The sequence below is a fragment of the Pectobacterium hainanensis genome, assembly GCF_046237015.1.
Classification (GTDB): Bacteria; Pseudomonadota; Gammaproteobacteria; order Enterobacterales; family Enterobacteriaceae; genus JBJYIN01.
This window is the reverse complement of record NZ_JBJYIN010000006.1, coordinates 173015-230685: the sequence shown is the minus strand read 5'-3', so window position 1 is coordinate 230685 and position 57671 is coordinate 173015. Positions and strand designations below refer to the sequence as shown.

Below are 57671 nucleotides of genomic sequence, written 5' to 3'. Positions count from 1 at the left end.
TGGCCCGGAAGCCAACGATTTCAGCCTGTTGGAACAATCTTTCATCGAATATGGTCAGCATGGACGGGGGCAAACCCGGAAATACCTTCATACCTATGATGAAGCGATTCCCTACAATCAGGTTCCCGGTACCTTTACGCCATGGGAACCGATGCCTGCGCCAACCGACGTGCTATTTTACGAAGGGTTACATGGCGGCGTGGTCACTGAACAGCACAACGTCGCTCAACATGTTGACCTGCTGGTTGGCGTCGTGCCAATTGTCAATCTGGAGTGGATCCAAAAATTGATTCGTGACATCAATGAACGGGGCCATTCGCGTGAAGCCGTCATGGATTCAGTTGTCCGTTCGATGGAAGACTATATTAGCTACATCACGCCACAGTTTTCACGCACGCACATAAACTTCCAGCGCGTTCCCACGGTGGATACATCCAACCCCTTTGCTGCCAAATCTATTCCCTCTCTGGATGAAAGCTTCGTGGTGATCCATTTCCAGGGACTGGATAATATTGATTACCCCTATCTGCTCGCGATGCTACAGGGATCGTTTATTTCTCATATCAATACCCTCGTCGTCCCTGGCGGGAAAATGGGGCTGGCGATGGAATTGATCATGGCGCCACTGGTACAACGCCTGCTGGAAGGAAAAAAGATCGAGTGAACGGTCAGCGGCACAACAACAATGTTTCGTACCGCTGTGGGAGGCGCACATCAGGCCGGGTAAATCACGCGATATTCCTGACTTCATGGCTATGCGTAACATTGACAACCTTATCCAACATTAACGCCACTGAGCAGTATTTCTCAGCAGACAACGTTACTGCCCTTTCCACCGCTTTATCCGTTAATGCTTTTCCCGTGACCATAAAATGCAGATTAATATGCGTAAACAAGCGAGGGGATTCCGTTCTGCGTTCCGAAGTCAGTTTCACTTCACAATCGATAACATCGTAACGTCCTTTCTGTAAAATCGATACCACATCAATCGCGCTACAACTGCCTACCGACATCAAAACCATCTCCATCGGGCTCGGCGCTTTATCACCCGCATTACCATCCATCAAAATCTGATGCCCTGATGAGGATTCGCCCAGAAACGTTAATCCTTCCACCCATTTAACCCGTGCCTGCATAGTGCCTCCACTAAAAAATTTTTGAAAATTTATACCGTTACTATACAAAAAAAGATGATAACCAGACCTTTGTCATGCTGAAGCGAGACAACACAAGACACTTCCTTCAAGCTGTGTTAAAAACGAAGGTAGAATCTGCCTGTTCTGGACAAACTCAGATACAAGGAAGATGATGGCGTCGCCAGATATTCGGTTCCAGTATATTCCCTGACGTCATTCTGCCTACACGGATTTTGACTTTTTAGCAGTAAATACGCCGTACAGGGAACTCTGAGCCCTGTAATTTGCGCAGTGAATTACAACAGAGGATGATAGCGAATGGTTCTCGGCAAACCGCAAACAGACCCAACTCTCGAATGGTTCCTTTCTCATTGCCATATCCATAAGTATCCATCGAAGAGCACGCTGATTCACCAAGGTGAAAAAGCAGAAACGCTTTACTACATCGTGAAAGGCTCCGTCGCAGTGCTGATCAAAGATGAAGAAGGCAAAGAAATGATTCTCTCTTATCTTAATCAGGGGGATTTTATCGGCGAACTTGGCCTGTTTGAAGAAGGTCAGGAGCGTAGTGCTTGGGTTCGCGCAAAAACGGCTTGTGAAGTCGCTGAAATCTCTTATAAGAAATTTCGGCAACTGATTCAGGTCAACCCTGATATCCTGATGCGTTTGTCCGCACAAATGGCAAGCCGCTTGCAGGTGACGTCAGAAAAAGTGGGTAACCTGGCTTTCCTTGATGTAACAGGCCGTATTGCCCAAACGCTGTTAAACCTGGCAAAACAACCGGATGCCATGACTCACCCGGATGGCATGCAAATAAAAATTACTCGTCAGGAAATTGGACAAATTGTTGGTTGCTCACGTGAAACCGTGGGCCGCATTCTGAAAATGTTGGAAGACCAGAATCTGATCTCCGCACATGGCAAAACGATTGTCGTTTACGGCACTCGTTAATCCCATCTTTAACCGATAAAAAAAGCGTGAAGGCGACTTCACGCTTTTTTTACGCTCTCATGATGACACGCATCAATCGGCGGCATTCACCACGCACTCGACGGCCTTCGCAAACTTCGCCATTCCTTGTTCAATATCATCCATCTCAATGACCAATGAGGGAACAAAACGAATCACATTCGGGCCTGCCATCAACACCATAACCCCTTGCTCCGTTGCCGCTGCCAAAAAGTCATGCGCTCGGCCATGCCACTCCGGTGTCAACTCTGCCCCTATCAATAATCCCATGCCGCGAATTTGCTCGAAAATACCATACTGCTGGTTAATTTTTTCCAACTCACGGACGAACTTATCATGGCGCTCAGCCACGCCAGACAGCACTTCTGGCGTATTAATTGTATCCAATGCAGCTTCCGCTACAGCACAAGCCAGTGGATTGCCACCGTACGTCGTGCCATGCACACCCACCGTCATCACTGAAGCAATTTCTTCAGTTGTCAGCATGGCGCTGATCGGAAAACCACCGCCCAACGCTTTTGCCGTCGTTAAGATATCTGGCGTAATACCGTAATGCATATAGGTAAATAACTTGCTCGTTCTACCCATTCCACTTTGGACTTCATCAAACACCAATAACGCATGATGTTGATCGCATAGCTCGCGCACGCCCTGCAAAAACTCCTGCGTTGCCGGGGTGATCCCCCCTTCACCTTGCACGGGTTCCAGCACGACAGCACAGGTGTGATCATCCATCACGGCCTTAACCGCTGCCAGATCGTTAAAAGGAACATGCACGATATCCGCTGGTTTTGGCCCGAAACCATCTGCATATTTAGGCTGTCCGCCAACCGAAACGGTAAACAGCGTACGGCCATGGAATGCATTGTAGAAGGCGATGATCTTGGTTTTATACGGGCTATGACGTTTGATCGCATAGTGACGGGCTAGCTTAAAAGCGGCTTCATTCGCCTCAGCCCCTGAATTCACAAAAAACACGCGATCGGCAAAAGTGGCATCAATCAATTTGCTGGCGAGACGTAACGCTGGTTCGTTGGTAAAAATATTGCTGGTATGCCACAGTTGTTCTCCCTGCTGCTTCAATGCAGCAACCAGCGCGGGATGACAATGCCCCAGAGCAGTAACAGCAATGCCACCGGAAAAATCAATATATTCCCGCCCTTGCTGGTCCCACACCCTGCTGCCTTTACCTTTTACCGGCACAAATTGCGCAGGTGCATAAACCGGCAGAATTACTTTATCGTGAGTATCTCTTGTTACTGCTTTATTCGCTGTTGCCATTTGCTGCCTCGTTCTGATATCGCATCATTCAGAATGAAAATATAGTCACTAAATATGCATAAAAAATCAAACACAGGCAATATTAAATCATCTATTCAAAGCAATTACTTTCTATACGCTTAGATTTTAAGAAAATTATCCAGAAGCTGATGCCCCTGCTGACTCAAGATACTTTCAGGATGAAACTGGACTCCCTCTAAGGGCAGTGAACAATGTCGGATCCCCATAATTTCATCACGTTCACCGTTACGTTCACTCCACGCCGTAACTTCAAAACAATCGGGCAACGACGCAGCTTCAATAATAAGAGAATGATAACGAGTAACCGTCAGCGGTTGAGCCAAACCGGCAAAAACACCGGTATCATTGTGTGCAATTGCCGAGGTTTTCCCATGCATCACCTGCCGCGCTCGCACCACTCGCGCACCAAATCCCTGCCCCATCGCCTGATGCCCAAGACATACACCTAGAATTGGTAGTTTACCCGCAAAGTGTCGAATCGCGGCCAGCGAAATACCGGCTTCATCCGGCGTACATGGCCCTGGAGAAATCACCAGCCGTTCTGGTGCCAGTCGTTCAATCTCTTGCAACGTCAATTCATCATTACGCTTCACCACAACTTGCGTACCAAGCTCACAGAAGTATTGATACAGGTTGTAGGTAAAGGAGTCATAGTTATCGATAATTAGCAGCATATTTCATTTAACTTATTGATAATTTAGAATGATTCAATACTCGCCAATTATTTAGACATCATTTTCATAAGGCAAGAACGAGTACAAGCGATGGTATCCATAATCCATCGTATCACGCTGATGTCTTCCTGAAGCGCCGGGGTTACACCAGTAAACCGATCAAAAAAGGCCACGCAAGTGGCCTTCTATGGTTTTCTCAGTGGCTCAATAATCTATCATGGCTGCACTTTCGCCGACTGAATCACGATAGGCGCAGTTGGCACATTCTGATAAGGCCCGACGTTCTTCGTTGGCACCTGAGAAATCTTATCGACAACGTCCATCCCCTTCACCACTTTACCGAACACGGCGTAGCCGAAATCACGCTGGCCGTGATCGAGGAACGCATTGTCTGCAACGTTGATAAAGAATTGGCTGGTCGCGCTATCCTTCTCTGCGGTACGCGCCATCGAGATCGTACCGCGTTGGTTACGCAGACCGTTATCGGCTTCATTCTTAATCGGCGCATTCGTCGCTTTCTGGCTCATTTCGCCAGAAAAACCACCGCCCTGCACCATAAAGCCAGGGATCACACGGTGAAATGTCGTTCCGTTGTAAAAGCCGTTGTTAACGTACTCAACAAAATTTTTCACCGAAATCGGTGCTTTTTGATTATCTAAAGACAGTTCGATATTGCCCGCAGACGTCGTCAACAGTACACGCGTAGTGGTGTCAGAAGCCGCAAAGGCGGGAGAAAATGCCGTCAGTGAAATAAGGGCTGCCGCGGCAACCAGAGTACGTTTGAACATGAGAATTCCTTTTTGAAGAGGCCGACTACAGAAAGCGTAGTGATTGTAAGTATCCACACTCTTCAACGCTACCCATTTACCTTTTTTTACGTATAAAAGTCTGTTCGTAACCAACTGTGAGCGAAAACCTGTGCAAAGGATAAAAAAAGGGCCGATTGCTCGGCCCCTATGATGATTATCGCGCAGCGTATCTAGTCCGTACGCATCTAGCCCATGCGCTCCGAGCGTATCGCCAGATCGCGACTGTACTGACGACTGGCATCCACCAGCATTGAGGTATAGGCATCCTTCGGCACATCGCTGGTCAGGTCGTCCGTTTCCAGCGTTTCCAGTATCTTGCCGTACTGCATCACCGCCACTTTATGACACAAATGGGAAATCACGCCCAAATCGTGCGTCACCATCAGGTAGGTCAGCTTTTCCTGCTGCTGCAACTCCATAAGCAGGTTGAGAATTTCCGCCTGCACCGACACATCCAGCGCCGACGTTGGCTCATCCAACAGCAGCACTCTCGGTTCCAGAATCAGCGCCCGAGCAATCGCCACGCGCTGGCGCTGCCCACCAGAGAGTTGATGCGGATAGCGGCGACGAAATTGCGTTCCCAACCCCACTTTATCCAGCAAGCTATCGATGCGATCGTCACGATCGTCAAAGCGATGGATCGACAGCGGTTCTTCCAGAATGGATTCCACCGTATGACGAGGATGCAGCGACCCATAGGGATCCTGAAACACCATCTGCACCTGACGGCAACGCGCCTGATCGATCCGGTGCGCCAGCTTCTGTCCGTTGATCGCCAACGCGCCTTCCCAATGATTAAACAGCCCAGCCAGACACTTCAGCACCGTCGTTTTACCAGAACCAGATTCACCCACCAGACCAAAAATGTCGCCATCATTGACGGTGAGATTCACATCGTACAACACCTGATTCGCTGTGCTGCCCTGACCAAACGAGAGATTCAGGTTATTCACTTCGATCATCGGCTTATGCTGATGCATTGCTTCAGTTGCCATGATTATCCCCTTTATCCATTGATCCAGGCCGGATCGCGATTCATCACTGGCAAGCGCGGACGTCGATTGTCGATATCCGGCAGTGAATTTAACAACCCGCGCGTATACGGATGCTGCGCGTTGTCCAGATCGGCGGCGGCAATCGACTCCACGACACGTCCGGCATACATCACCAGCACCCGATCGCAGAAGCTACGCACCAGATTGATGTCGTGACTGATGAAAATCAGCCCTAAACCACGCTCACTCACCAGATCGTCCAACATCGCCAGCACCTGCAAACGCACGGACACATCCAGCGCCGAGGTTGGTTCATCGGCAATCACGATTTCGGGTTCGGTAATCAGCATCATCGCAATCATGATGCGCTGCCCCTGCCCGCCCGAAATTTCATGGGGATACAAATTGTAGACACGCTCTGGCTGACGAATACGCACCACGTCCAGCATCGCCATGACTTTTGCCTTCGCTTCGCGATGCGACACCTTATGGTGCGCCAGATAGGCCTCGGCAATCTGATCGCCGACGCAGACTACCGGGTTCAACGAATATTTTGGGTCCTGCATAATCATGGAGATACGCTTGCCGCGAATCTGACGCATCCGCGCCTCATCCGCTTTCAGCAGGTCGGTATCGCCGAAACGCAGTTTATCCGCCGTAATCCGTGCGCTATGCGGATGCAGTTGCAACAACGCACGGCCGACCGTCGATTTGCCGGAGCCAGATTCACCGACAATCGCCAGCTTTTCACAGCCCAAAGTGAAGGACACACCGCGCACAGCATCTGTCACGGCACCACGGTTCACGAAGCTTACCCGCAGATTTTCCACTTCCATCAGGGGCGAGCTTCCCGGCACACGTTGAGAAGACTTATTCAGTTCTGGGATCGAGGATGTCACGTAGGCCGTCTCCAAGGAAGTTGAACGCCAGGCTGTTAATCAAAATCGCCAGCCCCGGAATAGTTACTAACCACCAGCACTCCATCATGTAACGACGACCCGCAGAGATCATCGCGCCCCATTCAGGATCGGGCGGCTGTGCCCCCAACCCCAGAAAGCCCAGACCCGCCGCGGTCAGAATGATGCCCGCCATATTCATGGTGATACGAATAATCACCGACGGCAGACACAGCGGCACAATGTGGTGCAGCAGGATGCGAATAGACGATGCCCCTTGCAGCTTCACGGCAGACACAAAGTCCGCGTGACGCAGCGACAGCGTTTCCGCCCTTGCCAGACGAGCAATCGGCGGCCAGGCCGTCAGCGTAATCGCAATCACCACATGCTCCAGACCTGGGCCAAGTGCCGCAACGAACGCCAGCGCCAACACCAGGCTGGGGAACGAAATGAAGATATCGGTGATACGCATCAGGATGGTATCGACAATCCCGCCGTAATACCCAGCCACCACGCCCAGCGCCAGCCCGATAGGCCCAACGGTGACGGACACCAGCGCCACGATATACAGCGTGATACGTGAGCCATAGACCAGACGGCTAAACACATCGCGCCCAAACTCGTCAGTGCCAAAGTAGTGCGCCGCACTCGGGGCTTGTAACGCGTTAGCCAAGTCCTGTACCAACGGATCGTGCGTGGCGATCCACGGGGCGAAAATGGCAACCAGCATCAACATCAGCACAATCGCAGAACCAATCGCGGTCAGCGGATTGCGCAGCATCGTCAAGAGAAACCCGCCGATTCGCGCCCCGCGTAGCCGCAAGCGGCTCACGCGTTTTTCCGGCGGTGTCCGCATTACCGATTCGCGAGTGACCGGTTGCTCAGAGGAAATATTCATGCGTTCGTCCTCGGATCAAAGATTTGATACAACATGTCCGACAGCAGGTTAAGCGTCACGAAGATCAACCCAACTAGCAGCACACACCCCATCACCGCGTTCATATCCCCCAGCAGCAGGCTGCCTGTCAGATAGGAACCAAAGCCCGGCCATGAAAAGACCGTTTCAATCAGCACCGCCCCTTCCAGCAGCGAGCCATACGCCAGCGCGACCACCGTCAGAAGCTGAACCAGAATATTGCGAAACGCGTGCGCCCAGACAACACGGAACTCAGATAGCCCTTTCACTCGTGCGGTAATAATGTATTCCTGTGAAAGCTGCGCCAGCATGAAGCTGCGCGTCATACGGCTGATATAGGCCAGCGAGTGGAAACCGAGAATCGTGGCCGGCAGCACCAGATGATTCAGTGCGCTGCGGAATACATCCCACTCACCCGCCAGCAGCGAATCCACCAGCAGCAGACCGGTACGGTTTTCCACCAGACCGTCGTAAGCCATATCCACCCGTCCGGCACCACCGACCCAGTTCAGCCAGGCATAGAACACCAGCAGCCCCATCATCCCGACCCAAAATATCGGGGTGGAATAACCGGCCAGACTGATAAAACGCACCACGTAATCCGCCCACTTGCCTCGTCGCGCCGCAGCCAGCACACCGAGCGGCACACCCAGACCCGCACCGACGATAATCGCCATCGTCGCCAACTCAACGGTTGCCGGGAAGACGCGAATAATGTCATCCATCACCGGTCGTCCGGTCAGGAGCGCATTGCCCAGATCCCCATGCATCAGAGAATTGAAGTAAATAAAGAACTGCACATACAGTGGCTTATCCAACCCAAGCTGTTGGTAAACCTGTTGATAGGTACTTTGGTCGGCATCCTGCCCGACAATCGCCAGAACGGGATCGATTGGCATCACGCGGCCGATCACGAAGGTCAGGATCAATAACCCGAACAGCGTGACGATCACCTGCAACAGACGTTTTGCCAAACGACGCAGTACTCCACCCGGCTTGATCCAATCAGACAAAACCATGATCTTTCTCCCGATATCCTGGTTAGCGGCGACAGCAAGCCACCACTCACGCGGTTATCTTTTTTAACGTATCCGATCGGGATGATTAGCCAAAAACGTGTCGGCTAATCATCCGGTTTAACGTATGGACACTAGCGCTGTTTATACACCTCGCGCAGATGCGTCGTGGAAGACGGATGCGGCACATAGCCTTTCACGTCCTTACGCAACACCACAGAATCAATCATCTGCGACACCGGAATAATGGCCGGGAACAGTTCTTCATAACGATTCTGTACGTCGATATACATCTGCTTCTGTTTCTGAGGATCTTTCTCTAACAACGCCTGATCGATCATGTCGTTCAAGGGTTTATCGTAGAAAGAGGTGCGCCAGCCCTGGAAGTTGGTCAGTTTGGCTTCGTCGCTGTTATTCGGATTGTAAACAACAGAACGCAGGCTGGAGTGAGGGTGCGGGTCAACGCCACCACCACCGCGGCCAACCAGCATATCGAAGTTACGATCGCGCATCGCGCCGTAAACCTGATTACCGGTACCGGAGATGATTTTGGCTTTGATGCCCGCCTGTGCCAGCGTGGACTGCACCGATGTCGCCAGGTTCAGGAACGGCTGATCGGAGAGAACACGCAGTGTAGTTTCAAATCCATTGGGGTAGCCAGCCTCAGCCAGCAGAGCCTTAGCACGGGGTACGTCCAGTTTGTAACCGGGATTAGGCAACGTGGCATCCATACCAGCCTGAATCGGACGCTGATGATAAAAACCATAGCCCGGCATAACAGTCTTATTGATGCCATCGTAATCAATGAGATAACGAACCGCTTCACGCACTTTCGGTTTAGCAAAGTCTTCATTTTTCAGACTCATTGCCACGTAGTACAGCGTGCCTTTTTTCACCTCATCAACCACAACGTCTTTATCTTGCTTCAGCGCATTGATATCCGGCACCGACATCCCAGAAGCCACGTCAATGTCGCCTTTTTCAATCATCAGGCGCAGCGCCTGTGATTCTGTCATATGGCGGAAAATCACACGCCGCATTTTGGCGTCGCCCTGCCAGTTGTTCTCCACTTTACTGATGCGCAGCACGTCTTTCGCCTGCCACACGTCCAGCTTGAACGGGCCAGAACCCGCTTCATTGGTGGTCAGCCAGCCATTGCCCCAGTCGCCATTTTTCTCATGCTTCATGACGGTTTTGCTGTCCAGCACCGAACCACTGCCCAACGTTGCCAGTGAGTAGATCACCAGTTTAGGGTCGTTCGGTTTTGGCAACTCGATTTCAACGGTATGGTCATCTTTGGCACGGATCATTTTCTCCACGTTTTCCGCCGTGAAACCGTAGGATTTCCACGTGGTAGCCTGCGCCATGTTGAGGTTGAGCAGACGCTTCATCGACCAGGCGAAATCTTGCGCCGTCACGGGGTTGCCGGAATGGAATTTGGCGTTATCCACCAGATTGAACGTAATGACCTTACCGTCATCACTGACGCTCCAGCTTTTCGCCAGAGAAGGCAGAATGTTGCTCAGGTTCGCGGGGTCCAGCACCACCAGTGAGTCATAAAGGTTAACGATAATGCCCACCACCTCATTACCGGTCATAGCGGCCGGGTCAAGTGAGAGCATGTTGTTCATATTCATCCCGACAATCAGCTGATCGTCAGGCGTTTTTGCCGATAGAATGGCTGGCGTAGCAGCCATGCAGAGTGAACCTAACAGCAGGGTACGGAGTATTGCGCGTGCTTTCATCATTCTTCTCCAGGTATTGGAAGCGTGGAAGACGACAACTTTTTATTTTTTAGGGAATACAATCTTTCAGATCGGGCGAAAATTTACTCTTTGCTTAGGGTGTGCTCCTCAATCCAGTCAAAATTAATGTCTTCTCCCAGCCCCGGACGTTGCGGCAGATGCACAAAACCCTCGTTATCCATCGGATCGACAATGGAATTCAGATAAGCAGCAGGTTCATCGTAATCGAGGAAAGGATGCAGCAGACCGCGCTCATACCAGCGGCAGTTTTTGATCGCCCCAACGACGTTGAGGTTTGGCGCGCCGTTACCGTGAATTTCACAATCCATACCGAAGGATTCCGCCAGGCTAGCGACTTTCAGACACGGCCAGAGACCGCCAACACCCTGCACACCCGCGCGTAAAATGTCACAGGCGCCTTCTTTCACCCAGTCAGCACGGCTGAAGTATTTCCCTGACAGGCTTTCCGGCCCGATAACATCAATATCCAGGCTCTTGGTCAGCCAGCTGTAAGACGCCATGCTCTGTTCTTCCATCGGTTCTTCAAACCAGGTGAAATCGAGCTTTTGTAGTTCACGGCCGATATACAGCGCATCACTGCGGCTGTACCAGTGGTAACCATCCAGCATCAGGCAGATATCAGGGCCGACGGCTTCACGTACTGCGGCACAGGCTTTCACGTCCATTTTCGGGCTAGGGGCGAACGACACTGGTGGCATCCAGGTATGCAACTTGATGGCTTTATAGCCGCGCTGCACCAGCTTTTCGGCAAATTGACCGTATTCCTCCGGCGTCGATAAGCCACCTTCCAGTTCGTCACCACACATGGTGCTGCCATAAGCCGGGACTTTTTCACGATAGCCGCCGAGCAGTTTATGCACCGGCATGTTCAATGCTCGACCTTGCAGATCCCACAAAGCGGACTCGACAATCGACAGTGCACGATCGGTCAATTGGTTAGCGCTACCACGCTGCCAGTGCACCAGATCCTGCCAGAGGCGCTCACGATCGAACGGATTTTGCCCAATCAGCACCTTGCGGAAGAAAGCATTAACAATATGAGGACGAACCACTTCCGGCGGAGCAAAAGCGTAACCTTTTTGGCCGTCATCTGCCGTGATGGTTAACAGCGCCATCTTGGCCTGATTTTCAGGTCCCGGGTGTGAATGGCCTGCACTATCGGAAACCCGACGAGTGGGATAATGAAAGACGGTGACATCAATTGATTCTATTTTCACGTTATTACCTGCCTCGATGTTTAACACAACTCATGTACACAATTTGCGGTACTAAACCGCATTAATCATTAAAGAATAACTCTGCTGTATGCGCTGGAATAGGTAGATAAAAAACGCTGGTATTCTTCTGGTTCGACCATATAAGGCGATCGACATCACAAAAAAGAAACCACGTGCTAATTAAAAAAAAATGGTGTTTTACTTTCAATTATTAAGGTTGTTGTAGCGTTAGTCATTAGGCAACTTCTTTCATATAAAGAAATTATGTCGCGGATAATTATGCAATTGCACATAATATTGTGAGCATTATCACCAGAAAAATCATATTTGCTTACATCCTGCTGCGGTAGCATGGCCCTCTCGCTTACCCCAGAGCGTTATCACAAAGACAAAACACAATCCGTTGCGATATATCAAACCGATATGATCAATAGCCATGTACAAATTAGGCCGTTGTTTTTTAAAGGGCGTTGAACGCCGTCACCGAATCAATAAGCTGCCTTCGACCATTGCGGTGGTGGCTCTTAACCTGAGAAGAGGCACACATGGATTACCTGCCAATATTCTGTCAGTTACACGATAAACACTGTTTATTGGTAGGCGGAGGGGAAATTGCTGAACGAAAAGCCCGTTTACTGTTAGAGGCAGGAGCGATTGTCACGGTGAACGCCATCAGCTTCAATGTACAGTTTATCGCCTGGCAGGCAGAAGGACGGGTCACACTGGCGCAGGAAAGTTTTAATCCCGCATTACTAAATCACGTATGGCTGGCAATTGCGGCGACCAATGACCATGAGGTTAATCAGCTAGTTTATGAATGCGCCACTGCTCGACGTATTTTTTGCAATGTGGTCGACGACGCACAAAATGCAAGTTTTATCATGCCTTCAATCATCGATCGTTCTCCTTTAATGGTTGCGGTATCGTCTGGTGGTAACGCACCGGTTCTGGCACGACTGCTACGTGAAAAACTGGAAAGCACATTGCCCCAACATCTTGGGAAATTGGCTTCTCTGGCAGGAAGGTTGCGACAACGTGTACAAAACCGTTTTCAACACGCAGGCTCTCGCCGCCGATTCTGGGAAAAACTCTTCGCACACGATAGGTTGGCACAAGCGCTGGCAAATAACGACCCGGTCAGCGAACAGCAGTTAACCGAACAGCTTTTTTCCGCCCCACTGGATGACAAAGGCGAAGTGGTGCTGGTCGGTGCTGGCCCCGGAGATGTTGGACTGCTCACACTCAAAGCCTTACAACAATTACAGCAGGCTGACGTTGTCGTTTATGACCGACTCGTCTCCAGCGAGATAGTAAACCTGATCCGACGCGAGGCAGAGCGTATCTTTGTCGGTAAAACGTCTGGTTATCACACTATCCCACAGGAGCAGATTAACCAGCTTCTGGAAGAAAAAGCACGAGCCGGTAAACGAGTGGTTCGCCTAAAAGGTGGAGATCCTTTTATTTTTGGCCGCGGAGCGGAAGAGTTAGAACATTTACAGCAGGCGGGCATTCCTTTTTCCGTGGTACCTGGCATTACCGCGGCCTCTGGCTGTGCAGCTTACAGCGGTATTCCACTCACTCATCGCAATCACTCTCAAGGCGTAAGGCTGATCACCGGCCACGTTCGACATGATTCCGAACTCGACTGGTCTAGCCTTGCGGGAGAAAAACAAACGCTGGTGTTCTATATGGGACTTCAGCAAGCAGAACATATCCAGAGTAACTTGCTGGAACAGCAATTGCCCGAGACGATCCCGGTGGCAATAATTGAAAATGGGACATCGCCTACTCAACGCGTCTTTACTGGTCAGCTTTCACAGCTTAGCGAGCTGGCAAAACAGGCGGCGAGCCCAAGCCTGATTATCATAGGCAGCGTCGTTGGTCTGAGAGAAAAACTGGACTGGTTTGCCCATACATCCGAGTAATACACTCCGAGTCACGATGCCTTGAGGATGAACTGAATCAGGAGGCCATGGCCTCCTGATGATTTTCACGTTTACGGGCGAGAAACAAATCCAACCGCATCGTACACTTTCTTCAAGGTTTCCTGCGCACGGGCACTCGCTTTTTCCGCGCCTTCACGCATAACCTGTTGCAGGAAAGCTTCATCGTTACGGAAACGGTGATAGCGTTCTTGCAGTTCAGACAGCATACCGGAGACAGCATCCGCTACCGCACCTTTCAGGTGACCATACATCTGGCCGCTAAATTCCTGTTCCAGTTCTGGGATGGTTTTACCCGTCACGCCAGACAGAATATCCAACAGGTTCGATACTCCCGCTTTATTCGCCACGTCATAGCGAACGACTGGCGGCTCGTCAGAATCCGTCACGGCACGTTTGATCTTCTTCACTACCGACTTCGGATCTTCCAGCAGTCCGATCACGTTATTACGGTTATCGTCAGACTTGGACATCTTCTTGGTCGGTTCCAGCAACGACATCACGCGCGCACCGGATTTTGGAATGAACGGCTCCGGCACTTTGAAAATGTCGCCATACAGACCGTTAAAGCGCTGACCGACGTCGCGGCTCAGTTCCAGATGCTGTTTCTGATCTTCGCCTACAGGCACTTGATTCGTTTGATACAGCAGGATATCCGCCGCCATCAATACTGGGTAATCGAACAGACCCGCGTTGATATTCTCTTCATAACGCGCGGATTTATCCTTGAACTGCGTCATGCGGCTCAGTTCGCCGAAATACGCATAGCAGTTCAGGATCCAGCTCAGTTGGCTGTGCTCAGGCACATGGGACTGAACAAAAATGGTGCTCTTTTTCGGATCGATGCCACAAGCCAGATAGAGCGCCAGCGTATCCAGCGTCGCTTTTCTCAGCGCATGCGGATCCTGACGAACCGTAATAGCATGCAGGTCAACAATGCAATAGATGCAATCGTAATCATCTTGCATATTCACCCACTGACGTAGCGCCCCCATGTAGTTACCAATGGTCAATTCACCAGACGGTTGTGCTCCGCTAAATACAATGGGTTTGCTCATACTAAGGGTTCCTGATTTTTTGAAGATGACGGCCCGATTAGGGGCAAAATATCGGCAAAACGATCCAGCACGATATCTGGATGACTCAGTTCGATCGCTTCACCATAGTTATAGCCATAAGTCATACCGACACAGGGACAACCGGCCGCCTGAGAGGCCTGTATATCATTGCGAGAATCGCCGACAAACAGCAATTCACTGGCGTGTAGCCCCAGTTTACCTAGCACTAGGTACAATGGCGCAGGGTGCGGTTTTTTCACGATAACATCATCGCCACCGATGATAAGCGAAAAGTATTCACCGATCCCCAGTTCAGACAACAGCGGTGCGACGAACGGCGTCGGTTTATTGGTCACGACCGCCATTGGTACTCCCTGCTGGGCCAAATGCGCTAATGTTTCCTTCACCTGTGGGAAAAGCGAACTACCGCTGTCAACCGTTTCAGCGTAATAGCGATCGAACAAGGCCCGGGTTTCATTCAGACACTGTGCCGTGGGTTCAATACCAGCCCAACGCAATGCCCGTTCAACCAACACGTCCGCACCATTGCCAATCCAGGTAGCGACTTTCGCGTCACCCGCAGCCGGAAGAGAAAGAGCTTCGAGCGTTTTATCCACCGCTGCCGCCAACCCCGGTAGACTATTAATCAACGTGCCATCCAAATCGAATGCCAGCCCACGGATCGACATCATGTCAGTCATGGTTCACCTTAGCCAATTCACCACGCATCTGTTCAATAACCGCACGGTAATCAGGTGCGCTAAAAATTGCCGACCCCGCGACAAACATATCCGCTCCCGCCGCCGCAATAGCGCTAATGTTATCAACCTTAACTCCGCCATCTACTTCAAGCCGGATGTCATACCCGCTGTCGTCAATCAACTTGCGTACCTGACGTAATTTATCCAACGTTCCTGGAATAAAGGATTGACCACCAAAGCCCGGATTCACGGACATCAGCAAAATGATATCCAGCTTATCCATGACGTAATCGAGGTAACTTAGCGGTGTCGCCGGGTTGAAAACCAGTCCTGCTTTACAGCCAAGATCTTTGATTAACTGTAAAGAGCGATCGATATGTTCCGATCCTTCGGGATGGAAAGTGATAAAGCTCGCCCCGGCTTTGGCAAAATCAGGAATAATACGATCGACCGGTTTCACCATCAGATGAACATCAATCGGGGCCGTTATCCCATAGTCTCGTAACGATTTCAGCACCAGGGGACCGATAGTCAGATTCGGGACATAATGATTGTCCATCACATCAAAGTGCACGACATCGGCTCCGGCGGCCAACACATTGGCAGTATCTTCACCGAGTCGGGCAAAATCAGCCGATAAAATAGATGGGGCGATTAAAAACGGTTTCATTCGATTCTCCAAACGATAGAGTCTGAGCTTCCGCTACCGGATTTTCTGCTTTAACAAAAATGAGTTAACAATACAGCGCCAGCAATTCGTTTACTTTACTACGACCCAGAATATTACGACTAATGGTTCGACGCGCTTTAACCACATAAAGTGACGCATCCTGATACCATTCACGGGTCAGTACCGTATCGTGATTGGAAATCAACACAGGGATTTGGCTCTCAACCGACAGACGATGCGCCAATCTGGCCAGATTCTGTTGATCGACATGATTGAAGTTATTGGTGTGATAAGCCGTGAAATTTGCGGTTGCCGACAAGGGGGCATAAGGCGGATCGCAATAAATAACAGAACCCGGCTCCGCTTTTGTCAACGTCTGATTATAGTGCTCGCAAACAAACGTCGCGCTCTTAGCCTTGAACGCAAACCAGCGAATTTCCTCTTCGGGGAAATAAGGTTTCTTGTAACGTCCGAACGGTACATTGAATTCGCCGCGCATGTTATAGCGGCACAGACCGTTATAGCAATGACGGTTCAGATAAAGGAACAATACCGCTCGACGATAGGCATCCGTACACAGGTTGAACTCTTCGCGTAACAGATAGAACGTCGTTGATGTATTGACTTCCTCAGTAAATAACTTACGAGAATCACGTACAAATTCGTCAGTATTTGACTTAACGATATTATACAGGTTGATCAGGTCGCTATTGATATCTGCCAATATGTAGTTGTCGTACTCTGTATTCAGGAATACAGAACCCGCACCAACAAAGGGCTCGATAAGGCAGTCTCCTGCTGGTAAATAGCGACGAATCTCTTCTACCAGCGGATATTTACCACCAGCCCATTTTAAAAAAGCGCGGTTTTTCTTCATGCCGTCGTTAGTTACTCATACGTTTCAGAGCCACGGATTGTACTCTGTGTCAGACAGCACATCAGGGCTAAAATTGGTGTTACTTATTCAAGTCCTGCTTCACCTGACGGATCGGCTTAACCCATGGTTTTTTTGCTTGTACATCAGCAGGCAATGTTGCTATCGCCTGTTTTGCTTCGGCGGAAGAAGCGTACACACCGGTCACTAACACATACCAGGATTTTCCGTCGCGTTTCGTTTCATAAACCCAAGAATGAGCAAGATTATGCTGCTTCGCATAAGCCTTCAGGGTATCAGAACGGGATGCACTACTCAGTTGCAATGTAAAAGCACTGGCTGGCGCACTTTGTATTGAGCCGCCTGATGCTGTTGCCGTTGCGTGACTCGTGCTCGCAGGCTTACTGGTCACTGTAGGAGTCGCCACTTTCGATGGTGTCTGCGTGACCGGTTTTCCATTTGCGTGAGTTGTGCTGGCGCTGTGAGTATTTTTCCCCGCAGGTACATTATTACGCACAGGCGTTTTCGCCGATGGAGCCAACGTAGCAGGTGCCGATGGCAGACTAGTTCCTGTCGCTCCCTGAGAAAATTCATTCACGCGGCCTTGCTGCTGAGAAAGCGCGTCTGCCATATTTCCCGGTAACTCAATACGCTGCTGACCACTCGGTTGCGGTTGAACAACTGCATCCGTTGGCGTACCAGAAATCGGTGGTGCACTTAGCGTCTGCGGAGTTTGGGGGGCATCACCGGATACAGCGACTGGATTTTCAACCGGAGCCGAAAGCGGTGGGTTTTGTGCCACAGAAGAAGATGAAGAGAGATCGATACTCTTTTCACCACTGCTTTGGGCCTGGGATGTTCCTGGTTGAGAAGGTGCCTGTAACGCAGAACCAATACCGATAATCAGCAATACCAACACCAAAATCCCGATACCAATCATCAGGTGTTGTCTGGATAATGCTATTTTCGGAGCAGAAAAGCGGCTACTTCTTTGATGACGAGTGGGTCGACGATCGCTGGTATCAGGCTTCAGCTCATCTTCCGGCTTAAACTCATCCATTTAAAACCCCCCAACTGAAAAAACTAAAATTCGCGACATTCTCTCCGTGACGAATTGTTAAATCATAATGCATTTTATTTTATTAACCATAAACCATCAGCGTTCATCTGTCGTTAACACTTAGTTATTTCGTTAATACGACAGAAAACACTCAGGCTAGACAATCAGTTATCGACGCCAACACAATGTCATGCGCTACGCCACCACGGACTTCTGAATGGCCAATTGATGTCGGCAGTACAAGGCGCAACTCACCCGCCAGCACTTTTTTATCTCGCATCATGTGGGGAAGGTAAGATTCTGGTGACATCTGCTCCGGCCCACGGACAGGTAAACCAGCCCGTACTAGCAGTGCTTTGATTCGTTCAATATCATCGGTCGTCAATTGCCCAAGACGGTGAGCAGCATACGATGCCATGACCATACCAGCAGCGACCGCCTCACCGTGCAACCAGTTCCCATAACCCATTTCAGCTTCGATCGCGTGACCATACGTGTGCCCAAGATTCAATAACGCACGCATGCCGTTTTCACGTTCATCTGCCGCGACAACCGCCGCTTTCAGTTCACAACAACGGCGGATACAGTATGCCAATGCATCATGTTGTAGTGAACACACCGCATCAATATTCTCCTCCAGCCAGAGAAAGAAATCACGATCGAGAATAATGCCGTACTTAATGACTTCCGCGAGGCCAGATGACAGTTCACGAGCGGGTAAGGTCTTCAGGCAATCCAGATCAATGACAACAGAAGCAGGCTGATAGAAAGCGCCGATCATATTTTTGCCCAGCGGATGATTCACCGCCGTTTTACCGCCGACAGAAGAATCAACCTGTGACAGTAGCGTAGTAGGCACTTGAATAAAGCGAACGCCGCGTTGATAACTTGCGGCAGCAAAACCGGCAAGATCGCCAATAACACCGCCACCCAAAGCGACAATAGTCGTATCACGGCCATGTGGTTTGGCGAGTAATGCAGTAAAAACCTGATCCAATATGGTCAACGATTTATACTTCTCGCCATCCGGTAAAATGACCTGATCGACATGTACGCCGCTTTGTTCCAGCACACGGCGTACATGCTCAAGATAAAGAGGGGCCAGTGTCTGGTTGGTTACCAGCATGGCCTGATCTCCTGCTTTCAACGGCATAAAAGAAGCCGAATCATTAAACAATCCGGCGGCTATCGTAATAGGATAACTACGTTCCGCTAATGTTACGGTAATTCTTTCCATGCTCGTTTAATAGCCTGTTCAAAATCAGCATGATAGAACATCATGCGTTGCACTCAGTTGTCTGCCAGATAATCAGTTGTTTTCCAACATATTAATGATCTGGTTAGCAACCACCTTGGCGCTTTGTTCGTCAGTACGGATCGTGACATCGGCGATTTCCTCATACAGAGGATTCCGCTCTCTCGCCAACTCTTCCAGCACTTCACGCGGCGGTGATTCAACCTGAAGCAACGGACGCTTCTTATCGCGCTGTGTACGGGCGAGTTGCTTCTCGATCGTCGTTTCCAGGTATACGACAACACCACGTGCGGAAAGACGATTACGTGTTTCACGAGACTTGACCGAGCCACCGCCTGTCGCCAGAACAATGCCTTGCTTTTCCGTCAATTCATTAATGATTTTCTCTTCTCGATCGCGAAAGCCTTCTTCGCCTTCCAGATCGAACACCCAGCCCACATCAGCCCCGGTACGTCGCTCAATTTCTTGATCAGAGTCGAAAAACTCCATATTGAGTTGCTGAGCTAACTGACGGCCAATAGTGCTTTTGCCGGCACCCATAGGCCCAACCAGAAAGATATTGCGTTTCTCTGCCATGTTTTTTGGTATTACTAAGACAATTCGTTAATGATAACCCGCCCCGCCAATCAACCCAGCGGCGGGACCTAAACTGAAACCTCATGAGCGATAGTGCGAGAATCAGACAAAAAATTATCTCAATACTCAGGGTAGTTTGGCAACCGAATAAAATGCCCCACCTTGCCTAAGCAGGTAAGGTAGTATGTTTTATCGACATTTTCGGTGGAACAACACTTCTTGTGCTCAATTCGCTAACCCTTGTAAGCTAAATCCGCCGCAGCGTCAAATTTAGAAGGCACGAATCAATCAAAATATTACACCGCCGTCATGAAAACATCATTTTTCTGTTAGCAGAGGACCCTACTATCACCGAGCTACGACGCAGGTACGAGCGTGGGCGTAATAAAGATAACTAATTCCCTTCGAGTGTGCTGTTGAGAACTATTTTTGAATAAATGCCCCAAGACAGGAATATCGCCCAAAGCGGGCACCTGGCGATGACCGTTCTTCTTCTGCTGCTGAAAGATCCCCCCCAAGACAATCGTTTCCCCATCAGCAACCGTAACCTGAGTTTGTATTTCTTGTTTATCAATCGCCAACGCTTCGCCATTATCCCCCTGCTTTATCGTCTGTCCTGGCATATTCTGGCTAATTTTCAAATTTAGCGTAATACGCCCAGCACGCAGAATACTGGGTGTCACCTCCATGCCCAAAACCGCCTCTTTAAATTCAATCGACGTTGACCCGCTAGCCCCACTAGACACCTGGTAGGGAATCTCCGTTCCTTGCTTAATGCTGGCCGTTTGCTGGTGTGCAGTGAATAGCCTGGGGCTCGCGATAATTTCAACCTGATTTTCCTGCTCTAACGCCGTTAACTCCAGATCCAGCAATCGACCATTCAGTCGAGCCAAATGGAACCCAGCGTTCACCGTCGGCGTTTCAACAGGTAAACTGACATTGAAATTATTCAGCCTGAGTGCCTTATTCGCTGTGTCACTGGTTCCCAAACCCCAGTTAACCCCCAGTTCTTGTAAGTTTTCACTGCTGATCGTCACAATATGTGCCGCCAATTGCACTTGTGATAAAGGTAAGTCTAACTCTGCAACCCAAGGTCTGAGTTGCTCCAAAGCTGACGCAGTATCACGAATCAGCAACGTGTTGGTTCGTTTATCCACCGTCACGGTGCCGCGTTCCGTCAACAAGGACCCTTTTTGTGATTGCACGCTGGTTGCGACGTCTGCGACATCCGCATAACGTAATGTTACGGAGAGATTCTGTAACGGCTGTTTTTGTATTTGCTGGGCAAGCTGTTCCTGTTTTCTATTCTCAACGGCTTCAAGGTATTCAGCCGGGTAGACCAACAAGACATTACCGTCACGTTCCACGGCCAACTGCCCCATACGCAAAATAATATCCAAAGCTTGCTGCCAGGGGACATCATCCAGCCTAACATTCAGCGTTCCCTCAACCCCAGGGGCAATAACCAAATTCAATTTCTGATAATCTGCTAATGCCTGTAGTACCTGCTGAATGGCGGCGTCCTCGAATGCCATAGACACTCTCGTTTCAGCTTTTACCATCACCGATAGGCTAAGAAACAGTAACGTGGACACGATTCCACTCAGTATTATCTTCTGTATTAATCGATGCTTCATAACCGTCCTTGTTATACACATTATCGTTGTCAATACCGTCGCAGCTATACCTAAACTTAACGCGATGACTGGCGAACATTACGCTGGTTAATGAACGGAGATGTCAGCGACACTGTCGTTGCCTGACCATCACAATCCCTTAGTTGTGCTACTAGCGTTAATTTCATTCCTAATTTATCCAATTGGCTTACTTGCCAGTGGCTTGAAGGTATCGCCTCCCCTTGCTTCAATTTTAACCATTGGCTATCTGGCTGAGCTAACCACCCGACCCAATCTCCTGCTCTGCCCATCACGCCCTTTAGCTGCCACTGCGGGGTTGTATCTGCTTGAGAGCAGGGCACTGCGACAACAGGGTGGAAGGGATCGCGAAGATTCTCCGTTGACGAATAGCTATGAGCAGCAATAAGCGGCCCCAACATCGCGGACAACAGCATCATTCGTACACGACAGGCAATCTTATTCAATGCGCTGACTCCATTGACCTATCGGTCTCATGACCACCATTTCCACATGCAGCGTGTGATCCGCCACCGCACGCAAAGGGGTCTCTGTCGATCTCACAGCCAACCGTTCGATACGTAAAACATAAGGCAACGCAGTAAATTGACGAATCACCGTTAACAACCCCAAATAATCGGCACGAAAGGTCAATATCCATGCATCCCCCATCGAGGTAGTCTGTGATTTTTGCTGTTCTGGCTGTAAGGAAAGCAGTACCGCCCCCGCATGAGAAAGCGGATGAGCGACCAATTGCGCTAGCATATCCGTATGGAATGGGGGCTGATCGGTTGTTTCGGTGGCCAATTGCGCCTGCATATCGGCCAATAAGGGCATCATCGCCAGTTGCTGCTGAATATTGTGTAGCGCCTGTGATTGCTCATCGATTTGCTGTTTAATATCCACGATCTCCTGCCTTACACCTCCCAAAATCGTCTCGTTTCCCAACAGTATGAAAACCGTCACCACAACAATCTGCACCATTGCCAAAACCCAGAATGGCTGGCTTATCCAACGTGTCCAGTTGAACATTGAGTTAGTCATGATCGACACCTTGAACGTCGGGTCCCTTGAGTTGCCAATCGGCACGGAGGGAAAAACGCAGGAGTGAATGCCCATTTTGCAGCCTGACCGCATTCACTACACTCACCCGCGCCATAGCAGGGTGACGGCCCAACGTGCGGTTAAAATTGACGATTTCAGGATAATTTTCACTCATTCCAACAATCGATAAGTGCGTACCACGATCGATAATCTCGGTTAACCAGAGGCGTTCGGGCACCATAGGAGAGAGTTGTTCCAGTACGCTGATATAACGCTGGTTATGGTGACGTCCCTGCCTATCAGCCTCACGTTGAGCCTGATGATTCTGCAATGTTTCCCATACCTGGCGAACCTGCTGATAGTGCGAAAGACGCTGTTGCCGTCGCTCGGAGACTTCATGAAGTTCCCGCTGCAACTGGATATACTGGCGATGCCAAAGCGAATAAACGGTGCCAAAAAACGCAGTCGCGACCAATAGTTGCAGAAACAAGATCATCAGCCAAAGTCTGGCGTGTTTTCGTAACCGATGCTGACGCCAAGGTAATAGGTTTACCAACAGCATGTTCAGACATCCTCCGGACGTAACGCTAAACCACTCGCAATCACAAAAGCCGAGGGAAAATCAGGTAAGGGAGGCTGCATATGGCTAAACACCGTCAAGGGTGACCATGGTTGTAATGACGTTGATTCAGGTACGACTAAAGCAGAGGACGAGCAACTGTAATACGCCACATCATCAACGGTCTCCCCATAGCGAGAGCGAACCAATGGCAAAATTTCAGAACTCTCGCCCCCTTCGTCACCGTGAATCACACCAAAATGAAAGGCATGGTTAAGTGGCGACACCCAGAGCCAACTATCAACCAGACGATGCAAAAAAATTCGATTAATTTTAAGTCCGGCAAACATGGCCATACTACGAATGGAACTTGCTGAAATATCAACAATATCGGGCGTGAGACCCACATCGTGTAAACAGGTCAGCCAGCGAGTCAACTCACTTCGTTTTGCAGCAGTGATAACCAATGACGTCGGCGCACAAGGATCGGGACGATAGTCAATGGATAATAAATCGCTACTGATCGGTAACTTTCTTGCAGCCATACTTTCAATGTACCAACTTCGTTCAGGTTCTTTTAATCGGTTATCGGGTGCTGGCAACCGCTGCTGCAATACTTGCTCGGCGGGGAAAGCGACTCTCAATGAAATATGGCGAGGTAATAACCGACGCCATTTCAGTAAGACCTCACAAAGAACCTCAGTATCGTGTAAACTACCTGCGCGTAACGTTTCATCTGGCAATGGAAACTGCCACCAATGGCGAAGTTGCCAGCCACCACGACGGGGCTGAACCGCCATCGCACGCATAAAACCATTTTGTATATCTAACCCAACCCGCCAGATGTGATAAGCCATGTTCAACCCGATATCCTTAGTTAAGATACCCAATCGATTTCAAGTTGCGGGAAGGTGACACCAGCGACTCAAAAGATGAAGGGTACAAAAGAACGTATCCACAGTGCTGGCTTACCTTTATACTAGCGCTCAATTGTTTATAAACTGTCCAAACGCTACTGAATGGAAAATCTCAGGTGAAGTTCGTAAAGTATTTACTCATCCTTGCAGTAACTTGCATCCTGTTGGGAGCTGCCTCGATATATGGTTTGTACCGTTATATCGAACCACAATTGCCCGATGTCGCCACACTAAAAGACATTCGATTGCAAACGCCTATGCAGGTGTACAGCGCCGACGGCGATTTGATTGCACAATTTGGCGAAAAACGCCGTATTCCACTCAAACTGGATCAAATTCCTCCCGTGATGGTGAACGCGTTTATTGCGACGGAAGATAGCCGTTTCTATGAACACCACGGCGTCGATCCGGTCGGTATTATTCGTGCCGCGTCTATTGCGTTAACCTCCGGTCACGCCTCTCAAGGTGCCAGTACCATTACGCAACAGCTTGCCCGAAATTTCTTCCTCAGCCCTGAACGCACGTTGACACGTAAAATCAAAGAAGTGTTTCTGGCGATCCGCATTGAGCAACTGCTCACTAAAGAAGAAATACTTGAGCTTTATCTGAATAAGATTTATCTCGGCTATCGAGCTTATGGCGTTGGTGCAGCGGCTCATGTTTACTTTGGTCGTTCGGTTGAACAGCTAACGCTCAGTGAAATGGCGATGATTGCTGGCCTACCGAAAGCACCGTCCACCTTTAACCCGCTTTACTCCTATGATCGTGCCATCGCACGTCGTAATGTCGTATTAGCCCGAATGAAAGATGAAAATTACATCACTCAGGCGCAGTACGATGAAGCCCGTAGCGAAAAGCTGGATGCTAACTACCACGCCCCGCAAATTGCTTTCTCAGCACCGTATCTTGCGGAGATGGTGCGTCAGGAAATGGTGAAACGTTATGGCGACGACGCTTATAACGATGGCTACAAGGTCTACACCACTATCACCAAAAAATTACAGTTGGCCGCTCAGGATGCATTACGCAATAACGTCATGGCATATGATATGCGCCATGGCTATCGCGGCCCTGAGAAGGTGTTGTGGAAAGTGGGTGAAAGCGCCTGGGATCAAGCAAAAATTGTCGCCGCGCTGAAAACGTTACCCGTTTATGGTCCGCTATTCCCAGCCGTTATTACCAACACGGCTGCCGATGGCGCGATTGCCATGTTGTCTGACGGCAGCAATGTTTCCCTGCCAATGGCGGGTATGCGTTGGGCACGACCTTACCGTTCCGATACCCAGCAAGGCCCGACACCTAAACGCGTAACGGACGTCGTGCAAACAGGTCAACAAGTGTGGGTACGGAAAGTCGATAACGATTGGTGGTTAGGTCAGGTGCCCGATGTCAATTCGGCTTTGGTTTCGCTTAATCCCACAAACGGCGCGATCGAGGCCTTAGTCGGCGGTTTTGACTTCAACCAAAGCAAGTTCAATCGCGCGACGCAAGCATTACGTCAGATTGGCTCGAACATCAAGCCATTCCTTTACACTGCGGCAATGGACAAAGGTCTGACATTGGCAACCATCCTCAACGACGTGCCGATTACCCGTTGGGATGCTGGGGCCGGTTCTGACTGGCGCCCGAAAAACTCGCCAGCAACTTATGATGGTCCGATCCGATTGCGCCAGGGGTTGGGACAATCCAAGAACGTGGTCATGGTTCGCGCCATGCGAGCAATGGGCGTTGATTATGCGGCCGAATATCTACAGCGTTTTGGTTTCCCTGAACAAAACATCGTCCACACTGAATCACTCGCACTCGGTGCTGCGTCATTCACACCATTGCAGGTCGTGCGAGGTTATGCGGTGATGTCTAACGGCGGCTATTTAGTCGATCCGTATTTCATTACCAAAATTGAAAGTGAAGCTGGCGGGACCGTCTTTACCGCTACGCCCAAAGTGGTCTGCGATACCTGTAATTTACCGCTAGTGTATGGCGAAACCCAACGTTCCGCCGTGTTGTCTACCGACAGTATGGAAAATGTTGCGACCTCTCAGGAAAACCCGCAGGGTATACTGCCAATGCCGCAGCTTGAGCCCGTTACACCGCAGGAAGCACAACAAAGTACCGCACAACCTTATGCACCACATGTGATTAGTACTCCGCTCGCTTTCCTGATCAAAGATGCATTGAACAGTAATGTCTTCGGTGAGCCTGGTTGGATGGGGACAGGTTGGCGTGCGGGCCGGGATCTAAAACGCCGTGATATTGGCGGGAAAACAGGGACGACAAACAGTTCCAAAGATGCCTGGTTCTCCGGCTATGGTCCCAATCTGGTGACCTCCGTCTGGATTGGCTTTGACGATCATCGCCGCGATCTTGGTGCAAGCAGCGCGTCTGGCGTGATTAAAGATCAGATTTCAGGCTACGAGGGCGGCGCAAAATCCGCCCAGCCAGCCTGGGATGACTTTATGAAAGCCGCGCTGGCCGGTATTCCGGAGCAACCACTGACACCGCCGCCAGGTATTGTTAGCGTCACTATCGATCGCAACAGTGGAAAATTGTCTAACGGTGGCGGAAATAGCCGGTCTGAGTACTTTATTACAGGCACACAGCCAAGCGAATATGAAGTACATGAAGTCGGTACGACGTTGATGGACAATGGGCAGAGCGAAGAATTGTTCTAATGATGAATTGTTCTGATCATGTGGCGAAATAGCGGAAGAACCAAAAGTCGTGAGCCTGAGGTTACAGGCAAACCGGTTGACAACTTTTCCGCTATTACCCTCTTTCAGCCTCTCCCTTAACAAGGGGGGGCTGGCATCAACATTGGGAATGTTTATCCTTCCATCAACGTGACGAACGGTTCAGCCAATCTCTCGTCAGAAATAGTGCACTGACATTACGCGCTTCGCGAAAGTCAGGCTGTTGTAGCAATGACATCATGTTATCTAACGACCAACGTACCTGTGGCATCGGTTCGGGTTCGTCACCTTCCAACTTCTGTGGATATAAACCACGCGCCACCACAATATTCATCTGACTGGAAAAATAGGAAGGTGCCATCGTCAATGTTGCCAGCAATTCCATCTTCTCTGCCCCGAACCCAACTTCTTCCATCAATTCACGATTCGCCGCTTCAAAGATCGTTTCACCAGGATCAATCAGCCCTTTTGGAAATCCGAGCTCATATTGCTCGATCCCCACAGCATACTCGCGGATCAGCAACAGCTCATTATCAATAATGGGGACAATCATCACGGCCTGACGTTCGGAGGGGCGCATTCGTTCATACACCCGTCTCACACCGTTACTAAATTCCAAATCGATAGATTCAACATTAAAGAGGCGTGAACGCGCGATAGTTTCTACTTTGAGAATTTTTGGGGTTTTCAGGTTATGACTCATAATGGCCTCGTAAAAATATTACGACCAGAACGACACCCTGATTCAACCCATATGGCAGGCATCCTGCCATTTATACTGGTGCGTCGCTAATGAAAAGGGAACGTAATATCCTTTTTTGATCTTGCTCACATTGTGCGTTAACGGCACTTTCTCTGCAACTATTGCCAATCATGAATTACTTTTTTGCAACAACTTACATACATTACACAATGTTTAAAATGTCCCTACAAAAGTCAACACATTAGAAAAAAATCAGACGATCCTTATTTTAGTCAGCTTCTCCTGCTTGTTACTATTCTCTCCTTGCGCAGTCAGTTCTCATTGCTTTTCAGTATTAATCTCAGAAAACAAGACGATACGGGTTATCATCAATTGCATAAGTTTGTTAAACTCCGGCCACAAGGAGCAGGTTGTTTTGGAATGGAGACGAGATGAGCACAATATTTACCATCTTGGCGATATTGTTTGCCTGTCTAATCGCCGTTGGTGTTTTTGTGGTTTACCGTATGCGTGCACGCTTGTCATTCACGACGCCATCGCCTGCCACGCAATCGTTACCTCGCCAACTGACACAGGAAGAGCGACGGGTCGTTGAGCTGTATCTTGCTCAGGAAAACACGCAGAAAACGGCACCGCTCGATCCCCCGAACACGCAACCGCGACTTCCTCGCTTATTACAAAGCAATCGTGTGTACCCGATTACGCATACCATCACACGTTATGGTCTAAGTACTGATGCCCAAAATAAGTGGCGTTATTATATTGATGCGCAAGAAATTCATCTCCCTCCTTGCTGGGAACAATACATTACCGAACACAACAACGTTGAACTTCTCAAAACCCGTTCAATTCCGTTAGTCATTTCACTCAATGGGCACTTACTTTCTGAGTGTATCAACAACCTCGACGTTATTTCCCCACCCGATATTCCGGTACCTAATGCTTCGATCAGTCAGGAAAGCAATGAAAACGCGGAACTGGTTACGATTCGCAAGGAAACCAGAGAAGAGCGAGCGATTCATCATGCATCCGGATTGAAAGAAGCCGCGCTGCTATGCCTGTCATTTTTACTGCTGTTCATCAGCCTGAACAGCCCCATTACCTTGCTCCCCTGGCTCATCGGCTCAGCTACCCTGCTCGCCGCCTGGAGTATCTGGCAGTGGTTTCGCCAACCTTCAGAAAAAGAACTGCAAGATGTGCACTGTTTACACGGCACTCCGCGAAGCCTCGGCCTGTTTGGCGAATCAAACCAAGGCCCATTGGGCAATGTTTCTCTTGGAAATATCGATCTGATTTATCCCCCACATTGGCAACCCTATATCGCTCACGATCTCGGGCAAAAAACCGATGTTGATATCTATTTGAATCGACAAGTGATCCGGCAAGGTGAACACCTGTCACTGCATAATGAGGTGAAATACTTTCCTTTACAGCGGTGGGGAAGAAATTTACTCCTCGCGGCCGGCTCGCTCCTCAGCCTGATACTCTTAATTACCTATGTTCCGCTGGAACTCCCTTTGAAACTCAGCATGGCATGGGTTCATGGCGCACAGCGTATCAATGTCACTCAGGTGGAAGAACTGGAAAAAATGCAGCTCAAAGTCGGTGATATGCTGGAAATCACAGGGGCGGGTATGTGTTACGTTCCAACCAGTGTTTATCCTACCGCTGCGTCGCAAAATTATGCCTTTGCCCCTTTTGACTGCTCGGCAATTTACTGGAATAAAGCGGAACCACTCCCCCTCCCTGAATCTGACATCATTGAAAAAGCATCCGCTTTGCTAAAGACGGTAAATAGTCAGCTACATCCATCAACGGATAAAGAGGGTCAGGTCAATTCACAACTTGCTTCGGCCATCCAGAAATCAGGCATGATTTTACTCAATAATTTTTCTGATATCGTACTGAAAACCGAGGCACTTTGTGAGCAGGAAAGTGACTGTGCCCGACTAAAAAACGCTCTCACCAATCTGGGTAATGTAAAAACCTGGGACATGCTGGTCAGACGGGCAAACTCGGGGGCATTAAAGGGCATGAACGTATTGCTCCGTCCCGTCAGCGCGGAAACACTTGAGTCCCTCGTCAATAGCTCCACTGAGTTTTTCTTTTATCAGGAAATCAATAGCGCAGCAGACTCGCTGAATAGCCCACCGCCGGGAGGGTTCTTTATTCGCAGCGATGAAGGGCATCAATTCGTGAGCCATCCTCTTCCTCCTATGCCACTCAATGAATATCGTGCATCCGATCAGTGGCAGGAGTTGCAACGTTTATCCGCCATGCTACTACACACGCCGTTTAATGCCGCTGGCGTCATCACGCAACTCAATACCGATGCTAACGGTACACAACATATTAGCCTTCATAGCGAGCCAGACGTCATTACGCTCTGGCGTTATCTGGGAAGTTGTCTGCTTTTGCTCCTGTTTTCCGTTATTTTCCTCGTCAATCTTGTACTTTTTTGGTTCAAAATACGTAAGAGTAAACAACGGATCACCAGTATCCAGTATTACTATGCAAAACGTTTTAATATGACAGGAACCGCTCAGCGCAATCACGCACTCCTGCCTTGATGGAGTATTTATGGCCCCCGACTTCGATTGGTCCAATATTGATACGGTCATCCTTGATATGGATGGCACGTTACTGGATCTCGCCTTTGACAATTATTTTTGGCTGCAACTCGTACCACAATCTATCAGTAACAAACGCGGTGTAAGTCTTGAACATGCCAAGCAACTGATCACGCAGGAATATCAGGCCGTCCAACATACGTTGAACTGGTACTGTTTTGATTACTGGAGCGAACGACTAGGATTAGATATCTATCAAATGACGACAGATATCGGTTCCCGCGCTCGCCTGCGTGAAGACACCACGCCCTTTTTAGACGCACTGCGTAAGCATAAAAAACAGACCATCCTGTTAACGAACGCCCACCCACATAGTTTGGCGGTGAAAATAGAACATACCGGTTTGGATCAGCACCTTGATTTATTGCTTTCCACCCACACTTATGGGTATCCGAAAGAAAATCAGCGATTATGGCAGGCCGTACAGCAACAAACTCAGTTTGACCCGACCAGAACGTTATTTGTTGACGACAGTGAACCGATTTTGGATGCCGCGAAAACATTTGGTATTCGTTATTGTCTGGGCGTCAGCAACCCAGATTCCAGTCAACAGGAAAAATCATTCCAACATCATCCGGCGATGAATGATTACCTGACGCTTTTGCCATCACTGCACCGTTCGATTCTGTGTAGCTAAGCGGTAGAGACACGCTGACAGCACGTCATGAGGCTGTAACAGGAGGAGGCATAATGAAAGCAACTGATAAGTCAGACGATGCCGTCCGTCTGGATAAATGGCTTTGGGCCGCTCGCTTTTATAAAACCCGAGCGATTGCGCGTGAGATGATTGATGGCGGCAAAGTGCATTACAACGGACAACGGGGCAAACCGAGCAAGCTGGTTGAACTGAATGCTGAAATCAAACTGCGTCAGGGAAACGATGAACGAACCGTCATTGTACTGGCGCTAAGTGGTCAACGCCGCACGGCAACCGATGCCCAGATGCTGTATCAGGAAACGGACAGCAGCGTAGAAAAAAGGGAAAAACTGGCGCTGGCGCGAAAGATGAACGCACTAACGATGCCGCACCCCGATCGCCGCCCTGACAAGAAAGAGCGGCGCGACCTGATTAAATTTAAATACAGCGATCGAGAAGATAACCAATAGACTCACAACCGGTATCACATCGCTGTTATCACCACGAGAGAACCCATTATGGCCACTTATGACCAACTACATCGTTACCTGTTTGAAAACTATGCCGTTCGTGGCGAATTGGTGACGGTCAGCGATACCTACCAGAACATACTGACCAATCACGACTATCCGGCAGAGGTACAGACCGTACTCGGTGAAATGCTGGTTGCGACTAGTCTGCTGACCGCCACACTAAAATTCAGTGGCGATATTACCGTTCAGCTCCAGGGAGATGGGCCGCTCAAATTGGTTGTCATCAACGGCAATCATTTGCAGCAAATGCGTGGGGTGGCTCGCCTTCAGGGTGATATCAAAGCCGGAAGCTCGCTCAAAGACATGGTTGGCAATGGTTATCTCGTCATTACCATTACACCAACGGAAGGTGAACGTTATCAGGGCGTTGTGGGATTGGATGGCGATACCGTGGCCGATTGCCTGGAGAACTATTTTCAACAATCCGAACAACTACCGACTCGACTGTTCATCCGCACAGGGGAATATCAGGGACAGAACGCCGCCGCAGGTATGCTGCTTCAGGTTTTGCCCGCACAACATTCAGGGCGTGATGATTTCGATCATCTGGCACAATTAACCAGTACCATCAAAGCTGAAGAGCTATTTTCCCTGCCAGCTAATGAAGTACTGTATCGCCTGTATCATCAGGAAACCGTCACCCTATACACCCCGCAGGATGTGACCTTCCAGTGCCACTGTTCACGTGAACGGTGTGCAGATGCGTTAATGACGCTCTCTTCAGACGAAATCAACGAGATGCTGGAGCAGGATGGAGAAATAGACATGCACTGTGATTATTGTGGTAGCCACTATCAATTCAGCGCTCAGGATATTGATACTATCCGCAATCCCACCGTCCACTAAAATAGTTAGATTCGTTTAAAACGATCGTCTTATCAAAACAGTCATCTCATCCAACGGGCGCGGTCTGCGCCCCTTTTTATGTCATTTGCCAATCTGCGCCTCCCGCCATATGTGCAAAGTCCCCAATACATTTGTTTAATTTTATGATTCTTATCGCGGTTAAAATGGATTCGCGCCTTACAATGGCTATTAAGAGCCTATCCCAGTGGGCGTTTATCAGCATCACCATGCTTGACGTGCAAAACGGGCAGGATCGCCCAGCGGGATAAAGTTCTATAACAATTAAGGAGTAGCGATATGCAGATGAAAGGTATTACGCCGCAAGCCCTCGCCGCTTATGGAATCCATGATGTCCGCGAGATTGTCTACAATCCCAGCTATGATTTTCTCTTCAAAGAAGAACTTTCTCCCACCCTACAAGGCTATGAACGAGGAATAGAAACCCAGCTAGGTGCCGTTGCTGTTGATACCGGTATTTTTACCGGCCGTTCTCCCAAAGATAAATATATTGTTCGTGATGAGGTGACCCGCGACACGGTATGGTGGTCCGATCAGGGGAAAGGCAAAAATGATAACCATCCGCTGAACCAGGAAACCTGGGCGCATTTGAAACAGCTCGTCACCCAACAACTCTCTGATAAACGCCTGTTCATCATCGATGCGTTCTGCGGCGCTAACCCGGATAGTCGCTTAAAAGTACGCTTCATCACAGAAGTTGCCTGGCAAGCACACTTTGTCAAAAACATGTTTATTCGTCCGAGTGATGAAGAGTTACAGAATTTTGAACCCGACTTTATCGTGATGAATGGCGCTAAATGCACTAATCCACAATGGCAGGAACAAGGGCTAAACTCCGAAAACTTCATTGCTTTCAATCTGACGGAACGAATCCAACTGATCGGCGGGACCTGGTACGGTGGCGAAATGAAGAAAGGGATGTTCTCTATCATGAACTACCTGTTGCCATTGAAAGGTATCGCTTCCATGCATTGTTCAGCTAACGTCGGCGAGCAAGGCGATGTGGCTATTTTCTTTGGTTTATCCGGCACAGGAAAAACCACCCTATCAACCGACCCGAAACGCCAATTGATCGGCGATGATGAGCATGGTTGGGATGATGACGGCGTGTTTAACTTTGAAGGCGGTTGCTACGCCAAAACCATCAAGCTATCCGAAGAAGCTGAACCGGATATCTATGGCGCAATCAAACGTGATGCCCTGCTGGAAAATGTCACCGTACTGGCAGATGGGCAAGTCGATTTCAATGACGGTTCGAAAACGGAAAACACCCGTGTCTCCTACCCCATCTATCATATTCAAAACATTGTTAAACCGGTGTCCAAAGCTGGACATGCCACGAAAGTGATTTTTCTGACTGCGGATGCGTTTGGCGTATTGCCGCCAGTATCTCGATTGACGTCAGACCAAACGCAATACCACTTCCTTTCCGGCTTTACCGCTAAACTGGCCGGCACCGAGCGTGGTATTACCGAACCAACACCGACGTTCTCCGCCTGTTTTGGTGCGGCATTCCTGTCGCTGCACCCCACACAATACGCGGAAGTCTTGGTTAAACGGATGCAGGCGGCTGGCGCACAGGCCTATCTGGTTAACACTGGCTGGAACGGGACCGGGAAGCGTATCTCGATTAAAGATACTCGCGGGATCATTGACGCTATTCTGAATGGCAGCATTGATGACGCGGAAATGCAGACGTTGCCTATCTTTAATCTGGCTATCCCAATGTCTTTGCCAGGGGTTGACCCTGAGATTCTTGATCCACGCGATACCTATGCCGAGCAATCACAATGGCAAGCAAAAGCGGAAGATCTAGCGCAACGGTTTATCACCAACTTTGATAAGTATACGGATGCGCCAGCAGGTGCGGCACTGGTTTCCGCAGGGCCGAAATTGTAAACATCCAACCGCCTTCCCCTTCACAAGGGAAGGCGCTATCGATGCATTTAACGTATCCCCTGCAATCAGAATCAACGCGGTAAACAGGATAGGCGAGGCAAAAGTCAGCCGTTGTGTTCGTATTTAACGGATGAAAATACTTATGATTCTTTCGTCGTGCCATTCTCAGGCACATACACCTCTGACACGATCGGTAGATAGGCGCGAACACAGAGTCCGCCTCGTTCGCTGGTACTCACATCCAAGATGCCATTATGCGCATCGATAATTCGTTGCACGATCGCCAATCCCAGCCCGGTGCCGCTCGTCGTCCTCGCACTATCACCACGCACGAAAGGTTGAAAAAGATGCTTCAATTGCGCGGGGTCGATGCCATCACCATCGTCTTCCACCTGAAACCATGCCCGCTGTAATTCGCGTCCGGTACTGACATTAATCCAGCCATTACCATAACGTGCCGCATTCACCACCAAGTTAAGCGCTGCACGCTTAATAGAAAGCGGACTGACACGAACCAGCAGCTCACCACCGGAAAAATGACTGTCAATGCGGCGTTCATAACCACTTTCCGCCGCAACCACTTCGCCCATAATCGCATTCAGATCGGCGATCTCGGTTTGCATTTCCTGACCGGTGCGCAGGTAGTCAATAAACTGCTCAATGATGGCGTTACATTCTTCAATATCCTTATTGATCGATTCCGCCAGATAATCATCATCCTTGTTCATCATTTCCGTCGCCAAACGAATACGCGTCAATGGCGTGCGCAAATCATGACTGACTCCCGCCATCAGCAAGGTACGATCGTCAGCGAGCAGCTTGACGCCGGAAGCCATCTGGTTGAAGGCACGAGTCACCGAGCGCACTTCCGACGCACCATATTCACGTAATGGAGGGGGAATAATGCCCTTACCGACCTGCAAAGCCGCATGTTCCAGCTCAACCAATGGACGGTTTTGAACTCGAATAAACAGCCACGCGCCGCCGATCACCAATAACATGATCGCCAGCGTATAGCGAAAAAGCGGGGAAAAATCCCCCTGATGGATCTCAGTCAGAGGCACACGCACCCAGATATCGGGAGATAGCCAGGTCTTCAGCCAGACAACCGGGGTATTTTTACTGACCTCAACCCGAACATCGGTTGGTCCCCCCAGTTGTTGGGCCATCTGTTGACTCAAAAACTTATAGTGTTGAGCCCACCTCAGACCGCTCTCCTCCGCCGCCGCGTTGGTGTATAACGATATACCCAGTTCGCGGTAAATCTCACGCCGAAACGCCGGTGGTACCTCAAGCGTCGTACCATCTTCCAATTGCAGGCTATCAGTCATCAGCATTCTGACTTCGTACGCGAGTACCTTATTAAACTGCTGTAAACTCGGCAATATCGCGAAATTCAGTACCACCAGATAGGTGGTCACCAGGCTGACAAATAACAGCGTCACAATCAGTAATAGCGTCCGGGCAAATGAGCTACGCGGAGAAAAGCGCCATCGAATCATGCCTTACTGCCGTCCGGAACAAAGACATAACCCAGACCCCAAACGGTCTGGATATAACGTGGATGTGCCGGATCTTCTTCGACCATACGGCGCAAACGGGAAATCTGCACGTCAATGGATCGCTCCATGGCGCTATACTCACGACCACGGGCCAGATTCATCAGTTTGTCACGGGATAACGGCTCACGCGGATGACTGACCAACGCTTTCAGCACGGCGAACTCGCCGCTGGTTAACGGCATCGGTTCATCATCACGGAACATCTCACGCGTCCCCAGATTCAGCTTAAATTTACCAAATGCGATAATCGCTTCTTCCTGAGAAGGTGCGCCTGGCAATTCATTCGCCTGACGACGCAGCACCGCCCGGATGCGTGCCAGCAATTCACGTGGGTTAAAAGGTTTAGGAATGTAATCATCCGCCCCAATTTCCAGACCGACAATACGGTCAACTTCCTCGCCTTTTGCCGTCACCATAATGATAGGCATCGGGTTACTCTGGCTGCGTAAACGACGGCAAATGGATAAACCATCTTCACCTGGCAACATCAGATCCAACACCATCAGGTGAAAGGATTCACGAGTCAGCAAACGATCCATCTGTTCAGCATTGGCAACACTACGTACCTGAAAACCCTGCTCGGTCAGATAACGCTCCAATAACGCCCGCAAGCGCATGTCGTCATCTACAACCAGAATTTTATAGTTCTCTTGCATTCTCTTTCTCCAAAGGCACAATCGCCGCCGATGCCGCTATTGTTCAGAATCACACGAATTACTGACAGTCGTTTCTGATATACATTCGAAGCAAAATTGTTACAAACCATATTAACACACGGGGAATCAACCGGTTCCTTTGCCTGTCAGCGCCAACTTAATCACGGATATCGCTGAATTATAGCCAGATCGCCAACAAACCACCGAACACTATCGTTACTTGCTTATCGCTTTCTCGAAACCCAACTTTTTCTGGTGTTATCATTGGCATGAATCACTACTTTATATAATCGATAGCATTAACAAACCATTCACGCGGTCCATCCGGGGTCTGTACAACAAGCTCATCATCTACCCTTTTTTTGAGTAATGCGCGAGCCATCGGCGAATCAATCGAAATGTAGTCCTTATTTTCCCCATAGATTTCATCCGGACCAACAATGCGAAAGCGTTTCACATCGCCATCTTCATTTTCGATTTCAACCCAAGCACCAAAAAACACTTTGCCGTCCTGCTGTGGTGAATAATCGACAATTTTCAGCTCTGCCAAACATTTTCTGAGATAACGTAAACGCCGATCAATCTGGCGCAAGAGACGCTTATTGTAGGTGTAATCCGCATTTTCAGAGCGATCGCCCAGACTGGCAGCCCAGGAAACAATCTTTGTAATTTCCGGGCGCTTTACATTCCAGAGATGATCGTGCTCTGCCCGCAGTATGTTATAGCCCTCACGCGTAATCAGATTTGTTTTCACGTGAGCCACCTCAACGAGGCTTTAGCCTGATACACCGGCTTTTTATGAGAAAGTTGAACAAAAAACGCCCTTTCCATTACACATCCTTACAATTCTGGCTAATAATCTATCGACAGACATAAATATGTCATTTCAATCCCGTACTTTTACCCACGGAGAGCTACGGAGAACGATTTATGTTTAGCTTAGACGCCATTCTGCAAGATCTTGCCCCGCATCGCCATACGCCGCTCTGGCAAAAAACAGTATTACGCTCCCTGTTATTCGAAAATGAAATCCAGCAATTTTCTCAACGTTACCCCCATTTGAAGGGGTTGGATCTGGTCGAACAAATACTGGATCACTTTCACCTGAGTTGTGAAATGGTTGAAGGCGATTTGGAAAATATTCCGAGCCAAGGGCCAGTAGTGCTCGTTGCCAACCACCCCATCGGCTCACTCGACGGGCTCGCGCTATTACGAGCCGTCGCCAGCGTCAGGCCCGATGTACGTATCATGGCCAGCCAGTTACTCTCTTACGTCGAACCACTGAAAAATCTGTTCTTCTCGGTTGATAATTTTAATAACCGCACTAAACGTCAGCAAATTACCGCCATGCAGCAATATTTGAATAATGACGGTGCAATTATTGTGTTCCCCGCAGGAGAAGTGTCGCGTATTAGTCTGAATGGTATTCGCGACGGCCACTGGCACAATGGGTTCATCCGTATGGCCAGTAAAGCGCGCGCACCTGTCGTGCCGATTCATATTAGCGGTCGCAACAGTACCCTGTTTTATCTCTCCTCACTGATTTATCGTCCCTTATCCACGTTGCTTCTGGTCAGGGAAATGTTTCGTCAGAAGGGAAATCGGCTTAAGTTGCGCATTGGGGCACGTATTCCTTATGCCACCTGGAGTCAAGGTGACTGGCAGGCAAACGATCTTGCTGCGCGTTTCCGTCGTCACGTTTATCGGTTGGGGCAAGGGAAACCCGGCTGTTTTTCCGGAGAGAAACCTATCGCGTTAGGTGAAGATCGCGTGATGTTAAAACGTGCGCTGGCCGATTGTGAAACGCTCGGCACCACGCCAGATGGAAAAATAGTCTATCTCTATCAACGAGGTAAAGAAGACTACGTCCCCATTTTACGCGAACTGGGACGACTTCGAGAGATTGCCTTCCGTGCCGTAGGCGAAGGCTCTGGCCAGCGCCGCGATCTGGATACCTACGATGATGACTATCTGCATCTGATTCTGTGGGATGAGCGCGATTTGGAAATCGTCGGAGCCTACCGCTTTATTCCAACTGCCCGACAAATTGCGGAAAAAGGAAAAGAAGGACTCTACAGCCACAGTCTGTTTAATTACGGTGAAGAGATGAATCCGATACTGGCGTCGGGTATCGAACTGGGACGCAGTTTCATCCAGCCTAAATACTGGGGTAAACGTGGCCTTGACTACCTTTGGCTCGGCATTGGTGCTTACCTGGCACGCTATCCAGAATATCGCTATTTATTTGGCCCGGTATCGCTTTCCGGCACACTGCCGCCAACGGCCCGCGATCTACTGGTTGCCTTTTATCGTCTGCATTTTGCTCCCGATCAGCCAATGGCTCAGTCACGTCGCCCTTACCCGGCATCGCTGCCGGACGTACTGAAACAGTTTGAGGGCTCGGATTACCAACAGGATCTAACGTTGCTAAAAAGCATGTTGGGCAACATGGGCTGTGCCATTCCAACGCTCTATAAACAGTACTCGGAAATCTGCGAACCTGGTGGCGTTAAATTTATCGATTTCGGCATCGATCCCGATTTCAACAACTGTATTGATGGCTTGGTTTTGGTTGATTTGCAACAGCTCAAAACCTCTCGCTATCAGCGTTACATTTCCCCCTTTGTCAGCGATAGCACGACTCACTGATTCTCCCCGGTGAACGCGTCAATTTACAGGCGCGTTCGCCAAATCCAGCACACTGGCCTCACGACTCGCGATCGCAGAGGCCACCGCCATTCCCGTTTTTGTCTTCTGGATCACACATTTCATACGAAACCTCCTTGTCCATAATTTACGTGCTCAACATCACCCTTCATTAACCGATATTAAAGATATTCTTATCTATAAGATTTCAGATACGGGAGATAGCGATGTATCCCGAAAGCTGGTTTTTCCGTCATCATTCCTTGCCACACCTTGCGTCAATTGCGATAGCAAGTCCCTTTCGTTATACCTTCATAGCCTGTCAAAAAATTAAGGATGTTTATGAATATGCTGAATAGAATCAAACTCGGCAACATGCTAGGTATGGGATTTTCTCTGGTTATCATCATCAGTTTGCTGGTGGCGTTTTTCGGTCGTCTGCAATTGGTTGGGCTGGGTAACGATATCAATCGTCTTTCCGGCACAACGCTCGCCAACATGTTATTGATTCAGGAAGTCAAAGCGGGTTTTGATGCCAATGCCCGTTTGATTCGCAACATCGCAATCAGTAACGATCCGGCGCAAATTAAACAGGAAAAACAATTTGTTGACGAGCAAATCGCCCGTAATACCACAAATCTCAAAAAGCTGGGGGAACAGTTAGATACCGATGGTACGCGCGCCTTGTTAAAACAGTTTCAGGAAACGCGCCCGCCCTATCTTTCCGCCTTTCTGAAAGCAATGGAACTGGTGCAATCAACTGAACCACAGCAACGCCAGCAAGGTAATGCCATCATCCTTAATGAAATGCAAAATGCGCAGAACGCCTTGTTCAAGGTGCTGGATGCCATGATGGCCTCACAGCAACAAGATACGAACACTATCGTGAGCCGTGCGCAAAACGATGCGCAATCCGGCAGCGTCATCATGTTGGTACTCTCCATTGCCGCGACCGTCATGGCCGCTGTCGTGGCATGGCTGATTACCCGCACGCTGAAAAAACAGCTGGGTGGCGAACCGCTTTACGCAACACAAATTGCCCAACAGGTGGCTGATGGCGATCTGGCGGTCAACATCACGTTACAGAATCATGATCACAGTAGCCTATTAGCCGCGATGCGTCATATGAGCAACAATCTCAGTGATATCGTCGAACAGGTGCGGCAAAGCAGTGAAGCCATCGCATCAGGCTCTGGTCAAATTGCCGCCGGCAGCGAAAACCTCAGTCAGCGTACCGAAGAGCAGGCCGCGAGCCTGCAACAGACCGCAGCCTCCATGGAGCAGATGAATCAGGCTATCCGTCAGAATGCGGATACCGTTCGTAACGCCACCCGGCTAGCCAGTCAGGCTAGCGAGACGGCCACCAAAGGCGGTGAAGCCGTCAGCGATATTGTCGTGACGATGAAAGAGATCGCCGCCAGTTCACACAAAATCAGCGATATTATCAGCGTAATTGATGGCATTGCTTTCCAGACAAATATTCTGGCACTGAATGCAGCGGTCGAAGCGGCTCGCGCCGGTGAACAGGGCAGGGGTTTCGCCGTGGTTGCTGGCGAAGTTCGTTCGCTGGCGCAACGCTCCGCTTCCGCGGCAAAAGAGATTGCCGAACTCATCAATACCAGCGTTGAGAAAGTAGAAGCGGGATATCGGCTGGTCGAGGAAACCGGCAGCACGATTGACGAACTGGTGCGTCAAGCACGCAGCGTAGCGGATCTCATCAGCGAAATCGGGACGACAACACAGGAGCAAGAATCCGGGATTTCGCAAATACATGATGCGGTAAACCAGCTTGATCGCGTCACGCAACAAAATGCCACGCTCGTGGAAGAATCCGCTAGCGCGGCCACTAATCTGAACGAACAATCTTCCCATCTGGTGATGTTGATGAATCACTTCCACCTGAGGGGAACACCACCAGCCACTACCGCACCGGTGATAAAAAAGACGAAGCCAGCCCCTCTGACACTCGCATCGGCTGGCAATACGCACAATATATCCTAAATAATTCAAGTTTCAGGAAGGCGGCAAGCGAAGGAATCCCGATGAGCTTACTCAAGTAAGTGATTCGGGTGACTGAACGAAGCCAACGCACATGCAACTTGAAGTATGACGGATATAACTGGGAAAAATTCTAACGTAAGACACAAACATCACATACTGCGATCACCATGATGCCAACATTTGCGCATCATGGTGAAGAGAACATCAGCCTTTCAGTTGGGAAACATAATCCCGGCGAGGTTGACCGGTATAAAGTTGACGCGGTCGGTAGATACTGATTTCCGATTGATTATGCATTTCATTCCAGTGCGCAATCCATCCAATGGTTCGCCCTACGGTGGAAATAACGGTGAACATGGTGGGCGGCAGCCCCATCGCCTTGAGAATGACCGACGTATAAAAATCCACGCTGGGGTAGAGCTTGTTCTCAAGGAAGTAGGCATCGGTCATCGCGATATGTTCCAGTTCCATCGCCACCTGCAACAGGCTGTCAGCCGTCCCTAACTCATTCAGCACTTCGTAACAGGTTTTACGCAGAATCGCAGCACGTGGATCGAAATGCTGATAAATCGAGTTACCAAATCCCATCAGGCGGAATGAATCGCGGCGATCTTTTGCCCGACGAACAAACTCAGGGATGCGATCGATAGTTTTAATCTCTTCCAGCATATGCATACAGGCTTCGTTTGCCCCACCGTGCAATGGCCCCCACATGGATGCCAAACCGGCAGCAATACTGGCGAATGGATTTGCGCCGGACGACCCCGACGCCCTAACGGCCATCGTAGACGGACACTGACCATGATCGGCATGCAGAATCAAAATACGGTTCATGGCGCGTTCCAATACCGGATTCACCTCATATTTTTCTGCTGGAATGGAAAACAGCATATGCAGGAAATTGCCTGTATAAGACAAGGTATTACGCGGATAGACCGAGGGTTGTTCGACAGAATACTTGTAGCACATCGCGGCCAACGTCGGCATTTTAGACAACAATCGAACCGCGGCCAGTTCCCGATGTTCTGGGTTATTGATATCCAACACGTCATGATAGAACGCAGCAAGCGCCCCCACGACCGCACACATCAGCGCCATCGGGTGTGAATCTCGACGAAATCCGCTAAACATACGGGCGATCTGCTCATGCACCAGCGTGTGACGAGTGATATTGTTGGCGAATTTCCCATATTCTTCCGCCGTGGGCGCTTCGCCATGCAGAAGAATAAAACAGACCTCGGTGAAGTCACACTGCTCCGCTAATTGCTCAACAGGAAACCCCCGATGCAACAATACGCTATTCACTGCATCAATATAGGTAATGGCAGATTCACACCCGGCAGTGTTGGCAAATCCGGGATCGTAGCTGCATAGCCCCTGTGCACCAAATGGGCGGATATCCACAGCATCTTTTCCCATCACGCCGGAACGTATCTCCAGCGTCATTTTTTCTTTCCCGTCTATCACCAACGCAGACTGTCTTGCTGTCATGAATCCTTCTCCTGCCGAATGAATAATCGTGTTTGCTCTCTAATGTACCTAATACGGGGGATTTTTATCGATAAAGTGCATCAGGTCAGACCTGTCATCAGAAGCCATCGCCATAGGGTAATAACCTCGGCCCCGTCTATTTAATACGCTAAAACCGCCGATAGATTGCAAGAATCTGACGTAATATTGATGCAGATAAAGTTTGCTGACGGTTCAACGGCAATAAGTCGGTTATCTCGTAGAAATAGGCACGTTGATTACTGATTAAGTTTTACCGCAGCCAATGCCGCTGGGACAGGCTGGTATTTTTCATGCTCAGTCCGTATAACTGTCCTCCTGTTGTTTAACCTAGTAATTGCTTAACCTAGCAACGGTTTAACTCACTAGCTGTTTAACCCATTAATTGATGACGATTGATATCAGACCTATGAATGATTCATTAAGCCAGATTATTGCCAGCGAATTACAGGCTCGCACGGAGCAGGTAGACGCTGCCATTCGCCTGCTGGACGAAGGAAACACCGTCCCTTTTATCGCACGTTACCGTAAAGAAGTGACTGGCGGGTTGGATGATACTCAACTGCGCACGCTGGAAAATCGCCTGAGCTATCTGCGCGAGTTGGACGAACGTCGCCAGACTATTCTGAAATCTATCGATGAACAGGGGAAATTGACCGAACAGCTCGCTGACGCCATTAACGGTACGCTCAGCAAAACCGAGCTGGAAGATCTCTACCTGCCCTATAAGCCTAAGCGCCGCACGCGCGGGCAAATTGCGATGGAAGCCGGTCTGGAACCGTTGGCCAACGGCCTGTGGCAAGACCCAAGCCAGGATCCGGAGCTAACAGCACAGGCTTATGTCGATGCCGAGAAAGGCGTAGCGGACGTAAAAGCCGCGCTGGACGGCGCACGCTATATTCTGATGGAGCGCTTTGCCGAAGATGCCACGCTGCTGGCGAAAGTGCGTAACTACCTGTGGAAAAACGCCCATCTGGTATCCCGCGTCGTAGAAGGGAAGGAAGAAGAGGGTGCAAAATTCCGCGACTATTTCGATCACCATGAACCCATTGCTTTGGTACCGTCTCACCGTGCGCTAGCTATGTTCCGTGGACGTAACGAAGGCATACTGCAACTGTCTCTGAATGCCGATCCGCAACATGAGGAAGCTCCTCGTGAAAGTTACTGTGAACAAATTATTACCGACCACCTGAATATACGTTTAAACAACGCGGCTGCGGATAGCTGGCGTCGAGCGGTTATTAACTGGACATGGCGCGTTAAGGTGCTTCTGCATCTGGAAACTGAATTGATGGGCAGCGTGCGTGAAAAGGCGGAAGACGAAGCCATCAATGTCTTCGCTCGCAATATGCACGACCTATTAATGGCTGCCCCAGCGGGCATGCGTGCGACCATGGGGCTGGATCCTGGTCTGCGTACTGGCGTAAAAGTCGCGGTGGTTGATGCCACCGGCAAGTTGGTCGCCACTGACACCATTTACCCGCATACCGGTCAGACGGCGAAAGCCGCCGCTATCGTTGCGGCATTGTGTATCAAACATCAGGTTGAACTGGTCGCCATTGGTAATGGTACGGCTTCACGTGAGACTGAACGCTTCTTCCTGGATACACAAAAGCAGTTCCCGGACGTTAAGGCACAAAAAGTGATCGTCAGTGAAGCAGGCGCATCGGTGTACTCTGCATCCGAGCTGGCCGCACTGGAGTTTCCCGATCTGGATGTATCATTGCGCGGCGCCGTTTCTATCGCTCGTCGATTGCAGGATCCGTTGGCGGAATTGGTGAAGATCGATCCGAAATCCATTGGCGTCGGTCAGTATCAACATGATGTCAGCCAGAGTCTGCTGGCGAAGAAACTGGATGCGGTAGTCGAAGACTGCGTAAACGCCGTCGGCGTTGATCTGAATACGGCCTCCGTTGCGCTGTTAACACGTGTTGCAGGGCTGACACGCATGATGGCGCAAAATATCGTGACCTGGCGCGATGAGAATGGTCGCTTCCACAACCGCGAGCAACTGCTGAAAGTCAGCCGTCTGGGGCCCAAAGCCTTTGAACAGTGCGCAGGCTTCTTGCGCATCAACCATGGCGATAACCCGCTGGATGCCTCTACCGTTCACCCGGAAGCCTATCCGGTCGTGGAGCGCATTCTGGCCGCAACCGAACAAGCATTGCAGGCGCTGATGGGAAACCCCAGCGCGCTGCGTAACCTGAAACCAGCAGATTTCACCGATGAGCGTTTCGGCGTACCGACGGTCACAGACATCATCAAAGAGCTGGAAAAACCGGGCCGCGATCCGCGTCCTGAGTTCAAAACCGCCAGCTTCGCCGAAGGCGTAGAAACCTTAAACGATCTGGTGCCCGGCATGATTTTGGAAGGAGCAATCACCAACGTCACCAACTTTGGTGCGTTTGTTGATATCGGCGTCCATCAGGATGGCTTGGTCCACATTTCTTCACTAGCCGATCATTTCGTCGATGACCCGCATAAGGTCGTGAAAGCGGGTGATATCGTGAAAGTGAAAGTGATGGAAGTGGATCTGCAACGTAAGCGTATCGCATTAACCATGCGACTTGATGAACAACCGGGCGATACGGCATCACGCCGTGGTGGCGGCAATGCACGCGGCGATAGCAATACCTCACCACGTCAGTCGGCGGGTAAATCACGCCCCCGCCCAGCCAGTGCCCCAGTCACAGGCAATAGCGCAATGGGCGATGCGTTGGCCGCCGCATTTAAAAAACGTTAGTCGTCGCTTTCCGATTGTGTAATCAATGCCTGACCTTGTGTTATCAGGTCAGGCATCTTTCCTGTAAAACTATTGTCATCTTGTTTCCCTAATAAAACCATGTTTCATTTATCTTGAAATATTCAACCATTTCACATTTTTTTTGTGATCTGCATCTAGGTAAATAAATTACCGTTACGGTAGCATTGTTTCATATAGGAAACCTGAGTTTTATATATAGAACACCATGACAATATTTCAGCAGCTCGAACACAGTAAAGCACCAGCAGCAGTCCGTTTAGTGATGATTATTGACTACATCGCCAAGCGTGACGAAGCCAACTTCACTGATATTTGCACTGACTTGTCTATACCCAAAAGCAGCGTACACCATCTATTAGACGTGCTCGTGGTAACGCAACTGCTGCGCCAGCGTGCTGACGGACGCTATGTTTTGGGGTTGAGGTTGTTTGAGCTGGGTGGTCTGGCAATAAAGAATATCGATCTGCGTAAAGACACCATTAACTTTATGCATGAATTAGTTAAAGAAACAGAGTTAACCTGCCATCTTGGTATTCTGGATGGCAATAACGGTTTCTTCCTGAGTAAAGTGGAATCGCCCAAAGCCATCGTAAAAACATCCTGGGAAGGTAAGAAAATCGTATTTAATCGGATGTCTCTGGGAAAAGTATTATTAGCCTGGTTGCCGCAGGAAAGAATTGAAACGCTGATTGCCGACTGTACCTTTGAGTATTTCACTCCCCGGACAATCACAAATAAAGAAGATTTTCTGCAACATCTGAAAGTCGTCAAGCAACAAGGCTGGGCAATAGACGATGGCGAAGATATAGAAGAAATTTGTTGTATGGCGGCCCCTATTTTTAACCAGGACGGCGAAGTCATTGCAGCAATTGGAGTTAACGGCATGCAATCACAATATGCTAATGGAAAAAAAGAGAAGCACCTGGCAAGCCTGATTCAAACCAGCAAAGCGATTACTGCTCATATTAATAGTCGGAAGGTTGATATTAAATAATAATTTATCATAACCAGACATCATAAATTTTAATTTATGATTTATTGAGAATATCGTTGCGTAAAAGTCAACGAGACGAATACGTTACGACAAAAATACCTGTAAATGCGAATCAAGCATTCCGGGAAGGCCGCTTATAACTAAAAATATGGAAATGGCCATAAACATTAAAGCTACAAAGAATATTCATTATCAATTTTATAATGGGGACAACCATCTTTCACTAATTAATGAAATCGGGTAATAACACCTCGGTGCTTTATTCCCCCTATTTATTACTTTTATACAAATAACCCATCTGCTTTCACTGAAAGCGGGCTGAACACGTTTTTATTTTTAAATGAGGTCTTTATGAAAATCAAACAAGCTATTGATAAAATCCCTGGAGGATTAATGCTGGTGCCACTCTTTTTAGGGGCACTCTGTAATACCTTTACACCAGGCGCTGGGAAATATTTAGGTTCTTTCAGTAACGGTCTGATTACTGGTACTATTCCTATTCTGGCGGTATGGTTCTTCTGCATGGGCGCGTCCATTGAATTGAAAGCGACGGGAACCATGCTGAGAAAATCAGGCGTCTTGGTTGTAACCAAAATAGCTACCGCCTGGGTTGTAGCGTTGATCGCTGGCACATTCTTGCCAGGAGACGGCATCCAAAACGGTATGCTGGCCGGGATCTCCGTTCTTGCTCTGGTTGCAGCCATGGACATGACCAACGGCGGTTTGTATGCTGCGTTGATGAACCAATACGGTTCAAAAGAAGAAGCGGGTGCTTTCGTACTGATGTCTCTGGAATCCGGTCCGCTGATGACCATGGTCATTCTGGGTGCCAGCGGTATTGCTACCTTTGAACCTCAGTTATTTGTCGGTGCCGTCCTGCCCTTCCTGATTGGTTTTGCACTGGGCAACCTGGATCCAGATCTGAGAAAATTGTTTGGTAATTCGGTACAAACCCTGATTCCTTTCTTCGCCTTTGCATTGGGTAACACCATTAATTTGGCCGTGATCCTCCAAACCGGCTTTGCAGGTATCTTCCTCGGCCTGCTGGTGATTGTTGTTACTGGCATCCCATTGATTCTGGCGGATAAATTTATCGGTGGTGGTAATGGCACCGCAGGTATAGCCGCATCCAGCAGCGCAGGTGCCGCCGTCGCTACACCACTGCTGATCGCGAATATGGCGCCGGAATTTGCACCGGTCGCACAACAAGCCACGGCGCTTGTTGCCACCAGTGTGATCGTGACGTCAGTATTGGTGCCCATCCTGACTGCATTATGGGCAAAACGCTTTTCACCTAAACACGCATAAAAAGGTAACGAAATGGACGTACGACAAAGTGTACACAGTGAACATGCGAAAACGCTTGATACCACTGAGCTGAGAAAGAAATTTCTGATCGAAAAGATATTTACACCAAATCAATACACCATGACTTACAGCCACATCGACCGTATTGTTGTGGGCGGGATCATGCCGGTAGATGGCGAGATCACGTTCGATGACGGCATCGGCAAACAGTTTGGCGTGAACTATTTTCTCGAACGTCGCGAACTGGGGCTGATCAATATCGGTGGTCCGGCAAAGATCGTTATCGACGGTACAAGCTATCAGGTTGGCAATGAGGAAGCGCTCTATGTCGGAAAAGGCGCCAAAGCCTTAGCCTTCAGCAGCCTGGACAAAGCTAAGCCAGCAAAACTGTATTATAACAGCGCCCCGGCGCATGCCGTGTTCCCGACACGTGTCATTACACAGGATGACGCGATTAAAGCTCCGTTGGGCGATGTCAAAACCTGTAACAAACGGACGATTTGCAAATATCTGGTGCCGGAAGTGGTGGAAACTTGCCAGTTGAGCATGGGATTAACCCGTCTGGCGGAAGGTAGCAACTGGAACTCCATGCCAACGCATACCCATGAACGCAGAATGGAAGTTTACTTCTATTTTGATATGGCGGAAGACACCATTATTTTCCACATGATGGGTGAACCGCATGAAACTCGTCATCTGGTGATGCATAACGAACAGGCGGTCATCTCTCCGAGTTGGTCGATTCACACAGGCGTCGGCACCAAGAACTATGCCTTTATTTGGGGCATGATCGGCGAAAACCTGACGTTTGACGATATGGATCATATCGCGATGTTGGATTTGCGCTAATCCCTCTGGCATTGCGCCGATAGTATAGAGGCTACAGGGTGAACGTCGTTCACCCTGTTTTTTTATGTTGCATCAGTAATCCAATTCTACTGGCACGGGGTAATCCTGCAATTTCGCCGCTCCGCCCAACGCCTCACGAATCGTGGCGGAATAGCGCATAGTATCCATTCCACCGACAAGCTGGTCCAACTCGCTAAAAGCAAAGCGTAACGAACGATGGTGCGCCCAGCTTTCCAACGGCGTCAGACGATAAGTAAAATACACCACCGTCAGTTCCTGATTAACACGCTCGATTTTCTCAATGCGGCTCACCTGCATACGGCCGTAACACAGGTCGCCATATTGACGCCAGTTCTTCTCACCCACGGGCGATAAACGGTATACCGTGCCAGTCCCTTCAGGCGTCGCCTGCGCCAACCCAGCCTCAACCAACGCATGTAAACGCCCACGGTTCCAGGGCGCATCACCTTTAGGGCTATGTATCGGCCATTGCTTCTCACCTAAACACAGCGGTGACTGCGCATCAAAAAAATCCTGCACGTGTTGCTGATAATCCTGCTCGCTAAGCTGTGCTAACGTACTGAGAGGAAACCATAGCCCGAGCACGAAGAATACCGATGTTCTCATTTTGCCAGCATCGCCTCACTCACTTCCTTGTAGGCTTCATCGGCTGATTGATAGATATTCTGCGTCACCACCCGTTTCCGTTCGGACCATTCATACAACGGCACGCCCGGATCGTCCTGCGAGGTTTTAAAATCGTAAATGGTTAACATGACGTTGGTCGGATCAAAGACATTTTCGCCTTGCTTCCTTGCCGTCACCAGAACGTACTGTTTTCCCGATAAAAACAGCCGGTTATCCTGTATCAGGAAATCCGCCGCCGCAGAAAGCCGATAATCAAACCAGGTAAACGAACTGCTATTGGCGACAGGCATAATGCTATGGCCATCGTCAGGACGCCGAACAAAAAAGGTCATCCCAAGATGAGGGTGTGAAGTATTGTTATCAAACTGAGCGACGACGACATAATCGTTCTTACCATCCTGATTGAGATCAAGCGGGTTGATACCATCGTTCAACGCTACCGGCGAAAATGCTGCGACACTGACGCTTATCGACCACAACGCCAGCCATCCTATATATTTATTTATCATTCAGCGTCCTTACCAACCGAAAACCGATATCAGGCATGAAGAATCCTGGCGTGTGCAGATCGCAACTTGCCAGGCTGTGCGCCTTTTCCAGATAACTGCCGCCACAAAAGTAATACATCGTTTTGCCACCTTCTATGGCATAGGATTCATTCAACCACTCAGATACATTACCGCTCATATCGTAAAGCCCCAACGCATTGGGGAGCTTCGATGCCACGGGTAACGTGCCGAACGATGATGAATCAGAGGGAAAATGCGCCACATCATCCGGCTGTTCATTGCCCGCATAGCGCTGGCCGTAAGTCCCATTTTCCAGCCCTTTACCGCCGCCTCTGGCTGCAACCTGCCATTCTGCCATTGTCGGCAAGCGATAGCCCGATGCCTGTGGGTTCTCGCGGATAAGGTTGTCGTTATCGTCATCCGGCACACGCTTTAGCGTTTTGCCATCAGACGTGAGGTAGTAAGGTTGCAACTGTTCTCGCTCGCTGAGTGCGTTAGCAAAAATCACGGCATCCCACCATGAAACGTTAGTCACAGGATGCAGACCATCATCCTGTTCCGGCGACAAGCAGTCCTCGTAGGTCGCACCATTGCAACCGCCACTTAGCTGATAACCGTGAGCGTCCGCCCATTCACCTAATGCGTGATACTGCTGATAGGTGATTTCCGTTTTTGTCATGGCAAAAGACGTGACAAGCGTGTTGGCGTGAATAGCGTAATTTTCTGGGCCAAAAACAGAGCCAACGTAGAAATGACCACCGTTTACCGCCACTTCTTCTAATAATCGGGCGTTTGAATTAGCCGACACGGGAGAGATAACAAACAGCAAAGCTAAAAAAAGAGCGGAAAAATTACGCATAACATGCCAGTTCATAATAAGAATACATTCAAGAAGCAGGAACACAGGCCTCAACCTGCTGTTTCAGCCATTCATAAAATCGCTGGTGCTTTTCATTCTTTTCCAAGGGTTCAGGTGACAGCAAGCAGTAGGCTGAACCATCGCGCACAAAGCCATAGGGGGCACAGAGCTGACCGTTTTTCAGTTCATCTTGTACCATCAGAAAGGACGCCATTGCCACCCCCAAACCGGATACCGCCGCCTGCACACAGAGATAAAAGTGTTCGTAATCGACACGCACACTGTTTTTGATCGACAGATCTGTGGTCTGCTGCCAACGACTCCATGCGGTCGGACGCGTTCCTGAGTAGAGTAAGCGCTGCCCTTCCAAACTCGGTGGTAACGTTTGGCAAACTGGCCCAACCCATTCATCACAGATCTTGGCGGCATAAGTCGCTGGTGCCTGATAAAAATCATCACGTCGCAATGCCAGATCGACACCGCTACGTACAAAATCAATCGGCCCACCGGCCGCGACTAAATGCAACATGATATCCGGATGCGCGTCATAAAACGTTGGTAAACGAGGGATCAGCCACTTCATCGCGATCGTCGGCTCACACGAAAGCACCAGTGTTTCATGGCGTGCCGACTGCTGTAGCTGAAACACCGCATCTTCCAACTGTTCAAATACCCCTTGCGTCACGGCATACAAAGATCGCCCCGCCTCATTCAGGAAAATCGCCCGGTTACGTCGCTCGAATAGCGTAACGCCCAGAGACGTTTCCAATAATCGAATCTGGCGACTCACCGCACCATGGGTGACATGCAGGGATTCTGCGGCTTTCACAAAACTACCCGCCTGTGCAGCAGCATCAAAAAAACGAAATGCAGTAAGAGAAGGAAGTTTCATATAGACGATGAAAAGTAGCCGATTTCTTTCAAGATAAATCGCTTTTTTCAGCAGTGCAAGCCATCAATAATTATCTTGACCTGACAACACCAGGCGGGAAACTCACTGAACTATAGAGGCATTATGAAAATAATCATTTGGCCAATGCCATTCCATCATTCCGTATTTACCAATCAAACCCAACTCGGTATCTCGCAAAATACATATCAAAATTTCACACTATTTTTTATCTCAATAGCAGACGTTAAATCCTGCGAGGAACAATAAATGAATGAGCTGTTTGCGGTTATCACTATCACGCTATTGGCAGTCATCAGCCCCGGCCCAGATTTTGCGATGATCACACGCAATAGCTACGCGTTCGGCTCACGTACCGGCTTAATCTCCGCATTCGGCATTGCCTGTGGTATACAAGTTCACGTCATGTACACGGTGCTAGGGGTTGCCGTTATCGTCGTCAGTTCCCCCCTTCTTTTCCTGATGATGAAACTACTTGGCGCAGCCTATCTGATCTATATGGGTTACCAGTCGCTCACCAATCGTAACGTGTTAACCATTGGAGAGACCTCGGCACATAAGCCATCAGCATGGGCAGCTTTTCGCATGGGATTTCTCACCAATGCACTGAACCCCAAAGCCATGATGTTTGTCGTATCGACTTATACGCAAGTGGTGCAACCCGATAGCCCATTGTCGAATAATCTCGCCTATGGCTTGTTCATGTCAGTATCGCACTGGATATGGTTTAGCATTGTCGCCTTGTTCTTCGCGACAACAGCGATGCGTGAACGCCTGCTGCGTAAACAATTTCTGGTCGATAAAGTGATTGGCGTTGCGCTGATCGCGTTGGGTACATCATTAACATTTACCCAAAGCCCGGTATGAATTAGAGAGGAAAATAGCATCGGATGCAGGGCGACGCATCCGATGCAAATACGACAAGTTGATTAGTCGCCACGCAGCGCCGTGGCAGGCGATTGACGGTAAGACAGCATCGCAGGGATGGTGAGAACCACTGCGGCAACCAGCAACAGGAGCAGGACGAAGTGGATGTCTTCCCATTCCAGCGTCACTGGCAGAACAAAGCCGCTTTTCTCGCTCATCACCACCGCAATCGCACGGGCGGCAAGATAGCCTAGGCCAACTCCCAGCAGCACACCAACGCTCACTAGCGACATCAACCCGCTCCAAATCAGCGTGAAAATACCGTAGCGCGGTGCGCCAAAGGCACGGAGTGCGCCAATCTGCTTCTGCCGCTGCCGCAGGTGGATCACCGCCACCATCGCCACCGCGACGCCGACTAACCCTTGCGTGCCCAGCGAGATATAGGTCAGCAGCTCACGAATATCCCCCAACATCGAGTACAGCTTCACCAGCACTTCGCCGGGGAACACCGCCAGCGTCGTGTTGCTGCGATACAACGAACGCAGTTGATAAGCGCCAGCGATCGTTTTCGGTTTAACGACGATAGCAGGCAAGCCCGCCTGATGCGCGTGTCCATGCGCCTCTGCTTCGCCGTGCTCGTCATCGTGTGAAGCCGTTACTGGCTGAGCGACAGTAGCATGATGATCATCACTTTCCACACCTTCCGTTGGATGAGCGTCGTTGTGATGCTCACCTTGCGCATGTGCGGTTTCATCATGATCGTGTGCATGGCCGTCATGTTCACCCTCATGCTCATGCGTCTCATGATCGGCATGTTCGTCATGGTCGTGATCATCGTGATGCGCATCGTCCGCACCATCATCGTCCGCACCATGCGGTGGATGGATACCGTGTACTCGCCACACCGCGTTCACTGGTACTAGAATCGCTTTATCCCACGCGCTGCCGTCAGCAGGCAAAACACCGACTACGGTGTAGGTGACGTCATCGTGCGCGTGCGCCCCTTCCGTACCCACCTGACCATGAATAGGGCTAAATGTACTCCCGATCGTCAGCCCCGTTTGCGCCCCCACCACGGCTTCAAAGCCGTCGTTGAACACGCGTCCGGCGGTAAGTTGTCGCTTACCGTTATCCGTGACCAGTGGCGGCGTGGTGCCGACAATCGGCATCCCCTGATAGAAATCACCAAACGCAACCGGTGCCGCCCAGGCGACCAGCGGGTTCTTCTCCAGATCGGTCAACACCTGCGCAGGAATCAACGTCAACGCCGACGGTTGCAGAAACACGGACGACAGCACCAGTTGGGTTTCACTCCCCGGCGCACCGATCACCAGATCAAAACGGTCAGCCGCTTTGGCGCTCCCCATGCGTAGCGCCCTTTCCTGCAAACTCACTGAAATACTCAACGCTGTCGCCGTCGCAATCAGCAACACCACAACCAGCACACCCGGCCAGAGCCGACGCCAGTCAACCCAAATAAGACGCCAAGGAATCATGCGCGATCCTCCTGATACTGCGTGTCCGCCACGAGGCGTCCTTTTTCCAGTTGAATACAGCGCGACATCTGCGAGGCCAGACGCGCATCGTGCGTAATGGCAATCAGCGTCGCACGGCTATCGCGCGCCAGCGTCACCAGCAGGTCGGCAATCTGCTCACCGCTGTGCGCATCCAGGCTGGCCGTGGGTTCATCAGCGATGATGATGTCTGGTTTGCTAAGCAAGGCTCGCGCGACGGCCACCCGCTGCTTCTCGCCGCGTGATAGCACTTCAATCGGACGTTTTGCGGTATCCAACCCCACCTGTGCCAGCAAATCCATCGCCCGCTGCCTGAGCGTCGTCGGTATCCGCCAGTGGTGAAATTGTGCAGGCAGTAAGACGTTTTCTAATGCACTCAGGCCGGGGAACAGGTGGAAATCCTGCATCACCAGCCCAATATGCTTTGCCCGCCAACGATCCCGTTCCGCTTCGTTCATCTGCCAGATATCCTGCTTTTCCCACTGCACACAGCCCGTTCCGCTGTGATCCATCCCAGTGATGGCATTCACCAGCGTGGTTTTGCCAGAACCGGACGGCCCCATGACCGCGACCCGCTCGCCAGAACGAATCGACAGCGCGGGAATATCCAGCACTGCCTCAGACGTATCAGGGAACGTCACACTCAGGTGTTGAATCAATAACTCCGCCATCGGTGCTCCTAAAGGGTATCGAACGTGGCTTCACGCAGGCGAAGCAGGCTGACAAACCCGGTTTCGGGATCGGTCCACGATCCGTGTTCCAGCACGCCTTCCACCTCAATCATGGTGTTGTTCTGTACAAAGGTCTGACGTTTCGCGAGGTAAACAACCACGATATCTTCAGGCCAGTCCGCATCAGACGAACAGAAGGGACACAGCGCCATCGGCATTTTGGTTAAGACAAAGAATTGTGATTCCGCCTTGAGCGGCGGTGCCATAAAGCCGCGCATCGTTACCCGTTTGCCGGAGAGTGCTTTGACGTCATTGGAGAATTCCAGACCCAGCACACCGTAAGAGGCGTACAGCTTATCGAAGGAGAGTTCAGACTGCGCGGCTTTCACCGGCGCGATCCCACCGAGAAGGAGGAGCACCAGCACCGCTCGCAGCCAGGAGAATAAAAGCGGAGTTTCCCCCGCTTTGCTGCATTTCGCATTATTCATAGCGTTGCCGGATTACTTTTTGTCCTGCGGTTTTACCGCCAGTGCATCAACAATGACCCGGAACAGATCGGTGTTTTCCATGTAGCCGCGAATGCGCTCTGCGCCGGGGCCGCTAGCCTGAATCACCATATCGTCAACCGCATGAACGCCCGTATCGGAAGAGCGTGGCAGGATCCCTTCACGGAATACCGCACCTTCCACTTTCTCGTAGGCTTTGTTGGCAACGTATTCGTCTTTTTCGTTCTTGATTGCAGGAACGAACTGACCATCCAGTTTCGGACGGAACGTCTCGTAATAGTCCGGGAAGTTATTGAAGAACACGGCCAGACGTTTAGAGACATTCAGATCATCTGGATAGCCGTCTTTATTGGCATCCTGATAGTTCGGGTAGCCCGCATCTTCATATACGCCCACTTTCTCACGCATCTCAGAACCCGGCTTATTGTCATCGACCGTACCGATGATAGACAGACCGTGCGTATGGTCGCCGGTGACGATAATCATCGTATCCGGGTTTTTCTCGGCGAATTTCTTCGCGATGGCCACAGACTGATCCAGCATGATGGTGTTGGTGAAAGCGCGTTCCCAATCCAGTGGGTGCGAGGCTTTGTCGATCAGGGCAGATTCCACCATCAGGAAGAAGCCGTCTTTGTTTTTGGACAGCACATCCAGCGCGGCTTGCGTCATGTCCGTCAGATCTGGCTGATTAGGGAATTTCTTGGCAACATCGTTTTTCAGGAAACGACGATCCATCACACCATCCATGTTGCCGGTGTGGAACAGCCCCAGCAGTTTGGTCGCCTGTGCCGCATTTTTCTTCAGAGAATCCGCATCGGTCACCAGTGAGTAGCCCGCCTGCTGGAACTTCTCAACGTAGTTGGTTTCGTCTTTACGCTTCGATCCCGGCGTGCTTTTCGGCAGGAAGTAAGCAGAACCGCCGCCCAGCATGACCGTAGGCTGCACGTTGTAGAACATCTCGACGATTTCGGCTTTATCCGCACGACGTCGAGTATGAGAAACAACCGCTGCTGGCGTGGCATCCTGAAGTTCAGCATCGCTGACGACACCAACAGACATCTTGGTCGAGCGAGTCAACAGCTCACCCAGCGTTTCCTGCTTCGGGTGTTCCAGTGAATTTTTGCTCCGGCTGACGTACACTCCCAGCGCGTTCACGCCAGATTTGTGGCCGGTCATGTAGGCACTCATAGTGTTGGCGCTGTCGGCCGCGATGGAGTCGGTACTGGACGTACCGGCAAACGCCATATATTGCAGGTCATCAATCGCCAGGCGACCATCGGCTTTCCCTTCCGTTACGCCTTTGGAGAGGATACGTGCGCCAGTGCGGTGTGCAACCGACAGACCATCGCCGATGAACAGAATGACGTTTTTGGCTTTACGCGTATCGGACGCCTGATAAACCTCCCAGTTCACCTGCGTCTTTTTGCCCTTGGCTTCCGCTTCTACCACATATTTGCCCGCTTCCGGCAAATTCACGTCTCGCAGCCAGATCGTAGAAGCATTGCCGCCGTCTTCACGCTCAACAAACGACGCCGTTTTACCCAGCACCTGCTGGTAATCCTTTCCGTTAATCAGAATACGAACATCTTGTGGCTTAAGTACTTCATCAAACTCAACTTTAAAATCGAATTTCCCGCCTGCCAACATGGTAGCGCGGTCAATGGGATAAATAGCCTGAGCCTGCACCATCCCCGGTAAAGCAGCAGAAATTAGTAAAGGCAGTAACCAGCGAGCTTTCATCGTGATGTCCTTGGTTGCAATATTAGCAGGACATAACGTAGTTACCTTTTTTTACAGTTTGATGAATTTTCTTAAAATTATGGCTGCCTGCACCTAAGTATTTTTCCCTCCTAGGGATTCGGCAAGTAACTGTTCCCAATCTCCCGGCGGGTTTCCACTTGCCAGCATATTGTTAAAAACTTTATAAGCATCATGCTGATCGCCATACGCGCGTTTTGTGCCTGAATCATTTACCCAAGCAAGGATGATAGTTTTGTGTTTCTCGCTATAACGAAAAAATAACCGATACTGGCCCAGAAATTTTGCCCTGAACCAATGTTTATTACCCTCGCCTAGCGTATCGCCTTGTCTAAATTTCGTTTGGGACGGATCGGCACAAATCTCAGTACGGATGACTTTGACTATTGCAGCCAGTAGTTTGGTGGCCTGCTTTTTCTGATAAGATTCTGGGTGTTTTTTCCTCAATTGTTCAACTTCAACAATAAGAGACTCAAACTGCACATCAAAGCAAGGATGTGTAAATAACTGCCATCCGTTTATTGTTTGCTGATCAATCATCTCGCTCACTCATCGTCAGTAAGCGGTGTATCCAGATCAATATCCATCCCTGTGGTTAACGCACTGGCACGTGACATAAGGGCCTGATTAAACGGCTTAATATTTTCTGGATGACGTTGCATATCTTCAGCCAAAAAATGCAGAAAACGATGAATGACGGGATCGTCATCTGTCGCTTCTTCACGCCGACTCATCAGTACCTGCCCGCCCGGTAGCACGCTGTAATGGATGTATTCTCCAGGTTTCAGGTTCATGGCATCACGCACAGACGATGGAATTGTGGTCTGGCTACGCGCTGTTAAACGACTATCGGCGCGCAACAATACATCCGCTGATTTTAAATCAAACATTTTTTAATCCTCAGTATCGCGCGTCAGTGTCCAGTTCCAAACAGGGTCATACCGGAGAAAAAGGTCACATTGAGCCTTCATTCGCCGTGTTTGAATGTCGATTATTTCGCGATCTATAAGAACAGTAATGCAAATGCATTGGCAATGCAAATGCATTATTTTCTTTTCTATCGAGGCCATAATGTCATCATGCCTTCTCCTTCAACGGGAAACGTCGGCGAACAACGACGAAGAACAGCGGCACGAAGAAAATCGCGAGGATCGTGGCAGAAACCATCCCACCGCTGGTCGTCATCACGCAACTCAA

53 protein-coding genes and 1 pseudogene (1 of these 54 cut by a window edge) are annotated in these 57671 nt (G+C 49.8%); 16 read left to right on the top strand and 38 right to left on the bottom strand.

The window, feature by feature from the left end:
* Nucleotides 1-664, top strand: partial view of a phosphoribulokinase gene (locus ACKPVM_RS08460; RefSeq protein ID WP_409308570.1) — the 3' portion only. 206 nt of this gene lie to the left of the window's left edge; 664 of the gene's 870 nt are visible here — the last part of the coding sequence; the start codon falls outside the window, past its left edge; its stop codon occupies nucleotides 662-664.
* Between the two features lie 64 nt (nucleotides 665-728).
* Here the strand turns inward: ACKPVM_RS08460 and ACKPVM_RS08455 are convergent, their stop codons facing one another.
* Nucleotides 729-1136: an OsmC family protein gene (locus ACKPVM_RS08455; protein WP_409308569.1), complete on the bottom strand. Its 408-nt coding sequence runs from the start codon at nucleotides 1134-1136 to the stop codon at nucleotides 729-731.
* A gap of 318 nt (nucleotides 1137-1454) precedes the next feature.
* Here ACKPVM_RS08455 and crp point away from each other — a divergent pair, with 318 nt between their 5' ends.
* The gene (gene crp / locus ACKPVM_RS08450) at nucleotides 1455-2087 is read left to right on the top strand and encodes a cAMP-activated global transcriptional regulator CRP (protein WP_004090925.1); all 633 of its coding nucleotides are present in this window, start codon (nucleotides 1455-1457) and stop codon (nucleotides 2085-2087) included.
* A gap of 72 nt (nucleotides 2088-2159) precedes the next feature.
* Here the strand turns inward: crp and argD are convergent, their stop codons facing one another.
* From argD to ACKPVM_RS08405, 9 genes are all read right to left on the bottom strand, one after another.
* Nucleotides 2160-3386, bottom strand: a complete 1227-nt coding sequence (argD, locus tag ACKPVM_RS08445; RefSeq protein ID WP_409308565.1) for a bifunctional acetylornithine/succinyldiaminopimelate transaminase — start codon at nucleotides 3384-3386, stop codon at nucleotides 2160-2162.
* 119 nt (nucleotides 3387-3505) lie between these two features.
* Nucleotides 3506-4081, bottom strand: a complete 576-nt coding sequence (locus ACKPVM_RS08440) for an aminodeoxychorismate synthase component II (protein ID WP_409308563.1) — start codon at nucleotides 4079-4081, stop codon at nucleotides 3506-3508.
* Nucleotides 4082-4296: 215 nt separating this feature from the next.
* Nucleotides 4297-4869 carry a peptidylprolyl isomerase A gene (gene ppiA, locus ACKPVM_RS08435; RefSeq protein ID WP_409308562.1) on the bottom strand — a complete coding sequence of 191 codons (573 nt, stop codon included), beginning with the start codon at nucleotides 4867-4869 and terminating at the stop codon, nucleotides 4297-4299.
* A 206-nt stretch (nucleotides 4870-5075) separates the two neighbouring features.
* Nucleotides 5076-5852 (bottom strand): ABC transporter ATP-binding protein, encoded by a 777-nt coding sequence (locus ACKPVM_RS08430; RefSeq protein WP_409308660.1) that lies wholly within the window; start codon nucleotides 5850-5852, stop codon nucleotides 5076-5078.
* 44 nt (nucleotides 5853-5896) lie between these two features.
* A complete protein-coding gene (locus ACKPVM_RS08425; protein ID WP_409308560.1) occupies nucleotides 5897-6784 on the bottom strand; it encodes an ABC transporter ATP-binding protein in 888 nt (295 codons plus the stop codon).
* The gene (locus ACKPVM_RS08420; RefSeq protein WP_319849998.1) at nucleotides 6756-7637 is read right to left on the bottom strand and encodes an ABC transporter permease; all 882 of its coding nucleotides are present in this window, start codon (nucleotides 7635-7637) and stop codon (nucleotides 6756-6758) included. Before ACKPVM_RS08420 ends, ACKPVM_RS08425 begins: the two co-directional genes overlap by 29 nt.
* A 38-nt stretch (nucleotides 7638-7675) precedes the next feature.
* Nucleotides 7676-8716 carry an ABC transporter permease gene (locus tag ACKPVM_RS08415; protein ID WP_409308558.1) on the bottom strand — a complete coding sequence of 347 codons (1041 nt, stop codon included), beginning with the start codon at nucleotides 8714-8716 and terminating at the stop codon, nucleotides 7676-7678.
* Nucleotides 8717-8847: 131 nt separating this feature from the next.
* Nucleotides 8848-10458 (bottom strand): ABC transporter substrate-binding protein, encoded by a 1611-nt coding sequence (locus ACKPVM_RS08410; protein ID WP_409308659.1) that lies wholly within the window; start codon nucleotides 10456-10458, stop codon nucleotides 8848-8850.
* A gap of 83 nt (nucleotides 10459-10541) precedes the next feature.
* Nucleotides 10542-11696 (bottom strand): mandelate racemase family protein, encoded by a 1155-nt coding sequence (locus ACKPVM_RS08405; protein WP_409308557.1) that lies wholly within the window; start codon nucleotides 11694-11696, stop codon nucleotides 10542-10544.
* A 545-nt stretch (nucleotides 11697-12241) separates the two neighbouring features.
* Here ACKPVM_RS08405 and cysG point away from each other — a divergent pair.
* Nucleotides 12242-13621, top strand: coding sequence for a siroheme synthase CysG (gene cysG / locus ACKPVM_RS08400; RefSeq protein ID WP_409308555.1), 1380 nt, complete (start codon nucleotides 12242-12244; stop codon nucleotides 13619-13621).
* Nucleotides 13622-13692: 71 nt separating this feature from the next.
* Here cysG and trpS read toward each other — a convergent pair whose 3' ends face one another.
* From trpS to pilM, 12 genes are all read right to left on the bottom strand, one after another.
* Complete coding sequence (gene trpS, locus ACKPVM_RS08395) at nucleotides 13693-14697, bottom strand: tryptophan--tRNA ligase (protein ID WP_409308553.1); 1005 nt, start codon at nucleotides 14695-14697, stop codon at nucleotides 13693-13695.
* A complete protein-coding gene (locus tag ACKPVM_RS08390; RefSeq protein ID WP_409308551.1) occupies nucleotides 14694-15398 on the bottom strand; it encodes a phosphoglycolate phosphatase in 705 nt (234 codons plus the stop codon). Before ACKPVM_RS08390 ends, trpS begins: the two co-directional genes overlap by 4 nt.
* Nucleotides 15391-16068 (bottom strand): ribulose-phosphate 3-epimerase, encoded by a 678-nt coding sequence (gene rpe, locus ACKPVM_RS08385; RefSeq protein WP_409308550.1) that lies wholly within the window; start codon nucleotides 16066-16068, stop codon nucleotides 15391-15393. The genes ACKPVM_RS08390 and rpe overlap by 8 nt, the downstream gene beginning before the upstream one ends.
* A 64-nt stretch (nucleotides 16069-16132) precedes the next feature.
* The gene (gene dam, locus ACKPVM_RS08380; RefSeq protein WP_409308549.1) at nucleotides 16133-16945 is read right to left on the bottom strand and encodes an adenine-specific DNA-methyltransferase; all 813 of its coding nucleotides are present in this window, start codon (nucleotides 16943-16945) and stop codon (nucleotides 16133-16135) included.
* A 79-nt stretch (nucleotides 16946-17024) separates the two neighbouring features.
* Nucleotides 17025-18002 (bottom strand): SPOR domain-containing protein, encoded by a 978-nt coding sequence (locus ACKPVM_RS08375; protein ID WP_409308547.1) that lies wholly within the window; start codon nucleotides 18000-18002, stop codon nucleotides 17025-17027.
* Nucleotides 18003-18153: 151 nt separating this feature from the next.
* Nucleotides 18154-19239, bottom strand: a complete 1086-nt coding sequence (aroB, locus tag ACKPVM_RS08370; protein ID WP_409308545.1) for a 3-dehydroquinate synthase — start codon at nucleotides 19237-19239, stop codon at nucleotides 18154-18156.
* Nucleotides 19240-19311: 72 nt separating this feature from the next.
* Nucleotides 19312-19833, bottom strand: a complete 522-nt coding sequence (gene aroK / locus ACKPVM_RS08365; protein WP_409308543.1) for a shikimate kinase AroK — start codon at nucleotides 19831-19833, stop codon at nucleotides 19312-19314.
* A gap of 356 nt (nucleotides 19834-20189) precedes the next feature.
* Entirely contained in the window at nucleotides 20190-21470 is a 1281-nt protein-coding gene (gene hofQ, locus ACKPVM_RS08360; RefSeq protein WP_409308541.1) for a DNA uptake porin HofQ, read from the bottom strand.
* Between the two features lie 56 nt (nucleotides 21471-21526).
* Nucleotides 21527-21934, bottom strand: a complete 408-nt coding sequence (locus tag ACKPVM_RS08355) for a DUF2531 domain-containing protein (RefSeq protein ID WP_409308539.1) — start codon at nucleotides 21932-21934, stop codon at nucleotides 21527-21529.
* Entirely contained in the window at nucleotides 21927-22511 is a 585-nt protein-coding gene (locus ACKPVM_RS08350; RefSeq protein WP_409308538.1) for a hypothetical protein, read from the bottom strand. The genes ACKPVM_RS08355 and ACKPVM_RS08350 overlap by 8 nt, the downstream gene beginning before the upstream one ends.
* A complete protein-coding gene (locus ACKPVM_RS08345; protein ID WP_409308536.1) occupies nucleotides 22504-23073 on the bottom strand; it encodes a PilN domain-containing protein in 570 nt (189 codons plus the stop codon). Before ACKPVM_RS08345 ends, ACKPVM_RS08350 begins: the two co-directional genes overlap by 8 nt.
* Before the next feature lie 2 nt (nucleotides 23074-23075).
* Nucleotides 23076-23927, bottom strand: coding sequence for a pilus assembly protein PilM (gene pilM, locus ACKPVM_RS08340; RefSeq protein WP_409308534.1), 852 nt, complete (start codon nucleotides 23925-23927; stop codon nucleotides 23076-23078).
* A gap of 176 nt (nucleotides 23928-24103) precedes the next feature.
* Here pilM and mrcA point away from each other — a divergent pair, with 176 nt between their 5' ends.
* The gene (gene mrcA, locus ACKPVM_RS08335) at nucleotides 24104-26659 is read left to right on the top strand and encodes a peptidoglycan glycosyltransferase/peptidoglycan DD-transpeptidase MrcA (RefSeq protein ID WP_409308533.1); all 2556 of its coding nucleotides are present in this window, start codon (nucleotides 24104-24106) and stop codon (nucleotides 26657-26659) included.
* A 163-nt stretch (nucleotides 26660-26822) separates the two neighbouring features.
* Here the strand turns inward: mrcA and nudE are convergent, their stop codons facing one another.
* Nucleotides 26823-27380, bottom strand: coding sequence for an ADP compounds hydrolase NudE (gene nudE, locus ACKPVM_RS08330; protein WP_409308531.1), 558 nt, complete (start codon nucleotides 27378-27380; stop codon nucleotides 26823-26825).
* A 431-nt stretch (nucleotides 27381-27811) separates the two neighbouring features.
* Between nudE and ACKPVM_RS08325 the strand changes: the two genes are divergently transcribed.
* From ACKPVM_RS08325 to pckA, 5 genes are all read left to right on the top strand, one after another.
* The gene (locus tag ACKPVM_RS08325; protein ID WP_409308530.1) at nucleotides 27812-29950 is read left to right on the top strand and encodes an IgaA/UmoB family intracellular growth attenuator; all 2139 of its coding nucleotides are present in this window, start codon (nucleotides 27812-27814) and stop codon (nucleotides 29948-29950) included.
* Between the two features lie 10 nt (nucleotides 29951-29960).
* A complete protein-coding gene (gene yrfG / locus ACKPVM_RS08320; protein ID WP_409308528.1) occupies nucleotides 29961-30647 on the top strand; it encodes a GMP/IMP nucleotidase in 687 nt (228 codons plus the stop codon).
* Between the two features lie 53 nt (nucleotides 30648-30700).
* Complete coding sequence (hslR, locus tag ACKPVM_RS08315; protein WP_409308526.1) at nucleotides 30701-31117, top strand: ribosome-associated heat shock protein Hsp15; 417 nt, start codon at nucleotides 30701-30703, stop codon at nucleotides 31115-31117.
* Nucleotides 31118-31165: 48 nt separating this feature from the next.
* Nucleotides 31166-32026 (top strand): Hsp33 family molecular chaperone HslO, encoded by an 861-nt coding sequence (hslO, locus tag ACKPVM_RS08310; protein ID WP_409308525.1) that lies wholly within the window; start codon nucleotides 31166-31168, stop codon nucleotides 32024-32026.
* 297 nt (nucleotides 32027-32323) lie between these two features.
* A complete protein-coding gene (gene pckA / locus ACKPVM_RS08305) occupies nucleotides 32324-33943 on the top strand; it encodes a phosphoenolpyruvate carboxykinase (ATP) (RefSeq protein WP_409308524.1) in 1620 nt (539 codons plus the stop codon).
* A gap of 140 nt (nucleotides 33944-34083) precedes the next feature.
* Here the strand turns inward: pckA and envZ are convergent, their stop codons facing one another.
* The 3 genes from envZ to greB all read right to left on the bottom strand — a co-directional run bounded on the left by envZ (nucleotide 34084) and on the right by greB (nucleotide 36915).
* On the bottom strand, nucleotides 34084-35445 hold the full coding sequence (envZ, locus tag ACKPVM_RS08300) for a two-component system sensor histidine kinase EnvZ (RefSeq protein WP_409308522.1): 1362 nt from the start codon (nucleotides 35443-35445) through the stop codon (nucleotides 34084-34086).
* Nucleotides 35442-36161 (bottom strand): osmolarity response regulator transcription factor OmpR, encoded by a 720-nt coding sequence (gene ompR / locus ACKPVM_RS08295; protein WP_005969424.1) that lies wholly within the window; start codon nucleotides 36159-36161, stop codon nucleotides 35442-35444. Before ompR ends, envZ begins: the two co-directional genes overlap by 4 nt.
* A 277-nt stretch (nucleotides 36162-36438) precedes the next feature.
* Nucleotides 36439-36915 (bottom strand): transcription elongation factor GreB, encoded by a 477-nt coding sequence (gene greB / locus ACKPVM_RS08290; protein WP_409308519.1) that lies wholly within the window; start codon nucleotides 36913-36915, stop codon nucleotides 36439-36441.
* Nucleotides 36916-37091: 176 nt separating this feature from the next.
* Between greB and olsF the strand changes: the two genes are divergently transcribed.
* Together olsF and ACKPVM_RS08280 are read left to right on the top strand one after the other, a co-directional pair.
* Nucleotides 37092-38810: a bifunctional ornithine lipid synthase OlsF gene (gene olsF, locus ACKPVM_RS08285; RefSeq protein ID WP_409308517.1), complete on the top strand. Its 1719-nt coding sequence runs from the start codon at nucleotides 37092-37094 to the stop codon at nucleotides 38808-38810.
* 339 nt (nucleotides 38811-39149) lie between these two features.
* Nucleotides 39150-40808, top strand: coding sequence for a methyl-accepting chemotaxis protein (locus tag ACKPVM_RS08280; RefSeq protein ID WP_409308515.1), 1659 nt, complete (start codon nucleotides 39150-39152; stop codon nucleotides 40806-40808).
* 204 nt (nucleotides 40809-41012) lie between these two features.
* Here ACKPVM_RS08280 and ACKPVM_RS08275 read toward each other — a convergent pair whose 3' ends face one another.
* Nucleotides 41013-42299 carry a citrate synthase gene (locus ACKPVM_RS08275; protein WP_409308513.1) on the bottom strand — a complete coding sequence of 429 codons (1287 nt, stop codon included), beginning with the start codon at nucleotides 42297-42299 and terminating at the stop codon, nucleotides 41013-41015.
* Nucleotides 42300-42726: 427 nt separating this feature from the next.
* Between ACKPVM_RS08275 and ACKPVM_RS08270 the strand changes: the two genes are divergently transcribed.
* From ACKPVM_RS08270 to kduI, 4 genes are all read left to right on the top strand, one after another.
* Nucleotides 42727-45060 (top strand): Tex family protein, encoded by a 2334-nt coding sequence (locus ACKPVM_RS08270; RefSeq protein ID WP_409308511.1) that lies wholly within the window; start codon nucleotides 42727-42729, stop codon nucleotides 45058-45060.
* A gap of 226 nt (nucleotides 45061-45286) precedes the next feature.
* Nucleotides 45287-46075 carry an IclR family transcriptional regulator gene (locus ACKPVM_RS08265; RefSeq protein ID WP_409308510.1) on the top strand — a complete coding sequence of 263 codons (789 nt, stop codon included), beginning with the start codon at nucleotides 45287-45289 and terminating at the stop codon, nucleotides 46073-46075.
* A gap of 351 nt (nucleotides 46076-46426) precedes the next feature.
* Nucleotides 46427-47383: a 2-keto-3-deoxygluconate transporter gene (gene kdgT, locus ACKPVM_RS08260; RefSeq protein ID WP_409308509.1), complete on the top strand. Its 957-nt coding sequence runs from the start codon at nucleotides 46427-46429 to the stop codon at nucleotides 47381-47383.
* 12 nt (nucleotides 47384-47395) lie between these two features.
* Complete coding sequence (gene kduI, locus ACKPVM_RS08255; protein ID WP_409308508.1) at nucleotides 47396-48232, top strand: 5-dehydro-4-deoxy-D-glucuronate isomerase; 837 nt, start codon at nucleotides 47396-47398, stop codon at nucleotides 48230-48232.
* A 72-nt stretch (nucleotides 48233-48304) separates the two neighbouring features.
* On the opposite strand, the gene ACKPVM_RS08250 is transcribed toward kduI, so the two are convergent.
* Genes ACKPVM_RS08250 through ACKPVM_RS08235 form a run of 4 tightly spaced genes read right to left on the bottom strand, consistent with a single transcriptional unit; the run spans nucleotide 48305 to nucleotide 51140 of the window.
* Complete coding sequence (locus ACKPVM_RS08250; protein ID WP_409308506.1) at nucleotides 48305-48859, bottom strand: SEN1982 family lipoprotein; 555 nt, start codon at nucleotides 48857-48859, stop codon at nucleotides 48305-48307.
* The gene (locus ACKPVM_RS08245; protein ID WP_409308505.1) at nucleotides 48856-49389 is read right to left on the bottom strand and encodes a carbapenem self-resistance protein CarG family protein; all 534 of its coding nucleotides are present in this window, start codon (nucleotides 49387-49389) and stop codon (nucleotides 48856-48858) included. Before ACKPVM_RS08245 ends, ACKPVM_RS08250 begins: the two co-directional genes overlap by 4 nt.
* Nucleotides 49379-50263 (bottom strand): SUMF1/EgtB/PvdO family nonheme iron enzyme, encoded by an 885-nt coding sequence (locus ACKPVM_RS08240; RefSeq protein ID WP_409308503.1) that lies wholly within the window; start codon nucleotides 50261-50263, stop codon nucleotides 49379-49381. Before ACKPVM_RS08240 ends, ACKPVM_RS08245 begins: the two co-directional genes overlap by 11 nt.
* Before the next feature lie 13 nt (nucleotides 50264-50276).
* The gene (locus tag ACKPVM_RS08235; RefSeq protein WP_409308501.1) at nucleotides 50277-51140 is read right to left on the bottom strand and encodes a LysR substrate-binding domain-containing protein; all 864 of its coding nucleotides are present in this window, start codon (nucleotides 51138-51140) and stop codon (nucleotides 50277-50279) included.
* 267 nt (nucleotides 51141-51407) lie between these two features.
* Here ACKPVM_RS08235 and ACKPVM_RS08230 point away from each other — a divergent pair, with 267 nt between their 5' ends.
* The gene (locus tag ACKPVM_RS08230) at nucleotides 51408-52025 is read left to right on the top strand and encodes a LysE family translocator (protein ID WP_409308500.1); all 618 of its coding nucleotides are present in this window, start codon (nucleotides 51408-51410) and stop codon (nucleotides 52023-52025) included.
* 62 nt (nucleotides 52026-52087) lie between these two features.
* Here ACKPVM_RS08230 and ACKPVM_RS08225 read toward each other — a convergent pair whose 3' ends face one another.
* The 7 genes and pseudogenes from ACKPVM_RS08225 to ACKPVM_RS08195 form a co-directional block, all read right to left on the bottom strand.
* The gene (locus tag ACKPVM_RS08225) at nucleotides 52088-53521 is read right to left on the bottom strand and encodes an FtsX-like permease family protein (protein WP_409308498.1); all 1434 of its coding nucleotides are present in this window, start codon (nucleotides 53519-53521) and stop codon (nucleotides 52088-52090) included.
* Nucleotides 53518-54210 carry an ABC transporter ATP-binding protein gene (locus tag ACKPVM_RS08220; protein WP_409308496.1) on the bottom strand — a complete coding sequence of 231 codons (693 nt, stop codon included), beginning with the start codon at nucleotides 54208-54210 and terminating at the stop codon, nucleotides 53518-53520. The genes ACKPVM_RS08225 and ACKPVM_RS08220 overlap by 4 nt, the downstream gene beginning before the upstream one ends.
* A gap of 8 nt (nucleotides 54211-54218) precedes the next feature.
* A complete protein-coding gene (locus ACKPVM_RS08215; protein WP_409308494.1) occupies nucleotides 54219-54698 on the bottom strand; it encodes a hypothetical protein in 480 nt (159 codons plus the stop codon).
* Between the two features lie 12 nt (nucleotides 54699-54710).
* Nucleotides 54711-56456, bottom strand: a complete 1746-nt coding sequence (locus tag ACKPVM_RS08210; RefSeq protein WP_409308492.1) for an alkaline phosphatase — start codon at nucleotides 56454-56456, stop codon at nucleotides 54711-54713.
* A 93-nt stretch (nucleotides 56457-56549) separates the two neighbouring features.
* Nucleotides 56550-57014 carry a type II toxin-antitoxin system YhaV family toxin gene (locus ACKPVM_RS08205; protein WP_409308491.1) on the bottom strand — a complete coding sequence of 155 codons (465 nt, stop codon included), beginning with the start codon at nucleotides 57012-57014 and terminating at the stop codon, nucleotides 56550-56552.
* 5 nt (nucleotides 57015-57019) lie between these two features.
* Nucleotides 57020-57364: a type II toxin-antitoxin system PrlF family antitoxin gene (locus ACKPVM_RS08200; RefSeq protein ID WP_409308489.1), complete on the bottom strand. Its 345-nt coding sequence runs from the start codon at nucleotides 57362-57364 to the stop codon at nucleotides 57020-57022.
* 187 nt (nucleotides 57365-57551) lie between these two features.
* Nucleotides 57552-57647: pseudogene (locus ACKPVM_RS08195) on the bottom strand (hypothetical protein); the annotation flags it as partial.
* Nucleotides 57648-57671 lie beyond the last annotated feature (24 nt).

Bases quoted from the DNA above. Each gene is read 5' to 3' on its own strand.
- ACKPVM_RS08220 (WP_409308496.1), bottom strand. From the start codon at position 54,210: ATGGCGGAGTTATTGATTCAACACCTGAGTGTGACGTTCCCTGATACG.
- ACKPVM_RS08455 (WP_409308569.1), bottom strand. From the start codon at position 1,136: ATGCAGGCACGGGTTAAATGGGTGGAAGGATTAACGTTTCTGGGCGAA.
- crp (WP_004090925.1), top strand. From the start codon at position 1,455: ATGGTTCTCGGCAAACCGCAAACAGACCCAACTCTCGAATGGTTCCTT.
- kduI (WP_409308508.1), top strand. From the start codon at position 47,396: ATGGACGTACGACAAAGTGTACACAGTGAACATGCGAAAACGCTTGAT.
- nudE (WP_409308531.1), bottom strand. From the start codon at position 27,380: ATGAGTCATAACCTGAAAACCCCAAAAATTCTCAAAGTAGAAACTATC.
- ACKPVM_RS08200 (WP_409308489.1), bottom strand. From the start codon at position 57,364: ATGTTTGATTTAAAATCAGCGGATGTATTGTTGCGCGCCGATAGTCGT.
- olsF (WP_409308517.1), top strand. From the start codon at position 37,092: ATGTTTAGCTTAGACGCCATTCTGCAAGATCTTGCCCCGCATCGCCAT.
- envZ (WP_409308522.1), bottom strand. From the start codon at position 35,445: ATGATTCGATGGCGCTTTTCTCCGCGTAGCTCATTTGCCCGGACGCTA.
- ACKPVM_RS08430 (WP_409308660.1), bottom strand. From the start codon at position 5,852: ATGATCGAAGTGAATAACCTGAATCTCTCGTTTGGTCAGGGCAGCACA.
- hslR (WP_409308526.1), top strand. From the start codon at position 30,701: ATGAAAGCAACTGATAAGTCAGACGATGCCGTCCGTCTGGATAAATGG.
- ACKPVM_RS08375 (WP_409308547.1), bottom strand. From the start codon at position 18,002: ATGGATGAGTTTAAGCCGGAAGATGAGCTGAAGCCTGATACCAGCGAT.
- ACKPVM_RS08420 (WP_319849998.1), bottom strand. From the start codon at position 7,637: ATGCGGACACCGCCGGAAAAACGCGTGAGCCGCTTGCGGCTACGCGGG.
- trpS (WP_409308553.1), bottom strand. From the start codon at position 14,697: ATGAGCAAACCCATTGTATTTAGCGGAGCACAACCGTCTGGTGAATTG.
- dam (WP_409308549.1), bottom strand. From the start codon at position 16,945: ATGAAGAAAAACCGCGCTTTTTTAAAATGGGCTGGTGGTAAATATCCG.
- ompR (WP_005969424.1), bottom strand. From the start codon at position 36,161: ATGCAAGAGAACTATAAAATTCTGGTTGTAGATGACGACATGCGCTTG.
- ACKPVM_RS08230 (WP_409308500.1), top strand. From the start codon at position 51,408: ATGAATGAGCTGTTTGCGGTTATCACTATCACGCTATTGGCAGTCATC.
- hslO (WP_409308525.1), top strand. From the start codon at position 31,166: ATGGCCACTTATGACCAACTACATCGTTACCTGTTTGAAAACTATGCC.
- ACKPVM_RS08240 (WP_409308503.1), bottom strand. From the start codon at position 50,263: ATGAACTGGCATGTTATGCGTAATTTTTCCGCTCTTTTTTTAGCTTTG.
- aroK (WP_409308543.1), bottom strand. From the start codon at position 19,833: ATGGCAGAGAAACGCAATATCTTTCTGGTTGGGCCTATGGGTGCCGGC.
- ACKPVM_RS08245 (WP_409308505.1), bottom strand. From the start codon at position 49,389: ATGATAAATAAATATATAGGATGGCTGGCGTTGTGGTCGATAAGCGTC.
- ACKPVM_RS08350 (WP_409308538.1), bottom strand. From the start codon at position 22,511: ATGACTAACTCAATGTTCAACTGGACACGTTGGATAAGCCAGCCATTC.
- ACKPVM_RS08390 (WP_409308551.1), bottom strand. From the start codon at position 15,398: ATGACTGACATGATGTCGATCCGTGGGCTGGCATTCGATTTGGATGGC.
- rpe (WP_409308550.1), bottom strand. From the start codon at position 16,068: ATGAAACCGTTTTTAATCGCCCCATCTATTTTATCGGCTGATTTTGCC.
- cysG (WP_409308555.1), top strand. From the start codon at position 12,242: ATGGATTACCTGCCAATATTCTGTCAGTTACACGATAAACACTGTTTA.
- argD (WP_409308565.1), bottom strand. From the start codon at position 3,386: ATGGCAACAGCGAATAAAGCAGTAACAAGAGATACTCACGATAAAGTA.
- pilM (WP_409308534.1), bottom strand. From the start codon at position 23,927: ATGGCTTATCACATCTGGCGGGTTGGGTTAGATATACAAAATGGTTTT.
- ACKPVM_RS08225 (WP_409308498.1), bottom strand. From the start codon at position 53,521: ATGATTCCTTGGCGTCTTATTTGGGTTGACTGGCGTCGGCTCTGGCCG.
- ACKPVM_RS08265 (WP_409308510.1), top strand. From the start codon at position 45,287: ATGACAATATTTCAGCAGCTCGAACACAGTAAAGCACCAGCAGCAGTC.
- pckA (WP_409308524.1), top strand. From the start codon at position 32,324: ATGCAGATGAAAGGTATTACGCCGCAAGCCCTCGCCGCTTATGGAATC.
- yrfG (WP_409308528.1), top strand. From the start codon at position 29,961: ATGGCCCCCGACTTCGATTGGTCCAATATTGATACGGTCATCCTTGAT.
- ACKPVM_RS08205 (WP_409308491.1), bottom strand. From the start codon at position 57,014: ATGATTGATCAGCAAACAATAAACGGATGGCAGTTATTTACACATCCT.
- ppiA (WP_409308562.1), bottom strand. From the start codon at position 4,869: ATGTTCAAACGTACTCTGGTTGCCGCGGCAGCCCTTATTTCACTGACG.
- kdgT (WP_409308509.1), top strand. From the start codon at position 46,427: ATGAAAATCAAACAAGCTATTGATAAAATCCCTGGAGGATTAATGCTG.
- ACKPVM_RS08270 (WP_409308511.1), top strand. From the start codon at position 42,727: ATGAATGATTCATTAAGCCAGATTATTGCCAGCGAATTACAGGCTCGC.
- ACKPVM_RS08235 (WP_409308501.1), bottom strand. From the start codon at position 51,140: ATGAAACTTCCTTCTCTTACTGCATTTCGTTTTTTTGATGCTGCTGCA.
- ACKPVM_RS08345 (WP_409308536.1), bottom strand. From the start codon at position 23,073: ATGCTGTTGGTAAACCTATTACCTTGGCGTCAGCATCGGTTACGAAAA.
- ACKPVM_RS08250 (WP_409308506.1), bottom strand. From the start codon at position 48,859: ATGAGAACATCGGTATTCTTCGTGCTCGGGCTATGGTTTCCTCTCAGT.
- ACKPVM_RS08215 (WP_409308494.1), bottom strand. From the start codon at position 54,698: ATGAATAATGCGAAATGCAGCAAAGCGGGGGAAACTCCGCTTTTATTC.
- ACKPVM_RS08415 (WP_409308558.1), bottom strand. From the start codon at position 8,716: ATGGTTTTGTCTGATTGGATCAAGCCGGGTGGAGTACTGCGTCGTTTG.
- hofQ (WP_409308541.1), bottom strand. From the start codon at position 21,470: ATGAAGCATCGATTAATACAGAAGATAATACTGAGTGGAATCGTGTCC.
- ACKPVM_RS08280 (WP_409308515.1), top strand. From the start codon at position 39,150: ATGAATATGCTGAATAGAATCAAACTCGGCAACATGCTAGGTATGGGA.
- ACKPVM_RS08410 (WP_409308659.1), bottom strand. From the start codon at position 10,458: ATGAAAGCACGCGCAATACTCCGTACCCTGCTGTTAGGTTCACTCTGC.
- ACKPVM_RS08325 (WP_409308530.1), top strand. From the start codon at position 27,812: ATGAGCACAATATTTACCATCTTGGCGATATTGTTTGCCTGTCTAATC.
- ACKPVM_RS08275 (WP_409308513.1), bottom strand. From the start codon at position 42,299: ATGACAGCAAGACAGTCTGCGTTGGTGATAGACGGGAAAGAAAAAATG.
- ACKPVM_RS08210 (WP_409308492.1), bottom strand. From the start codon at position 56,456: ATGAAAGCTCGCTGGTTACTGCCTTTACTAATTTCTGCTGCTTTACCG.
- ACKPVM_RS08440 (WP_409308563.1), bottom strand. From the start codon at position 4,081: ATGCTGCTAATTATCGATAACTATGACTCCTTTACCTACAACCTGTAT.
- aroB (WP_409308545.1), bottom strand. From the start codon at position 19,239: ATGGAAAGAATTACCGTAACATTAGCGGAACGTAGTTATCCTATTACG.